This is a genomic window from Paenibacillus gyeongsangnamensis (assembly GCF_027533625.1).
GTDB lineage: Bacteria > Bacillota > Bacilli > Paenibacillales > NBRC-103111 > Paenibacillus_G > Paenibacillus_G gyeongsangnamensis.
In genome coordinates this window covers 115,343-168,623 of sequence record NZ_JAQAGZ010000021.1, presented here as the reverse complement: position 1 = coordinate 168,623, position 53,281 = coordinate 115,343, and the positions used below count along the sequence as shown (strand labels likewise).

45 protein-coding genes and 9 pseudogenes (1 of these 54 only partly in view) are annotated in these 53,281 nt (G+C 44.8%); 47 read left to right on the top strand and 7 right to left on the bottom strand.

Annotated elements, in window-relative coordinates; all coding sequences use genetic code 11:
• Positions 1-126: transposase (locus tag O9H85_RS37955; RefSeq protein ID WP_409348215.1), on the bottom strand; the 126-nt coding region annotated here is incomplete at its 3' end.
• Between the two features lie 611 nt (positions 127-737).
• Between O9H85_RS37955 and O9H85_RS27935 the strand changes: the two are divergent.
• From O9H85_RS27935 to O9H85_RS27920, 4 genes and pseudogenes are all read left to right on the top strand, one after another.
• Positions 738-1,075 (top strand): annotated as a pseudogene (locus tag O9H85_RS27935) (IS4 family transposase); the annotation flags it as partial.
• A gap of 601 nt (positions 1,076-1,676) precedes the next feature.
• Positions 1,677-1,862: an aspartyl-phosphate phosphatase Spo0E family protein gene (locus O9H85_RS27930; protein WP_269884683.1), complete on the top strand. Its 186-nt coding sequence runs from the start codon at positions 1,677-1,679 to the stop codon at positions 1,860-1,862.
• Between the two features lie 140 nt (positions 1,863-2,002).
• Positions 2,003-2,949 (top strand): annotated as a pseudogene (locus tag O9H85_RS27925) (hypothetical protein).
• A gap of 148 nt (positions 2,950-3,097) precedes the next feature.
• Entirely contained in the window at positions 3,098-3,373 is a 276-nt protein-coding gene (locus O9H85_RS27920; RefSeq protein WP_269884682.1) for a cysteine-rich CWC family protein, read from the top strand.
• 88 nt (positions 3,374-3,461) lie between these two features.
• On the opposite strand, the pseudogene O9H85_RS27915 reads toward O9H85_RS27920, so the two are convergent.
• Positions 3,462-3,779 (bottom strand): annotated as a pseudogene (locus O9H85_RS27915) (transposase); the annotation flags it as partial.
• Between the two features lie 256 nt (positions 3,780-4,035).
• Between O9H85_RS27915 and O9H85_RS27910 the strand changes: the two are divergent.
• The 4 genes and pseudogenes from O9H85_RS27910 to O9H85_RS27895 all read left to right on the top strand — a co-directional run bounded on the left by O9H85_RS27910 (position 4,036) and on the right by O9H85_RS27895 (position 7,855).
• Positions 4,036-4,185: a hypothetical protein gene (locus tag O9H85_RS27910; protein WP_333474277.1), complete on the top strand. Its 150-nt coding sequence runs from the start codon at positions 4,036-4,038 to the stop codon at positions 4,183-4,185.
• Positions 4,186-4,234: 49 nt separating this feature from the next.
• Positions 4,235-5,188, top strand: a complete 954-nt coding sequence (gene trhO, locus O9H85_RS27905; RefSeq protein WP_269884681.1) for an oxygen-dependent tRNA uridine(34) hydroxylase TrhO — start codon at positions 4,235-4,237, stop codon at positions 5,186-5,188.
• Between the two features lie 677 nt (positions 5,189-5,865).
• A pseudogene (locus O9H85_RS27900) lies at positions 5,866-6,134 on the top strand (transposase); the annotation flags it as partial.
• 980 nt (positions 6,135-7,114) lie between these two features.
• The gene (locus O9H85_RS27895) at positions 7,115-7,855 is read left to right on the top strand and encodes a cell wall hydrolase (RefSeq protein WP_269884680.1); all 741 of its coding nucleotides are present in this window, start codon (positions 7,115-7,117) and stop codon (positions 7,853-7,855) included.
• Positions 7,856-7,872: 17 nt separating this feature from the next.
• On the opposite strand, the gene O9H85_RS27890 is transcribed toward O9H85_RS27895, so the two are convergent.
• Together O9H85_RS27890 and O9H85_RS37950 are read right to left on the bottom strand one after the other, a co-directional pair.
• Positions 7,873-8,088, bottom strand: coding sequence for a hypothetical protein (locus O9H85_RS27890; protein WP_269884679.1), 216 nt, complete (start codon positions 8,086-8,088; stop codon positions 7,873-7,875).
• 117 nt (positions 8,089-8,205) lie between these two features.
• A complete protein-coding gene (locus O9H85_RS37950; RefSeq protein ID WP_409348213.1) occupies positions 8,206-8,484 on the bottom strand; it encodes a YolD-like family protein in 279 nt (92 codons plus the stop codon).
• A 469-nt stretch (positions 8,485-8,953) separates the two neighbouring features.
• On the opposite strand from O9H85_RS37950, the gene O9H85_RS27885 reads away from it, so the two are divergent.
• The 6 genes from O9H85_RS27885 (at position 8,954) to hisD (ending at position 17,941) form a co-directional block, all read left to right on the top strand.
• Positions 8,954-9,118, top strand: coding sequence for a hypothetical protein (locus O9H85_RS27885; RefSeq protein ID WP_269884678.1), 165 nt, complete (start codon positions 8,954-8,956; stop codon positions 9,116-9,118).
• Positions 9,119-9,369: 251 nt separating this feature from the next.
• Complete coding sequence (locus O9H85_RS27880; RefSeq protein WP_269884677.1) at positions 9,370-12,078, top strand: bifunctional YncE family protein/alkaline phosphatase family protein; 2,709 nt, start codon at positions 9,370-9,372, stop codon at positions 12,076-12,078.
• A gap of 738 nt (positions 12,079-12,816) precedes the next feature.
• Positions 12,817-14,148, top strand: a complete 1,332-nt coding sequence (locus O9H85_RS27875; RefSeq protein WP_269884676.1) for a hypothetical protein — start codon at positions 12,817-12,819, stop codon at positions 14,146-14,148.
• 33 nt (positions 14,149-14,181) lie between these two features.
• Positions 14,182-15,312, top strand: coding sequence for a M20 family metallopeptidase (locus O9H85_RS27870; RefSeq protein ID WP_269884675.1), 1,131 nt, complete (start codon positions 14,182-14,184; stop codon positions 15,310-15,312).
• 15 nt (positions 15,313-15,327) lie between these two features.
• Positions 15,328-16,599 (top strand): MFS transporter, encoded by a 1,272-nt coding sequence (locus O9H85_RS27865; RefSeq protein WP_269884674.1) that lies wholly within the window; start codon positions 15,328-15,330, stop codon positions 16,597-16,599.
• A 58-nt stretch (positions 16,600-16,657) separates the two neighbouring features.
• On the top strand, positions 16,658-17,941 hold the full coding sequence (gene hisD, locus O9H85_RS27860; protein ID WP_269884673.1) for a histidinol dehydrogenase: 1,284 nt from the start codon (positions 16,658-16,660) through the stop codon (positions 17,939-17,941).
• 231 nt (positions 17,942-18,172) lie between these two features.
• On the opposite strand, the gene O9H85_RS27855 is transcribed toward hisD, so the two are convergent.
• Positions 18,173-18,358, bottom strand: coding sequence for a hypothetical protein (locus tag O9H85_RS27855; protein ID WP_269884672.1), 186 nt, complete (start codon positions 18,356-18,358; stop codon positions 18,173-18,175).
• Between the two features lie 47 nt (positions 18,359-18,405).
• On the opposite strand from O9H85_RS27855, the pseudogene O9H85_RS27850 reads away from it, so the two are divergent.
• The 7 genes and pseudogenes from O9H85_RS27850 to O9H85_RS27825 form a co-directional block, all read left to right on the top strand.
• Positions 18,406-18,642: pseudogene (locus O9H85_RS27850) on the top strand (transposase); the annotation flags it as partial.
• 841 nt (positions 18,643-19,483) lie between these two features.
• Positions 19,484-20,623, top strand: coding sequence for a metallophosphoesterase family protein (locus O9H85_RS27845; RefSeq protein ID WP_269884671.1), 1,140 nt, complete (start codon positions 19,484-19,486; stop codon positions 20,621-20,623).
• 739 nt (positions 20,624-21,362) lie between these two features.
• Positions 21,363-22,070: a stalk domain-containing protein gene (locus O9H85_RS27840; RefSeq protein WP_269884670.1), complete on the top strand. Its 708-nt coding sequence runs from the start codon at positions 21,363-21,365 to the stop codon at positions 22,068-22,070.
• Positions 22,071-22,714: 644 nt separating this feature from the next.
• Positions 22,715-23,494, top strand: a pseudogene (locus O9H85_RS27835) (DUF1186 domain-containing protein).
• Complete coding sequence (locus tag O9H85_RS37945; RefSeq protein ID WP_409348212.1) at positions 23,467-23,610, top strand: SEC-C metal-binding domain-containing protein; 144 nt, start codon at positions 23,467-23,469, stop codon at positions 23,608-23,610. Before O9H85_RS27835 ends, O9H85_RS37945 begins: the two are co-directional and overlap by 28 nt.
• A gap of 9 nt (positions 23,611-23,619) precedes the next feature.
• Complete coding sequence (locus tag O9H85_RS27830; RefSeq protein WP_269884669.1) at positions 23,620-24,009, top strand: hypothetical protein; 390 nt, start codon at positions 23,620-23,622, stop codon at positions 24,007-24,009.
• Between the two features lie 46 nt (positions 24,010-24,055).
• Positions 24,056-24,862: a DUF6155 family protein gene (locus O9H85_RS27825; protein WP_269884668.1), complete on the top strand. Its 807-nt coding sequence runs from the start codon at positions 24,056-24,058 to the stop codon at positions 24,860-24,862.
• An 87-nt stretch (positions 24,863-24,949) separates the two neighbouring features.
• On the opposite strand, the gene O9H85_RS27820 is transcribed toward O9H85_RS27825, so the two are convergent.
• Positions 24,950-25,099, bottom strand: a complete 150-nt coding sequence (locus O9H85_RS27820) for a hypothetical protein (RefSeq protein ID WP_269884667.1) — start codon at positions 25,097-25,099, stop codon at positions 24,950-24,952.
• Positions 25,100-25,143: 44 nt separating this feature from the next.
• On the opposite strand from O9H85_RS27820, the gene O9H85_RS27815 reads away from it, so the two are divergent.
• From O9H85_RS27815 to O9H85_RS27765, 11 genes and pseudogenes are all read left to right on the top strand, one after another.
• Entirely contained in the window at positions 25,144-25,266 is a 123-nt protein-coding gene (locus O9H85_RS27815) for a hypothetical protein (RefSeq protein WP_269884666.1), read from the top strand.
• 330 nt (positions 25,267-25,596) lie between these two features.
• The gene (locus O9H85_RS27810; protein WP_269884665.1) at positions 25,597-25,800 is read left to right on the top strand and encodes a hypothetical protein; all 204 of its coding nucleotides are present in this window, start codon (positions 25,597-25,599) and stop codon (positions 25,798-25,800) included.
• Between the two features lie 395 nt (positions 25,801-26,195).
• Positions 26,196-26,474, top strand: coding sequence for a hypothetical protein (locus O9H85_RS27805; protein WP_269884664.1), 279 nt, complete (start codon positions 26,196-26,198; stop codon positions 26,472-26,474).
• 350 nt (positions 26,475-26,824) lie between these two features.
• On the top strand, positions 26,825-27,925 hold the full coding sequence (locus tag O9H85_RS27800; RefSeq protein WP_269884663.1) for a GntR family transcriptional regulator: 1,101 nt from the start codon (positions 26,825-26,827) through the stop codon (positions 27,923-27,925).
• 125 nt (positions 27,926-28,050) lie between these two features.
• Positions 28,051-29,478, top strand: coding sequence for an ABC transporter substrate-binding protein (locus O9H85_RS27795; protein ID WP_269884662.1), 1,428 nt, complete (start codon positions 28,051-28,053; stop codon positions 29,476-29,478).
• 74 nt (positions 29,479-29,552) lie between these two features.
• Positions 29,553-30,494: a carbohydrate ABC transporter permease gene (locus O9H85_RS27790; protein WP_269884661.1), complete on the top strand. Its 942-nt coding sequence runs from the start codon at positions 29,553-29,555 to the stop codon at positions 30,492-30,494.
• A gap of 14 nt (positions 30,495-30,508) precedes the next feature.
• Positions 30,509-31,345, top strand: coding sequence for a carbohydrate ABC transporter permease (locus tag O9H85_RS27785; RefSeq protein WP_269884660.1), 837 nt, complete (start codon positions 30,509-30,511; stop codon positions 31,343-31,345).
• Positions 31,346-31,358: 13 nt separating this feature from the next.
• A complete protein-coding gene (locus O9H85_RS27780; RefSeq protein WP_269884659.1) occupies positions 31,359-33,392 on the top strand; it encodes a beta-galactosidase in 2,034 nt (677 codons plus the stop codon).
• 166 nt (positions 33,393-33,558) lie between these two features.
• On the top strand, positions 33,559-34,152 hold the full coding sequence (locus O9H85_RS27775; RefSeq protein WP_269884658.1) for a DUF1349 domain-containing protein: 594 nt from the start codon (positions 33,559-33,561) through the stop codon (positions 34,150-34,152).
• Positions 34,153-34,243: 91 nt separating this feature from the next.
• A pseudogene (locus O9H85_RS27770) lies at positions 34,244-34,398 on the top strand (IS6 family transposase); the annotation flags it as partial.
• A gap of 528 nt (positions 34,399-34,926) precedes the next feature.
• On the top strand, positions 34,927-35,790 hold the full coding sequence (locus O9H85_RS27765) for an aldo/keto reductase (RefSeq protein WP_269884657.1): 864 nt from the start codon (positions 34,927-34,929) through the stop codon (positions 35,788-35,790).
• Between the two features lie 125 nt (positions 35,791-35,915).
• On the opposite strand, the pseudogene O9H85_RS27760 reads toward O9H85_RS27765, so the two are convergent.
• Positions 35,916-36,090 (bottom strand): annotated as a pseudogene (locus O9H85_RS27760) (transposase); the annotation flags it as partial.
• Between the two features lie 167 nt (positions 36,091-36,257).
• Here O9H85_RS27760 and O9H85_RS27755 point away from each other — a divergent pair.
• The 15 genes and pseudogenes from O9H85_RS27755 to O9H85_RS27685 form a co-directional block, all read left to right on the top strand.
• Complete coding sequence (locus tag O9H85_RS27755; RefSeq protein WP_269884595.1) at positions 36,258-37,055, top strand: aldo/keto reductase; 798 nt, start codon at positions 36,258-36,260, stop codon at positions 37,053-37,055.
• A gap of 54 nt (positions 37,056-37,109) precedes the next feature.
• On the top strand, positions 37,110-37,775 hold the full coding sequence (locus tag O9H85_RS27750) for a cyclase family protein (protein ID WP_269884656.1): 666 nt from the start codon (positions 37,110-37,112) through the stop codon (positions 37,773-37,775).
• Between the two features lie 25 nt (positions 37,776-37,800).
• Positions 37,801-38,685, top strand: a complete 885-nt coding sequence (locus tag O9H85_RS27745) for an SMP-30/gluconolactonase/LRE family protein (RefSeq protein WP_269884655.1) — start codon at positions 37,801-37,803, stop codon at positions 38,683-38,685.
• A 201-nt stretch (positions 38,686-38,886) separates the two neighbouring features.
• Positions 38,887-39,202, top strand: a pseudogene (locus O9H85_RS27740) (IS6 family transposase); the annotation flags it as partial.
• Positions 39,203-39,763: 561 nt separating this feature from the next.
• Entirely contained in the window at positions 39,764-40,723 is a 960-nt protein-coding gene (locus O9H85_RS27735) for an ABC transporter permease (protein ID WP_269884654.1), read from the top strand.
• A gap of 17 nt (positions 40,724-40,740) precedes the next feature.
• A complete protein-coding gene (locus O9H85_RS27730; RefSeq protein WP_269884653.1) occupies positions 40,741-41,601 on the top strand; it encodes a carbohydrate ABC transporter permease in 861 nt (286 codons plus the stop codon).
• 43 nt (positions 41,602-41,644) lie between these two features.
• Complete coding sequence (locus O9H85_RS27725; protein WP_269884652.1) at positions 41,645-43,909, top strand: helix-turn-helix transcriptional regulator; 2,265 nt, start codon at positions 41,645-41,647, stop codon at positions 43,907-43,909.
• Between the two features lie 102 nt (positions 43,910-44,011).
• Positions 44,012-45,526, top strand: a complete 1,515-nt coding sequence (locus tag O9H85_RS27720) for an extracellular solute-binding protein (RefSeq protein ID WP_269884651.1) — start codon at positions 44,012-44,014, stop codon at positions 45,524-45,526.
• Between the two features lie 12 nt (positions 45,527-45,538).
• Positions 45,539-46,426 carry an aldo/keto reductase gene (locus O9H85_RS27715; RefSeq protein ID WP_269884650.1) on the top strand — a complete coding sequence of 296 codons (888 nt, stop codon included), beginning with the start codon at positions 45,539-45,541 and terminating at the stop codon, positions 46,424-46,426.
• A 3-nt stretch (positions 46,427-46,429) separates the two neighbouring features.
• Positions 46,430-47,053 carry an MBL fold metallo-hydrolase gene (locus O9H85_RS27710; RefSeq protein ID WP_269884649.1) on the top strand — a complete coding sequence of 208 codons (624 nt, stop codon included), beginning with the start codon at positions 46,430-46,432 and terminating at the stop codon, positions 47,051-47,053.
• Positions 47,054-47,083: 30 nt separating this feature from the next.
• A complete protein-coding gene (locus O9H85_RS27705) occupies positions 47,084-47,488 on the top strand; it encodes a Rieske (2Fe-2S) protein (RefSeq protein WP_269884648.1) in 405 nt (134 codons plus the stop codon).
• A gap of 21 nt (positions 47,489-47,509) precedes the next feature.
• The gene (locus O9H85_RS27700; RefSeq protein WP_269884647.1) at positions 47,510-48,565 is read left to right on the top strand and encodes an amidohydrolase family protein; all 1,056 of its coding nucleotides are present in this window, start codon (positions 47,510-47,512) and stop codon (positions 48,563-48,565) included.
• A gap of 852 nt (positions 48,566-49,417) precedes the next feature.
• Positions 49,418-51,748 (top strand): AraC family transcriptional regulator, encoded by a 2,331-nt coding sequence (locus tag O9H85_RS27695; protein WP_269884646.1) that lies wholly within the window; start codon positions 49,418-49,420, stop codon positions 51,746-51,748.
• Positions 51,749-51,912: 164 nt separating this feature from the next.
• Positions 51,913-52,056, top strand: coding sequence for a hypothetical protein (locus O9H85_RS27690; protein WP_269884689.1), 144 nt, complete (start codon positions 51,913-51,915; stop codon positions 52,054-52,056).
• Positions 52,052-53,281, top strand: partial view of an extracellular solute-binding protein gene (locus tag O9H85_RS27685; RefSeq protein WP_269884688.1) — the 5' portion only. 138 nt of this gene lie beyond the right edge of the window; the window shows 1,230 of its 1,368 coding nt (coding positions 1-1,230); the start codon lies at positions 52,052-52,054; its stop codon lies beyond the right edge, outside the window. The genes O9H85_RS27690 and O9H85_RS27685 overlap by 5 nt, the downstream gene beginning before the upstream one ends.

Sequence of the window (53,281 nt, the reverse complement as noted above, 5' to 3'; positions counted from 1 at the left end):
ATGATTGCATTTTGGGCAACGATACCCATCGGGCCACTTCATTTTGAACAAATGCTGGTGGCAATCTTCTTCGGATTGAAACTTCTTTTGAAATTGAATAAGGTTGATCGATTCTTGCTTAGCCATGATACCCACTCCCGAACGTACGTTTGATTTCATTATACCAAACGAATGTTCGCGTTTAAAGAGCGTCCTGAGCTAACTGGAGAATCAAATATTATTTAAATAAGCGTTATCGGCATCTGGTTACTTTGAAGCAAATAGCTGGAGGGGTCATTATGGGTATTATAGTATTAAAGCCATCGTTTTTGATGTCTATGGAACACTGTTCGATGTTCATACCGTTATAGAAAAATGTGAGGTTTTTTTCCTGGTCGTGGATAAGAAATAAGCTCATTACGCTAGGAATACGAATATAAGGAAAAGCGAAGTAGACATGATTGTATTGTTCTAGTTTTGGGTTGCTTTTTGTTGATGCTGCCACCAAGAATACATTGAATACATGTAAACAAGGTTTAGACCTTTATCTTTCAATAGGTTACCACATGCTCGTTTAGATAACGTTAAAATGTTCGCTGGATCCTTACTTATTTTTTATTTATAATCACCAAATAATTTTACCAAAAGAAACCATACTATCTAAGATAATAGCCAACTTGTCAATACAAGCTTATTCAGACCATTATCTTCTTAGCGACAACAGATTCAGACAAGTGGGAGGAAGTACATTCGACCGGTGCAAGCCGATCAAAACTGAACGCTTTGAATGTCATGTATACGGGCAGTTGATCGCCATTTTGCTTAGTTCTTCTCTCATGTTTCAGATGCGCAGGCTTTTGCTGATGAAGAAAAAGAAAGAAGCCAGTGAATTCAAAGTGATCTGTATCTTAAAAGAATATTTTCTTTCTCTACATGATGCCATAAACAAGCGGATGATGTTGGGCGAGTGCTTCTCCAACTCTTTCGGATGATTGAAAAGAATGGACGCAAGTCACATCGATATGAGAAGAAAACCGTATTTGACATTCTAGGTGTAGTCTATGAGTGTAGACAGAAATCTCGATGTATTGCCTAGAAATTTGAAAATTCAAAAAAACGAAGCCGTCAAGGCTTGTTTAAGTCTGCACAAAATCCAGTTCTAAGCTAATTGATTTGGATCAAGTGACGAACTGTTGCATCTGTTCCTTTTTCGATGCTCTTAGCTTGATGGGCATGTGGCGGTACCCCATAAGTATCTCCCCCATTTTAACCATTATAGCTTATTTGTTCAATAACAGTAGATGGGGTACATCCTCACAAAACACCAGGTTTTATACATATGTCCGGAAGGTTTATCTCACTCAAAATAAATTCCGTACCTGTCGAGGGTTTGCCCTCTGACACGCCATTACATGAGGCTCAAGAGTACATACGATCCTTTGTCATGCCGAGGTTCTACCCGTATCAATACTGGAATTGCTATTCGAGCAAACGTTATGGCGGGTGGATTGTGACGTTGATGAAGGAAGACAGAACAATTGATATGGACGAGATATCCCAACTATCTACCGACCCCGTTTTGGAGGGTTTAGATTTAAAATCAATTGGATGGTTACATTAATTCCCAATTATTATATGATTTTATTGATATAAGAAGATAATGCTTGTCGTAGTTTTTAGGGGGAAGGTAGAGAGAAATGGATGAGATCGAAAAAATAAATGGAGAGATCGAGACATTACGATCACGCCTTGTTGATTTTGGGATGAAATGTGGTGATTTACATCAAGAAGAGGTCGTATATCTTAACCAAAAGTTGGACGAATTGATCATTAGTTCTTATAGATTAACGATGACCAAGGATTTGGATGCTAAAATAGTTTAGAAAACTAGCATACCAAAAATTTGGGATACAAATATACTAATGCGTACATCAGACATGTTCACAAAACACCTACTGAATGGCAAGGGTGGACTTCCTGTCACCCTTGTTTTTTCTATGGTTTATGAAAGGAAGCGAAAACCATGAATGTACCGGTCTCAAAAAAAGAAACGATGATTTCTTATATCGCGGCTTTTGCCTTTATTTTGGGATGGTTACGGCTTCGGTGATGATGAATGATCACGAAATCATTTTGCCCGAAATTCCGGCAATGGCAATTGCCATGTGGGTGTACCGGGAAGCAGGATGGATTAGGCAGCCATCGAAGATTTTTATTGCTCCATCGATTACGGCTGCCATAGGTTTTGCGATTAATCAATTATCCATTGCATACTTAGGGAAAGTCATTCTCACTCTGGTGCTCATCATGCTGTTTTTACGTCTCGTTCAATCGAACCTGGCACCTTCGGTTGCAACCGGTTTACTGCCGCTGGTGACGAATGCAAGCGAATGGTCATTTATCATATCGGTTTTCATTTTCACCTTGATATTAATGCTTGGGGTTCTCATATTTGGATTCAATAAAGGACTTGAACAGAAAGTGAAGATTCAGTACAAGTGCATGCTGGTGTTCTTGGGGTTAAATTTCGTATGGATTGCGTTATGCTGGCTCGCTGGCTACCCGCAACTCGCGGTGATCCCGCCAATTCTCGTTGTGGTATATGAAGTTCTTCAAAAGCCGATGTACAACGGAAAGATGGCGTTTAAGCAAGGGCTCGTGCTAACCATCTCTGCGATGGTCGGAACGCTGTTGTACTTTGCGATTAATTCGTGGATTTTAGTCACGCTGTTGGATATTATTTTAATGATGATTCTTTTGCGTCTTGTTGGCATACGAATGCCAGCCGTGTACGCCTTTCCATTGCTCCCATTTGTGTTCCCTGGTGGTCAGGTCGCGGCAATGCTGCCCATAGGTGCATTAATTGCATCTGTATTCTTCTTTGCTTCGCTGTTAGCATATAAAAAGTTTGAAATGAAGCGAAATGGAAAGGTAATGCAAGTGTCTAACGACACAAATGTGCCAACATAATTAATCTGCGTTCCGCACAAAAAAATACGTTGTGTAGGAACATTTATGTCGCGGAAAAACGCACAAAAGTACCTACATTGTCGCGCAGCGAGATAAGGACATATGCGTCGAGACGATACGATTTAATGGAGCAAGTGATAAACCAAAGTTGAACTGCCGAACTCGTAAAGAATCTTATACTGAATCTGAAGGAGGGTTTATAATCAGCGATCAAGAAGATAAAAACATATGCCCTATATGTGGTAAAGACAATAAATGTGCTAATGCCTTAGGTAAAGATTATACCAAATGCTGGTGTTCAAAACAAATAATACCAAATGAGATATTTGAACTTGTACCTCCTGACAAACTAGGTAAAGCCTCCATATGTCTAAATTGTATTAATAATCTTAAGGAGGAGTATGCGAATACAAAAACAAAATAATAATCAGGTGTTATCCTCTATTTTATGTTTAGTTTCTCGCATACGGGCTTGGCCGTATTCGAGCGCACCTACAGACGACTAGCTAACTGCGCTTGCCTTCTCCGAATTTGCCTTCAACCGCATTGCGTGCAGAGGCATCAGCTTTGGCGGTTCGTTTTTGCTCCTGTTGGTCATCTGAAGGGCGTCCAAGCTTCGGTCCGCTAAGACGAATCCCTTTCTCCTTACAGTAGCGCAGGTTGTCGCGGGTGCGGTAAATCTGATCGGCTAGCACTGCCTTGGGATAGAATCCAAAGCGGTCGCGGTAAGCTTCCACGGAAGCCTGCAACGTGTTGCCTTCATTGTAGTTGTCCCAAGAAAGCTGCTCACGGAACGCATAACCGTTCACCACGCTGATCGCAAGCTTCGCATATGAAGCGAGCGGCGGCACTACCAGCATGCAAAAGGCTGCGCAGCTAATTGCTAAAGCTAAGCAAAGTATTGGGGACACAACTGCCCTTGAAGCGAAGCAGGATTTAAGACGGTTATTAGATGAGTTTGCGAATTGTTAAAGTGTTGGATAAAATTGAAAAGGACATACAGGCATTGCTTAGCGGTATTCCGATGGCCAATACAATCCTGATTGCAAGTATTCGTATGTATCCCTCTTGCCGCTGACCTTGGAAGTGACCGGCGTTACGCTGGAGAGGTTCCGATATCCGCTTCATGAGGCCACTCTTGAGTTTGGCCAGTCAATCGCCATCAGCAATTTGTTGATCGCCGAAACTGGGATGGATTCATATACGGAGAGGTCTGCTCCTCGTGATTCAAAATAAAGATTAATCGGTAAACGGACCATACTATAGATCAGGAGGAAGATGAAGAATGAGTCCTAAAACGTACCCAGCGGCAGATCCGCGGTTCGTATACCAGCCTTCAGCCGAAGGGGAGAAACCGTATCGCATCTTGTTGTATTACAAATACGTGACGATAGAAGATCCGGAAGGATTTGCTCAGGAGCATAGAGAGTTGTGCAAATGTCTTGAACTAAAGGGCCGTATTCTTGTTGCCCCTGAGGGTATTAACGGCACGGTATCCGGCACCGTCGATCAAACGGACGCATATTTGGGGTACATGAATGAGCACCCGTTGTTTCGCGACCTCGTTTTTAAAATTGACGATGCGGACGAGCACGCCTTTCAAAAAATGTTTGTCCGGCCGAAAAAGGAACTGGTCACCTTCCGGCTCGAAGACGATGTCAACCCGAACGAAATGACTGGTACGCACTTGAAACCGAAAGAGTTTTTCGAAATGCTGCAAAGGGACGATGTCATCGTCCTGGACGGCCGCAACGACTATGAATTCGATATCGGCCATTTCCGCGGAGCGATCCGTCCCGAAGTTGAATCGTTCCGGGAATTTCCGGACTGGATTCGCGAAAACATGGAGCAATTTAAGGACAAGCCCATTTTGACGTATTGCACGGGAGGTATCCGCTGCGAAAAGCTGTCCGGCTTCCTCATGCGCGAAGGCTTTAAAGAGGTGTATCAGCTGGACGGCGGGATTGCCACGTACGGGAAAGATCCCGAAGTTCAAGGAAAACTGTTCGACGGCAAAATGTACGTGTTCGACGAACGGATTTCGGTACCCGTCAATCAGGTAGAACCCGTCGTTGTCGGCAAATGCCACCATTGCGGAAAAACGGAGGACCGTTACATTAATTGCGCCAACGACTTCTGCCATAAACAGCACATCGTCTGTCCGGACTGCTATGAGAAGCACAATCAATTTTGCTCGAAAGAATGCGAAGAATATTGGCTGAACAGGGCGGAAGTCTGAAAAATTAGGTTTAGGAGGACAAGAACATACATTCATTAGAAGCCGCGCGGTAGAAGGTCTAATTTCAGACCGGAAGGATAGCCTTATCCTTTTTTGATAGGGGTAGTACCAACGTAGCTGTCACCACCCGCAAAGTAGATGTAAACAACTGGTAAATAACGAGCTATAATGCAGAGAAAAGTTCCGAATTCGGTAATGGTAGTAGAATAACTTGCATTTCGTGTGTAACTCGCTTCAATCCAGCACTTAAAGAAGCTCAGAGAGGGTATCGAAGTTCCGATACTCACGAAAAACGGAGGTAGGGGCTACAACTATACATTCAATGCCCATAGATAGAAGTAATCGGTAGATTCCGTATCCAGAGGATCCAGCTTCATAACAAACAAATAAATTTTCAGGATCACCTAAACTTTTCATTAATTTGCGAATGTTTTCTGGTTTATTTTGAATGGTACTATGAAATCTAGGTTCTCCACGACCTGAATCAGCAATCGCAACAGCAATAGTGTCCTTAGAGGCGCGTCTAAACCAACAAATTTTTGTACATCCTTCATAATAATCGGCTCCTTTTCGTGTGTAGCTCTACACTTTGTTTTGATTGGATAGTAACATTATGACCAAGTGCAACCTACGTTAAGCGATGGGATCCGTTTCGTTCATTATGACTAACGGAGACTTCTTACGATTACCAGAAGCAGTTGAAGGACTACTCAATGAATAGCAGCATGAGTCGAAAAGGAAACTGTTATGACAACGCCTGTATCGAATCAGCATTATTAAGAAAGAGCTCATTTATCTGAATAAGTACCAGACGCGTGAGGAAGCCCAAAAGAGCATCTTTGAGTACATTGAAGTCTTTTACAACAATGAGCGCATACATTCCTCTATTGGATATTCAACACCAGCAGACTTTGAGCGCAATTACTACGTTAGTGCGGTGCTGTAATAAATCTGTGTCTACTATATTGACAGAAGTGCACTTTCGAATGATTTAAAAAGAATGGACGCAAGTCACATCGATATGAGAAGAAAACGGTGTTTGACATCCTGGGTGTGGTGGGTGAGTATTCGCAGAAATCTCGACCTGCTGCTTAGAAAATAGAAATTAAAAAAAGACAGCCTGAGAAGGCTTGTTTAGGTCTGCACGAAATTCCGTTTAGAGCTGAATTGGATCAGGCTCAAGGGTGAACCGATAATATGCATCCGTTTCTTTGTTCTTAGCTTGATGGGCATGGGGTAGTACCAACAAAACGCGGTTATCTTAACTGGCTTAATCCATACTATTCATAGTAAACAAAGTAACGAATTTCGCCGATAATGTTACTTTGTTTACGTGCTATCTTAACTCTGTAAACAGCGTATTCAACGAAGTGGTGCCTTTACAATGAGTAGGCATCGGATAACCTTGATAGGTAAACCGTGCCCTATGGGCATCGGCGCACGAATTTAAAATCCGATGCCGCGAGGCTCATTGTCAAGGCGAATACGTTGTTTACATATCTACATTGATGGAAGCCTTACAAAACAAGGATTTTCTAGGAACGAGATAAGATAACCGCGTTTTGTTGGTACTACCCCGTTATGTATTCGTATGTGGCTGCAGTTTTCCGTCTATCCATGAAAAAACCCCTTTTAAAAGGGGGCCTCAAGGAGAATGAAAAAAGGTTATGTCTATAATATAAAGCCAAAATATAATCATACCTTTACCGTAATTTTAAAAATCTTTAGAGGAAAAAAAAGGAATTCAAGCGCGACAAATGGCAGGATTTTATGATATCGAATTGGGGAAGGTCATGTCATCATGGATCGTGATCCACGATTTCTTGAATGAAAATGGTAATATAAGCAAAAAAATAGAGACAAAGACGAAAACTATGTATATGATAATCTCATGTGTGGTTCCACAACGAAAAGGGTGTGGAGAAAGTGAGAAAGCCAGCAATTTATGGATTTTTGCTGACCGCTATCCTTTCCAACTTCCTCGTAGTTGCTATTGGCGCAGATACTACTAGGTATGGCATGAATAAGCAAGTCGATTCCATCACCAAATCGAAAAGCTTATCTCAGCAGGAAAGCGAAATTAAAGTTGCGAAACCATTTGTAAGCCTGTTTCTTGATAAAAAGGTATTTACTTCAGCAATGAACCCATTGCCTGAGCACGTAGAACTTGCAAAGTCGGTACAACCGCCTGTACAGACGGCCGAGTTAAGCGCAGAACAAATACCGGAACCAACAGAACAGAAGCATGCAACTGATTCCACAACTCCTAATCAAGCCCAAACTACTGAAAGAGTAAGTGTATCAGATAGTGATAAGGAGTTACTTGCAAGGCTTGTCACAGCCGAAGCAGGAAATCAGCCTTATGAAGGTCAGGTTGCCGTTGCCGCCGTTGTATTAAACAGAGCCTTATCCGGCCTATTTCCCGAATCCATTAAAGATATCATTTATGCTAATAATGGCAGGGTCTATCAGTTTACGCCGGTTAAAAACGGAAGGATTAATAAAGCCGCCATTGATTCAGCCAGACAAGCTGTTCATGATGCTTTAAGCGGTAGTGATCCAAGTATGGGCGCGCTGTATTTCACAAATATGAATATAGAACGTCATAAACCGAACTCGAATGCTAAAGTCACAGTAATCATTGGTGGACACACATTTTTTAAGTAAGATTAGGCAGGGGGAAGTCATCTTCCCTTTTCTAATGTTTTCTTCGTGGTGATATAGACTATCAGACAAATGTTTTGAATGAAGAGCATCACATGAATTGCAGCAGCAGGCAAAGTTTGGCGGAACCTAAAAGAAACGTTTTCAGGACATATGAACAAAATCACCATGTTTGATGAACATGTCCATACAAAACGACGAAGGAGCTTGCCGCGGCAAGCTCCTTTTTCTTTCAAACGAAAATCCTCCCTAATTGATTTTACCGGTGGATTTTCTCTGATATGGGCACAGCGGGGGGACCAACCACCACTGCACTTTAAGTATATCCAACAGATCGCTAAAAACACTATGATTTAATCAATCTGAAACTGAATATTTAAGATGTCGTCCAATGGAATCCATTCAAACCCTTCAGTACAGCTTATTTTGATCTTGCGAAGTTGTTGATCAATTCTTGTGATAATTCCAGTAATCTCTTGATCCTTAACACCATCCTGCGATCTTAGAGTGATGAAGCGTTGGTTGAGAAATGATTCACAAAGTATGCGCGGCCTGCGGGATGTAGAGCGAAAAATCGAGCAAGAAGAGAAACGGCAACCGAGACCGTACGAACAAACGCCGCGACGAAACACGACTCTTCGAGCGATACGCCAGAAGCAACGATATCCACGGAAGTTCAGGTAGCAAAGGGATATGTCGCCGCTGTCCGGGCATTGCTCCTTGAAGACGGTGAACCGCCACTTAATCTGCCCGGCATGTTAACAACTTACGTGAAATGCCGCCAATTGTTGCTGCAGAAATCGCGCGACGTTTAAAGCAGGGTGCACATGGTAAATCTCAGCGCTTAATCAGAGTTGCAGCTACAGCTATGATTAAGCTTTTTTTTGTTGTTCCGCTGCTGATGCCGGATAGCTGGAGAGTTGTTGCATCCGTACATAGGGCTTGCTGAATGATTGTTTAGCAGAAATTCAGGGCAGGGCGTCGACGTAAAACGAAAGTGAAGATGAGGCAAAAAAGAACGCGCAGCCTGCCGGCCTGCCACGGGCTACTTTTGTTTTTGTATACAGATTTTCGTTCCGGATCCCGCCGGCAGCTGTGTTTTTGTATACGAATTACCCGTTGCCGTTGCGCGCTAGGCGTTTTTTTGCAGCATCCATCGACCGGGTGCTGGCCATGATCGATTCTGGCGAGATCGTTCCTTATTGGATTCGTGAAGCATTGCCGGATATGAAGGCAACGATCGAGAAAAACGGAATCAATAATTAAGATCAGTCGTCCATTCCCCGATCAAACCTTATGTAGCCTGAACCCATAAGAAGCATCATCAAGCTTATGTTGACTCCGACGAGCCAGAGGATTTCAAGATCTCAGAGGTTTCACATTAAAAATCCTTAATAATAACTTAAAATTTCTTTAAATAATTTTAATCATATTTATGGTATCTTTAACTGGGCTTAATTAGTCTTACTACATGACTAATTAAGCAAATAAGATAAAACTTAAAGGAGGGAAATTATTTGAAAATTAAGAGTAAGAAAAAGCTAGTCACTGTAGTTACACTAGCAGCACTGACTTTTAGTTCAAGCGTAGCCTTCGCAAAGTACGAATATCCAAAGGTAGGCCGGCAGCCGGACGGTTCGGTACTGACCACCACCAACCAGTTCGTGAAGCCCGCCGGCGACACGGTCGAGCAGACCGGCCGCCCGATGGCCCTCAAGGTGCGTCCCGACGGCAAGACCGCCGTCAACATGACATGGGACGGCAAGGGCCAGTTCACCGTCACCAACCTGACCACCTTGAAGGTGATCCAGCAGGTCTCCGCGCCGGCAGGTGTCGGCAGCGGCAAGATCTCCTATGGCGGCCTGCTGTACTCGCCTGACGGTTCCACCCTGTGGGCGGCACAGACAAAGAACCTGCTGCGCTGGCAGGTGGCCGCGGACGGTACTCTCTCCAACCCCACCTCAATCCCGCTGCCGGGCGTGGCGGGCAGGGCCGCGATCCCTTCGGGGCTGGCGTTCACGCCGGACGGCCAGCAGATCCTCGTGACGCTGAACGGCAACAACACCCTCGCGGTGCTCGATGCCGTGACCGGAGCCGTGGTAAGGCAAATCCCGGTCGGCAACGCGCCCCGAGATGTCGTGGTCATTGGCAACCATGCCTATGTGAGCAACCAGGGTGGCCGCCCCGCGACCACCAGCGACAGTACCAATGACTCGTACGGTACGGCGATCGTGGCTAACAACCAGGACGGTTCAGCCACGACCGGCACGGTGTCGGAGGTTGACTTCGTGGGTGGCAAAGAGGTCCGCACCTACGACGTAGGCCTGCAACCGTCCGCTCTGCTCGCGCACGGCACCGACCTGCTGGTTGCCAACTCCAACGACGACAGCGTGTCGGTCATCGACACCGCCAAGCAACAGCTCAGCCATACTTTCGACGTCAACCCGATCCCGGGCGCGCCGTTCGGCAGCTCGCCGAACGCGTTGGCGATGCTGGATGATACCCATGTTGCTGTGAGCCTGGGCACAGACAATGCCGTGGCCGTGTACGAGTACCACGACGCGTCTCAGCCCGCCGTCTTCGAGGGACTTATCCCCACCGGTTGGTACCCTGGCAGTATCGAATTCGTCCCAGCGCTGAACAAGCTGGTGATCGCCAGTCAGAAGGGCGTCGGCTCGCTGGGCGACTTGAAGATGCAGACCCATGGGCTTGGTACGATGCCCGGCTTCGGCCACTCGGTTTACTCCAGCATCGGCACGGTCAGCGTAGTGGCGAAGCCGACCTCCGAGCAGATGCAGGAATACACGAAGCAGGTGTGGAAGAACAACAACTGGCAGGGCATCCAGAAGCGCAACCAAACCGGTAACGGCAAAGCCGCACCAGTTGCGATTCCAAAGCGTATCGGTGACCCTTCAACGATCAAGCATGTGTTCCTGATCATAAAAGAGAACCGCACGTACGACCAGGTTCTAGGAGACGACAAGCGCGGTAACGGTGACCCGCTGCTGACGCAGTTCGGCCAAATGGTGACGCCGAACTTCCATGCCCTAGCCACCCAGGGCCCGCTGATCGACAACCTGTACTCCAGCGGCACGATGTCGGCGGACGGCCACCAGTACCTGACGCAGGCATTCGTTAACGACTATCTGAACCAGTCGATCGGCCACTACACCCGCAGCTATCCGTACAACGGCGGTGACGCGCTTGCCTACGCCAAGTCCGGCTTCCTCTGGGACAATGCAACGAAGCATGGTGTGAGCGTACGAAACTGGGGCGAGTACACGAGCCGCTTCCAGGATGCGAGCGGCAATCCGGACAAGAGCAGCTGGCAGCAGTGGTACCAGGACTCCAAGATCCTGGAGGGCAAGGCGAACGGCCAGCTCCATACGCCGGTAGGTTCCTACCAGGCTTGGACCGACGTCCCGGGACTGAGAAAGATCACCCAGGGTGACTTCCCTGGCTTCCAGATGCAGATCCCGGACCAGTACCGCGCGGACATCTTCCTGCGGGACTTGAAGCAGTACGAGAATGATGGCTCGCTGCCGCAGCTCAACGTGGTGCAAATGCCGACCGACCACACGTCCGGCACGTCGGCGAACCAGCCGATACCTGCGTCCATGGTGGCTGACAACGACTTGGCCGTCGGCCGCATCGTCGACGCGATCTCGCACAGCAAGTTCGGCAAGGACTCCGCTGTGTTTATGATCGAGGACGACACCCAGGACGGCGTCGACCACACCGACGGTCACCGCAACCCGACGCTGATCTTCAGCCCTTACGCCAAGCGCGGAGAAGTAGTCCACAACTACTACACGCAGCTTAACGTCACGCGCACCATCGAGCAGATCCTTGGCCTGCCCCCGATGAACCAGATGGACATGGCCGCGGTTCCTATGTACGACGCATTTACTAACAAGCCGGACTACACGCCGTACACGGCACTGCCCAATCAGTTCCCGCTTGATGTCATGAACCAGCCCATCAGCCAGCTCACCGGAGTGGCCAAAGCTTGGGCGGAGTGGTCGAACGGCCAGAACTGGACGAGCGAAGACATGGCCAACATGGCCCAATCCAACCGCGCGATCTGGTACGCGTCGAACAACTTCACCCAACCTTACCCGGGCGACTCCAAGGTGTTGTACCCCAACGAGGTGCCCGGAGCCGACTGGCATATGCCGGCCCCAAGCGGCAGCAAGTCGAACGGTAACAAAGATGGCGACAACTAACTGATCGTTCCCGCGCTAGAATGGCCGTGTCCCAAACCCTGAAGGGTTTGGGCACGGCCTTCGTGCATTTTTCTTGGCGATGAGATTAAGAAAATTGCAAACGAAATTTTTTTGTGTATTTTATTGCAATAAGGAGAACATTTGTATTGAATAATATTGGTGAAAGAATAAAGTAAATTCGAAAAATCAATAATATGACACAGATTGAATACTCCAGTGCAGTTGGCATTGCCCAAGGTACTTTGAGTGAAATTGATGGTTTAGTATCGTTCAAACATTCGTTTATCTTTCGTCGACTTGATAGCTGATTTTACCGCTTGAATTTCTGGATTCTGGTTGTCAGCACGGAGGAAGTTCTTCATTCGGATCGCCTCCCACAGGCAACAAGGTTTTACCTGTAGGTATTAGACATTTGTTTCCAAAATTCCTTTAGTGCCACTTATATAGAAGGGGCTGCCTATGTACATAAGGGGCGCTCTGCGCTCAAGGGGGTAACTTTAGCAAACGCTTTTTGGTTCCAATCATTTCCTATTACACAAATTTTCAAATAACGGTTTACTCGCCATGTCGATTTATGTATAATGGTAAAAATCTTTACTGTATTAACGGCCGATTAATGGTCATACACGAGGATGATCAAAAATAATTCGGTTGAATAAAGAAGTACCGCTTAATCTGAATGTTTCAACAATCATTACAATAACGGCCATTTACGGCCAAAGGGAGGTGGCTCAACCCATGAAACAGCAACAATTTCGTCTACTGATTGTCGGGCCACAGGATAACGTGTCACAGGTTTTGGAGCTCGGTTATATGTTTCAAAAGCTTCAATTGCTTCCCCGTCCCTATCATTATTTAGATGAAGCCGTGGCAATCCTCCAAAAGAACGAGGGAAAATTTGACGGCGTATTGTTCACCGGGCCGATTCCTTATTTTAATGCGGCCAAAGTATACAAGAACAAGTTTCCGATGGTACACATTCCGTTCGGCGGAAAGGCACTGTATCGGGCATTGTTTCATGCAGTTCAATCACAACATCCGCTGAACAAAATAAGCATTGATACGATCTACGAGCAGGAAGTAAGCGATACGCTGAATGAGTTGGGACTGTATCCCGAGCAAGTGTTCTGCTTGCAGTACAATAAACCGCTGACGGTTCATGAGTTCGTCGATTACCATACGCGTTTATATGAACAAGGGAAAATCGAATCCGCTTTCACCTGTCTCCAGGCCGCCCATCTCCAGCTGCTTGAACGGAAGGTTCCCGTAATTCGTATTATGCCCCCGCGCTCCACTATTGCCGATACGCTGGAGAAGGCGTCGCTGATGGGCGAAACACTGACCAATCAGGCGAATCAAATGGTCGTTATTATCATCGAAGCCGCTCCGATCAATGAGATGCTCTATACCGCCAGCGAGCTGTGCGAAAAACAATTGGAACTGGAGCGGTCTATTTTAAACTTTGCTCAGGAGGTGGAGGGCAGCTTTACGCGAAGCATACGCGATCAATATATGATTGCGACAACCCGGGAACATTTTGGAAGCTCTGCCCAACCTATGACGGCCATGCCGTTCAGTCTCGGAGCGTTGAAGTCCGTTTTTCAGATTCGAATTGGTGTTGGTATTGCGGGAACGGCTTCAACCGCAGGCTATCATGCAAAAATTTCCTTGCAAAAATCAAGGGAACAAGGAGAAAACAGCTGCTTCATATGTCATCCTGACAAAACGATCATCGGCCCTATCGGCGTCGCAAACCCTAAAACCGAAAGACTGACGGTGACCGAGCCAATTCTTATGGAGCTATCCGGAATTACCGGCTTAAGTCCGATTTTGCTCGAAAGATCAATAAAAACCATCGCCGAAATGAAATTGGACCGTTTTACCGCCTACGACATTGCAACTCAGTTCGGCATTAGTGCACGAAGTGCGCGCCGGCTTTTACAGCATCTATCGAGCCAGCAGGTGATCGACAAAGTGGGCAAGGAATTGATCAACAAAAAGGGCAAGCCCCGCATCGTGTTTCGTCTCAATCACAAGTTTTATCAGGAAATACAGCGTACAGGAATCTGACCGCAGACAATTACATTCAGGAGGTTTTATCCCATGCTTTCAGCTGACGAAGTCACTCTGCTGCTCCGGGAGCTTATTCGCATACCGAGCAGAAGCTATGAAGAAGCGAACATTGCCGATTACATTCAAACGTATTTGCACAAAAGCAGGGCCGAAACCTGGTCGGATCGCAACGGAAATGTGTTCGCCAAAATCGGCTCCGGCCATCCGGTACTGCTGCTGCACGCACATATGGATACGGTTCCGGAGGGAGAAGGCTGGGAAAAAGATCCATTCGGCGCCGAAATTATTGATAACCACATTTATGGCAGAGGCGCATGCGACGTCAAAGGAGGGTTGGCCGCGATGCTCGCCGCCTTTGTCCATGTTGCCCAAAGCGGCCGTCCATTAAAAGGAACGCTAATATTCGGCGCGTTCGTCAGGGAAGAAATATCCCCCCCGAGCAGCAAAGGAACGATGCTGGCACTAAGTGACGGGTTCACAGCCGATATGGCGATTGTAGCTGAACCAACTTCTCTTCTGCCGTGTATCGCGCAGATTGGCCGAACAGAATACAAAGTGACGGTAAAGGGACGCGCAGCCCATGCGAATACGCCCGAGATGGGTTTGAACGCGATTTCGAAAATGGCCGAGCTTATTAACGAGATGGAGCGGAAAATTCAGCGGCCTTATTCGGATATTTTGGGGCGTTACTCCACCTTTAATATCGGAACAATCGAAGGAGGAATCGTTTCGAATATCGTGCCTGAGCAATGTTCTATCCTTATTGACCGAGGACTCGTCCCCGGACAGAGCGCGGAGGATTCATTGCATGAAATTCGCACAATTATTGAAGATGTTATCAAAGACAGCAGCTACTCTTATGAATTGACGGTTCCGTACCAAGGATTTCCCGCCGAAATAAACTCAAACGAGCCTGTGGTACAACACTTGTTGGCTAATATTAAAAAGCATGCGCATTCAGCTGCCACTCCTATCGGGTTTGTCTCCCACTGCGATGCGGACTGGTTGATTACATATGGAAAAATACCGTCGGTTATTTTCGGACCGGGAGACCTGAAGGTAGCTCACACCAATCACGAGTATGTGGACTTGAATGAAGTGGCTTTGGCGGCGCAAATATTGACCGACACCGTGCTTGATATTTTATACAACAACAATTAAAAGGAGGAAATCAAAATGAATATTACCAAATATCAATGGAAGACGCTTTCGGCTTCTTTTTTGGGATACTGCCTGGATTCGTTCGATTGGATGCTTCTTTCCTTTGTTATGCCGTTAATCATCACAACCTGGGGAGTTTCAGGAAGCGATGCCGGCTTGATTGCAACAGTGACTACGTTTGGCGCCGTTTTAGGCGGATGGACCATGGGCATACTGGGCGAGTATTTCGGCAGGGTACGAATGTTGAGCATCACGATCCTTGCATATTCCATCTTCACCGGTTTGTGCGCCTTGTCGCAAAATGTGGAGCAATTAATGTTTTTTAGATTCCTCACCGGGGTTGGACTCGGCGCGGAATGGGGATTGGCGCAAGCATTAATCGCTGAGTCGTGGGATCCCAAATTGCGTGCGAGAGCAGCGAGCTTCGTTCATTCCGGATGGCCTGTCGGATACGGTCTGGCAGCCGTCGTGTTCTCCGTGTTTGCTCCCATGTTCGGATGGAAAGGGTTGTTTGTAGTAGGCGTTGTCCCCGCTTTGGTCGTCTTCTGGATCCGGAAAAATGTTCCGGAGTCGCCGGCCTTTGAAGAAATCAAAAAAGAACGCGCCGAAATCAAGGAAAAGCTGAGGAGAAACCAGGCAAGCCAACAGGATATTCAAAAGAGCTCGTTTCCTTTGGTCTATATCTTTTCCAAACAGCACATTCGGGTCACGCTGCCGCTTCTCATTTTCATTCTTGGCAGCTATATCACCTACTGGGGCGTCATGACTTGGGTACCTACCATGCTATACACCGAGCATCAGCTGTCGATCGCTAAAACGGGAATTTTCATCGTTGCGCTGAATGTGGCCGGTTTCATCGGTGCGAACGCCTTCGGATGGTTTTCGGACCGCTTCGGCAGAAAAGCTACTTATGCCCCTTACCTGATCGTTTCCGCTGTAGTGCTTTATTTTTACGGTCATGCTTCCAGCAATACCGCATTGTTGGTTTTGGGCATTATTTTCGGTTTTTTAATCTTTGGAGCGAATGCGGGCCAAGGGGCATTTTACAGTGAGATGTTCCCTACCCATGTAAGATCGACTGCGCTCAACGTGCTTACGAATATAGGCCGATTAGTTTCAGCGTTTTCCCCTTATTACATCGGCTATGTTTCCCCGAAAATCGGATTGGGGGCTACGCTCTCTTTATTTTCCGTCTTGTTTATTATGATGGTAGCAATGCTGATCTTCCTTCCCGAAAACAAAGGGCGCAACATTCTGGTTCAGGAAGAAAACAGCTTATCCGCGTAATACATTCAAGGTAATACACTGCATAGAAACACGACTAATACTGAATGGAGTTGATCAAATGGCTCAATTTTTAAAGACAGGAAAAAGTAAATCAGAGCTAGCGAAAACGGAAGCTGAAGTAAGAGAAACGGTGCAAAAACTGTTGGACGATGTGCAGAATAGAGGCGACGCGGCGGTGCGTGAGCTATCCGCTAACTTGGATAAGTGGTCGCCGGAAAGCTTCAGACTTTCTGCGGAGCAAATCGATCGGCTGATGAACAGCCTGCCTGCACAAACGATCGAAGATATCAGGTTTGCTCAGGCCAATGTCCGACGGTTTGCCGAGGCCCAAAAATCGGCCTTGCAGGATGTTGAAGTGGAAAACTCGCCCGGCGTCATCCTTGGTCATAAAAATATTCCTGTAAACAGCGTCGGCTGCTACGTCCCAGGCGGAAGATATCCGATGGTCGCCTCAGCCCATATGAGCGTGCTGACTGCGAAAGTCGCGGGAGTGAAACGCGTCATCGCCTGCACCCCGCCGATCAACGGTGAAATTCCTGCGGCGACGGTAACGGCAATGGCTATGGCAGGCGCCGATGAAATATATATTCTCGGCGGCGTTCAGGCGATGGCGGCTATGGCATTGGGGACTGAAACCATCGCGCCGGTCGATATGATTGTGGGCCCCGGCAATGCCTATGTAGCCGAAGCGAAAAGACAACTGTTCGGCAAGGTGGGCATTGATTTGTTCGCCGGGCCCACGGAAGTTTTGATCATCGCCGATGATACCGCCGACGCGGAAATGGTCGCCACGGATCTGCTGGGACAGGCCGAGCACGGCCCGACTTCTCCTTGCGCGTTGATTACCACAACCGAGAAGCTGGCACAGGAAACGTTAGTGGAAATTGAACGGCAGTTAAAGCTGCTTCCAACAGGAGATGTTGCCCGCGCTGCATGGCAGGACTACGGCTGCATCATCTTAGTCGAGGACGAGCAGGAAGCGGTGGCGGAAGCGGATAAGCTCGCTTATGAGCATGTGCAGGTGCTGACCGCAGACCCTGACTATTTTTTACAGCATATGACCAACTACGGCGCACTGTTTCTCGGCCCCGAGACCAATGTCGCTTACGGCGACAAGGTGATCGGCACTAACCATACACTGCCGACGAAGCAGGCGGCAAAATACACCGGCGGACTTTGGGTCGGGAAATTCATCAAGACCGTCACGTATCAAAAGGTCACTCCCGAAGCCAGTGCTTTTGTGGGCGAGTATTGCACGCGCCTGTGCGAGCTGGAAAACTTCGCAGCACATGCCGAGCAGGCGAAGCTGCGTGTCCGGCGGTACGGAAAGCCGGTTAGCTGATAGATCTCCGTACGCAATCTTTTCAAAACATAGATTCCGATGAATCATCAACGCATCGTCCTTCATACCCTTGAACCCGCGATAACCGGGAACAAGGTTTTTTTTCCATGAACCGGACATCCAAAGCTTGCCGTATTCGGACAAAAAATGGTCCGCCGATTGCAATCCTATTCCGGGCCGTTCCGGAGACAAATGAAGCGCGGTTTCCCCCGCCACCCATTGGATATGCGGTTACCGGTTGCGGAAAACATCAAAGTCGGACTGATCCGCCAACTGAAAAACGTCTTCAATCCAGTAAGGCGTTGCATCCTTTTTCTGCAAATAGTCCATGAAATGCGCGAGGCTGGAGCGGTTGAACCGCTTATGGCAGTCGATGGCGATACGGGACCAGGGAACGTTGCCGGCCAGAGCCTCCATCCGCTCGATCGCCGGCCCCAGATCGCCCTGGTACACATGCGGGGTAACTGGATAATGCCCGTATCCACCACGCGAAATTGATTCAGCCGTTCTTGATGAAACATAAAAATCTGAAATTTATGTTCCTTCCCCCGTACAGTCCGAAATTAAATTTAGTCGAGGGTCTTTGGGGGTGGCTTAAGAAATCCGTCATTTACAACGTGTTCTACAAGACTGTCGAAGAGATCCGCAATGCCGTACAAGGATTTATTTCCGAGATCAACAGGTCGCCTCAGAAGGTAATTTCTTTGTATCCAACTCTAAAACTTAAGTGCCAGTTATATAGACACAACCTCAACAACATAGTACTTACTACATTTACAAGTAGAGACCTAATAAATGTCAGTGAAATAGGTCTTGTCGTTAATGATGTACTTAGTATTAGGACTTATTGAAAACCAATCTTTTAATCGACGGATATAAAGATAACAACGAATCATTTGCTGCTGTGGGGAGATGAAGATGGATTACTTATTTTGTCTGCATATAAGAGGGTTTGCTTGGTTCGAAAAAAAGTAGATATCTTCAAAACTGAAATTACTGTAAGAGGAATTAATGAAGGGGTATTTTTTATTGGACCATACCCATACCAAATTATCATTATTTAACTTATCGTTACACTAACGGATAACGAGTTCACAAATAGAGTTAGGGCTGCCTAGTAGCAGCCCTTTCAGTTCTTTAATAGTCAATATCTACAACAAAATCTTTCCTCTGTCGGATTGTAACGCTCGTATGTTAAATATCGTCAACTATGCGAAACCACTTTGTGAATCATGGTTTTTTATGTTGACAAATCGTGTGATTTGACGTGAAAATCAAATTAAACAACCCAATATCTTCGTCGCTGTTCACATTATGCGATATATTCGTAATGCAAATTCGCTCTAAGGTAAAGTGAAGTTGAATTAACTGATAGGATAGTTTAATCACCTTACCGCGAAGCGGTTTTCTCTTGATCAAAATTTAACATTTAACGATAACAGATACCGATTCCAATAAACATTGGCATATCGATGAATGAAAACGGGTCCTCATGCTGGGGGAATTTCCCACCATTATTATCGTGGAGGTGTTACGTAACATATGGGAAGATTTTTTGACATAAAAAAAATTGTTGATTATTTTGATCTTGTAACCAAGTTAACTTGGGCTTGTATCAGGGGAAACACTACTAGAGCCACCGAGTTGTTCAATGAGCTTCGCATGTATGACTACGACCCACGATGGAGTGAGGTCATCGAGGAGTATCTGTTGTTCAAGGAACAAGGCGATACGATCCCTTACGTTCGCTACAAGGATCTCAGCGATTTTGTCATTCCGATAGAAAATAAGCTGAAGATCGCATTTATTTCCGATTGGGGAACCGGAGCTAAAGACGCTGAGAGCCTGTTATTACAGGTAATGAGCCATGAGCCTGAAATGTTGATCCATCTCGGCGACATCTATTACGCAGGTACGATGGACGAAGTGCAGAATAATTTCTATAACATTATCGAGAAAAACGTAAATTTAGAGCAAACAAAGGTCTATAATCTTTCTGGAAACCACGATATGTATTCCGGAGGAAAAGGCTACTACTGGTTGCTAAAACATCTCAAACAGCAAGCCAGCTATTTCTGCCTAAGAAACGATTACTGGCAGTTCCTAGCGATGGACACCGGCCTCAATGATAACAACCCATTCACTACCCATTTGAAACTCACCTACCTCGATCCCGCGGAAGTCGTTTGGCACCTCGATAAGTTCAAGACTGCCGGCACGCGTAAGACCGTTCTGCTATCACATCACCAGTTCTTCAGTGATGGCGGAGTTGGAATGGACGAGCACGGCCGTAAAGTCGCTTTTAACCCCCACTTAAATACAGCGTTCCACAAAGTGCTTGACCAGGTAGAACTCTGGCTCTGGGGACACGAACATAATCTGATCGTTTTCGATGAATATATTAATCTGCAGCGTGGTAGATGTATTGGTGCCAGTGCTTTTCCTGTGATGGCCCATAAATTGCCATACCCAACAAAGGCAGATCTTAATCTGCAGGGATTGAACGCCTGGCTAACCATAAACAATCAAGTAATGTTAAGAACAAACAATGATGGCTTCTATAACCACGCCTACGTAATCATGACACTTGAAGACGCAAATGCCAGGGTGGATTACTATCAGGTTGATTCCATTGATAACGGTGACAGCGAGCTTTTGTATTATGATGAGATCCGTTCGTAACCGGAACCAAGCGATAAATTCTACCTTTTATCTACCCATCTAAGTTAGGTAATTGGCAGTAAATCTATTGCAGTAATGGAGACGATAGCTTAATAAAAATACGGCAGTCTAGGACTTTATTTTCTCGTCCAAGGCTGCCGTTGTTATTTTTATTGGAGTCAGTCTAAAACTTATTTCCCAAAAGCTGCCGATTTATAAATCCAAAAAACGCGTGGGATCAATAACTCAAACTTCGCAGAGCGAAATTAGTCTTAAACCCTTGATAAATAAAGCTGTATCAGGATAATAATCTATCCCTTGCAAAAATAGAAAACACCGCTTCCATTTGGTATAGTGATTGTGTCGAGCAACCCACTACCACACAGAAGAGGTGTCCTCTATATGATAGAGCAAAAAGAGCCCTGCAATCAACTACCAAAAGAAATTAAACCGGCTTTCAAAGAGCTTCAAGTGCTTAATTGTTGGCGAACCCAGAAATAACTAAGACGCGAAATGAGGCTGCCGCAACAGTATCAATTATATGTAAATGGGGTACCCCGATGACAAAAAGACGCAGTAAGTTAGGATTGGAGTTCTGGGGCTACACGAAGTATCCAAGTTGCAGGAATACGAAGACAATATAATTCATGTCTGAGTAGATTCAAACAAGAGCGAATGTACTTTGAGCAGTTCACAAAACATGAAAAGATTAGTGTGATGTATAAAAATTATTCACAGCGATTACAAGGGGGCAAATTAAATGAAGAGGACTATATTCATAGTGCTACTATCCGGCGCCTTTTCTATTGGCGCTATTTCGGCAGTTGCTGCAGAAACAAATTTGAAAGAAATAAAAGCTTATATAAACAACTCCCTAAAAATTAAAGTGGATGGGAAACAATTCGTTCCAACTGATAGTGAAGGAAATCAATTAAATCCTATAGTTTATGAAGGGAACTCATATCTTCCTGTCCGTTCTTTAAGTCAAGCCCTAAACGTATCTGTAAATTATGATCAATCCACAAGTACGATTACTTTGGGGGACGGGCAAGTTGAAGGGGATAAGCTGGTCCAAATGAGGGCAGGGGAAAGTAACACCGTTATAACCTCTAGGGATCCAGATATCCTATCTATACATAATGAACACGTTGTTGAAGGATTCTACACAGTAAAGCCACATGACATTCTCCCGAGTACGATAACATTTAGACTATATGCAAAGTATAGGAAGCTTTCGTTTAGAGTAGGTGCTATCGGAAGTCCAGCAACAATTATTGTGTCTGACCAGAAGAATAAAGTAGAACTTAAAAAGTTTACTATTATGGAATCGGATAAATTTAAGTCTCTGGAGATTGCAAATATTGGTGATGTGGATTATTTAGATATTAAGATTTATGGGACTACTGATAAAAACAGAGTAAATTTCACTACTGAAAAAGTCGTAATTACCGATGCTTTGGTGCACTGAAAACACCAATTGTAAAGATTCCCTTTTGTAAAGGAAGACGTGGGAGCTAGTAACTTGAGTATTAAATTTCCATATGAGGAATTATAGCGCTAAATGAAAGCTATACATAGAAGATTTTATTTTTCAAAGAAAGAGAAAAATGAGGTGTTCTATTATGGTAAATTTAATATTTATTAGAAATAGTAACGATCTTGAAACGATATACCAAATGGATGAAATCATTTATAAGTCTGATGAATGTAGGCTTAGTCCATGACACTAGTGCTGTTACAGGGTTTGTGGAACGGTGCATGCGTGAGATGACTATTATTGCGGATGACAATATAATAAATAAATTCCTGCTAAAATCGAATAAAGTCGTGATATAATAGGGGAACGGATGCAAGGAGCAAGGGACAAACCCTTCTCCCTCAATCCGTTTCTCTATTTTCGTATCAAGACATTATTCAGAAACAAATAAAGTTGTGGCAGAATATATCGAAAAATCGAGAAAATGACCGAGTTGTAGCTAGAGTTTATTTGCGCAATCTACCGTGAACAGTACATGGCGGAGTGTAATTTAGCAAGAGTTTTATTAATGATGAATAAAAGGATTAGAAATTAAACCATATTTCGATGTGAAAAGAGAGGATGAACTATTACCAATGCAATCAATACTTGAATCCATACGATATAATAACGGGAAGTTTCCGCACAATGAGTTACAGCAACTTATTCAGAATAAGGACGAAGCGATTCCTCATCTACTTTCCATTGTTGAGGAGGTCATCGACATTCCTGATGCCTATATTGACGAATCCTCAAGAATCGATCTTCTTTACGCCTTGTATTTGTTGGCTCAATTTCGAGAAACTCGGGTGTATCCACTGCTCATAAAGCTTTTGAGTTTACCTGATGACTTGGTAGATGCTTTTTTGGGCGAATGCATTACAGAGGGTGCAGGTCGAATGCTTGCATCAGTCTGTACGGATGACATTTAACCCATTCAGCAATTAATTGAAAACGAGGAAAATGGCGAGTTTGTGCGTGGGCAAGGTTTACATGCCTTGGTTATTCTTGTATTACATGGTAAGCTGAGTCGGGAATGGACAATCAATTATTTCCGTGAACTGCTCGCCGAAAAAAGTTCCGATGAATATCCGACCTTTAACGCTCACATTATCAGCAGCATAGCGGACTTGCACCCTCAGGAAGCTTACGAAGATATCATATGTGCCTATGAAAAAAGAGCCGTAGACTCCATGATGATAGACTTGGATGATATTAATCGAATAATGAACACGTCAAAGGATGCGGTAATTGAGAAAAGTAGGAATAATCATCATTTCCAATACATTGAGGATACCATCAGAGAAATGGAATGGTGGGCTTGTTTTGAGCAAAAACCGAAAAAAACATGTTCCCAAGCAAGTCGGTTCAAGTGATGTCGGAAAGTCACCAGAAGAAAATCAATCCCGCCATAAAAATAGAAAAAGTTGGTCGCAATGATCCCTGTAGTTGTGGCAGTGGTCAGAAATATAAGAAATGCTGTGGAAGGTAAAGAGCAAATATGAGTAAAATGTGGAGGAGCAATTCCAAACCTATCAAGCTTGAAACGGCCGATAAAGGAAGGATCGATGCTATCGTTAGCCAATTCATACTGGTATCCTCACGGTTAAAAGAGATTGTCCATCGTAGTGAGATAAAAGCAGGACGTATTTATCTTTATCGACTGCACGAACAATTTGGCTGGGATAACCCTGACGTACAGTTCATCAAACCGTTGATCGATGGGAAATATGCAGAGTTTCTAATGGCTCGTATTACACTCTACGATATTCACGGAGAAAAGTGTGAAGCCGATTATCAGCGTCATACGGAGCAATGGGTGAACTTATTTACAGGTAATATTACGGAGTGCTTGTCTTTTATTGAACACAATGAGCAATGGTTTCAATAACGCAATAAGGAGTATGTGGTAAGGATATATCGGGAGGATAAGAATTATGAACCAAAAGGAAAATGGACAAAGATCCACTACATTAACCGCCGCCCAGCTTAAACAAAAACTAAATGAACTGTCTAAAGAGGATATTATCGAACTTTTTGGCGAAACATTCAAAGCAAATAAAGATGCTCGGGCATTTGTTTCCGTCAAACTCCAAGGGGAAAAAGCCTTGGGAGTTCTGATTGAAGAATATAAAGAAAAGATCCGTAAAGAATTTTACCCAGCTCGTGGACTTCCCAAGCTACGAGTAACAGTAGTAGAAAAGGCAATTGCTGAGATGAAGGTCGTTGGCAAGGGAACGATTTGGCTCTTTGATTTAATGGTCTACTTCTGCGAAATCGCTGTTCAATACATTCATGAGAATGGTGATATATTCGAGGATATGGGCGATTTATTCACTGATGCGTATGAAGCTGTGATTCAGTCACTCAATGAAGAAGAAACACCCGATCTCTATTGTAAGTATAAAGAACGAGTAAAGGCTATTGTCGATACAACAGGTTGCGAATGCTGGGGAATCCATGATTCATTGGAAGGCTCATATTCAATGCTTAAATGGGTAGATCAAGATGAGGAAGATGAAATTGCAAATGCTCCGGGCATCATTTCCTACGCAGCTATGAATAAATGGCTCAAAATCCCCGAAGAAATACGGCAGAAGTATATCCATAATGTTTGGTGCGGGAAATGCTCAGGAGTTACAACGATTAGCGACTTTTCGGTACAATTAGACAACTACGGCATCATGCTTCAAGGAAGTTGCTCCAATTGTGGTCATCAGGTAGCAAGAGTTATTGAGAATTGATTATTGGTACTGCCAATTGTACTCGCAATAGAAAACCGCCCTACACCCACACCCAACAAGGTTTTTTTCATGCGAACACATACATTTTTAGCGAAATAATTTATCGTCTCTGGCTGAGAGTAGTGCTTTAAACAATGCGATTGGTCGACGCTGTTCTGACTCTTCGGTGTAATGATAACCAAGATTCTTTGGATCTTCCAGTTGAACAATAACAAATGCATCCTCTTCATTAGTCATTTTATAATGTATCTCCGTCGGGAGAGAAGCTTGGCGTCATCCGAATGCCTGAAGTCACCGCCAATCTGGCGTGGGGAGGGGATGGCCGGGATCTGTATATCACCGCCTCCACTTCATTTTACCGAATCCGGCTGAACGTGCAGGGGATTCCTGCAGTCCGCGGCTGAAAAGCGGAATTCGACTCTCCTCGTATCACAACATAAAAAGCGCTGAATGCAAGAGGTCAGCGCTTTTTTATGTTGCTTCCTCCTGACTTCGGACGTTGCCGCAATGATCCAGGCCAGTATGCCGCCGACGATATACCGATATCCGAAGTTCAGCCGCTCATGAGTAGATCTTTACTTGTGGGACGGCTGTACTATATGGCCCCGAATTTTTCTATCGCACAGGATTAGGCTCCAGGAAATTATGGAGATGCTTAAAACTTCAATAAAATAACATTATTAAACAACTTGGTAAATGAATCGCAGCGCCGTGTGGCAGAAGATTTACCATCCGTGGAAATGGCGGTTCCAGTTAAATTTATACTTGCTTCACAGATCAGCCTTCCTCAAGAGGAATTAGTCAAACAAGTTATCAAAACACTCGGATATGCAAGATCAGGAAGCGCGTTGGACAAAGTCGTTAAGAACGGGATACAGAAAGCTATTGAACTGGATTATGCCATTTTAGATGAGCAGCAACGGATAGTAACAAAATAATTTAGAAGAGAATGACCGCGTACTTTTCAGTATGGGGGTCATATTCTTTTAGTTGAGAAGTTACTATTTCTATATTATATTGTTTCTACGGTTCCATAAGGGACACGTTGAGGCATAATGATATTAGCAAGCAAATTTTATTAATATCAAGAAATTAACTACTTTCAATTTTAATAGTGGGGATTTTAGCTTATTTCTGGATAAACTCAAATGATCATGCTTAACAGCTGTTCACTGTCATTGTATCTACAGTTGCATTTGTTAAAAGTTTTGATCGGGAATAAAAGAAGATTCATCATTTAAGTATGCGTAATGTGAAAATAATGTAAGCGAGTGATTAGATGTTGCTGCCGTTGTGGTATAATGGTAACAGTAATCGAAAGGTGGGGTCATCCATGAGCGTGAATCGTGAAGAGTTGAAACGTTTGATCGACTATATTCCTGAACAAGATGCAGTTGAAGTACTTGACTTTATTGGTTACTTGAATATGAAGCGAGAACGTGAAGCTGCTCAGCAATTGGATATCGAGGCTCTTTCTGAAGATGTGGATCTAATTCGTCAGGTTCAAAAGAGCCGCGAAGATCGAAACTCTGGACGAGTATATGGCCAGCAAGCAGGACTTGATTATCTCCGTGTCAAGGTGGAGGAAATTGAGCGTGGAAAAAGTTTATAATGTAAATTGGTCACAAACTGCTCTTACTGAACTAGCAAGATGTACCTATTATGCTGGAGCACCTGCCCAATCAAGAAGAGTATTCGCACGCCGCGGACCATATCTTCAAAATCGCAAAGGAATTGAATTTATTTATATAAAAATTTTAAAATATCACGGCTATCTAACTTTATACCGTTCAGTTGCGTCTTGCCGATGCGACTGACGGTATTTTTGCTTTTCTGGGGATGTATTCCTAGCCCGCCAATTAGAAGTTGATAAAAATTAATTGCGATTGGGTAAGTAATGTTTATAATTAATGGTATATATAAAAAAATGTATATACAAATTTATCAGTAAAGAGGGTTTACATGGACATCGAAGTAAAACAATTAAAAAAATATCAAGTGATCAAGCAAGAAATCAAATCTTGGATTTTAAGCGGAAAATTTAAAGTTCATGAGCAGCTAACCACCGAGGTGGAGTTAGCTCAATTATTCGATACTAGCCGACAAACGGTGAGACAAGCGCTTGGGGAGTTGGAAAATGAAGGATGTCTATACCGAGTTCAAGGCAAGGGGACATTCGTCGGCAATTTGGTCAATCAATCCCAGAAGAATACAAGAAATATAGGCTTGATTACTAACCACTTGTTCAGCAACATTTTCCCGAATATTGTTCAAGGTGCAGAAACAGTGTTAAGGAGGAAAGACTATGGGCTGTTTCTTATGAGCACGAATAACGATTATTCAAAAGAGCGGGAATGCCTGGAATCATGCTTGATGAAGCCTCTGCAAGGGCTGATTATTGAGCCTTCATTAAGCGCTCTGCCAAATCCCAATTTGGATTATTTTTTATCATTGGAAGAAAGAGGGATTCCTTATGTCATGACAAATGCCAATTACCCTCAAATCGGTGCTCCCGCATTGGTTTTGGATGATGAAAAGGGCTCTTTTTTGGCAGTAGAGCATTTGGTTGGTTTAGGCCACAAAAGAATTGCCGGCATTTTCCACCGCCAGGTCTTGCAGGGAGTAGGTCGGATGAGAGGGTTTATTAATGCTTTGAAGCACTTTGGCGTTCCAGTAAGGAGCCAATTAATTGGCATGTTTAACTATTTGGAGAAGCAGGAACAGCCTTCTTTTTTGTTGCGTTCCATGATGCAACTGCCTTCGCATGATCGCCCGACTGCTTTGGTCTGTTTCAACGATGAGGCTGCAGTGTCTTTGTTGGATACGGTTCGGGAAATGGGGATCAGCATTCCTGAAGACCTGTCTATTGTCGGTTTTGATGACTCGACGTTGGCTACGGCGACAGAAGTGAAATTTACCTGTGTCGTTCATCCGAAAGAGGAAATGGGCAGGCTGGCGGCCGAAATTCTTATCGATAGTATAGAGAAAAATTCACGCCCTAACGGCTTTGTTTTCGAGCCGAAACTGATTGTTCGTCAATCAACGGCTAAAAATATTGAATAATTCTTTCTTTTGGAAAATGTATGTACAACTCGTCGCTACACTGATAATATATATGTATAAATAAATTGCTTTATTGGACTCGTCGTCTAGACAAGTCGTAATGGATTATGGGGAAAGGAGGATTTTTGCTAACGATACTGATTAGATTCGGTGAAAAGGAACGTCATTCATTTCATTACAATAATAAGGGGATGACAAGTTTGTTGAAGCACACCATATCTAAAATTTTGGTTGTTATTTTTGCAATCGGTTTCATTCTTGCCGGTTGCTCCAGTCCCGGGGAAACCAAAACAGCTCAGGTAAATTCGTCAGCGAACGGAACGAAACCAATCAAAGGGGAAATCGTTGTTGGAGGTTGGCCTTCCGGAGATAAAGCAATTGAAGCCATTATTCCTGAATTTAACAAAAAATATCCTGACGTTAAGGTCACCTTGCAATTCCAGAAAAGTGACGATCATCACAATAAATTACTTACCGCTTTAGCTGCAGGGTCCGGGGCGCCGGACGTAGCGATGCTGGAAGCCGGATATATCGGAAAATACCGGGATAAGAAGGGCTTTGTAAACTTGTATGATGCTCCGTATAATGCAAAGCGTTTTGAAAACGATTTCGTGGATTATAAATATCAAATGGCGATTTCCCTTGATGGAAAGCAGATGATCGGAGTTCCATGGGATATTGGTCCGATCAGCCTGTTCTATCGCCGGGATATCTTTAAGGAAGTGGGGCTACCTGACGAACCTGCCGAGGTTCAGAAACTTCTCAGCACTTGGGATGGTTATCTCGACGTTGCCCGTAAAGTATCCATTCCCGGCAAGCGTTGGATGGTTAACAATGCAGCGGATGTATTCATGTCCAGATGGGCAAACCGAGATTATTACAATCCGGATTTGAGTTTCCGGTTTGACGATCAAAAGTCGCTCGATCTGCTCGGTCTTTCCGCTACACTGCGCAAAGAGGGATTGGATGCAAAGGTTGCCTTGTATTCTAATGAAATGTACGCTCTGATTAAAAACGGGCAAATTGCTACGCACATTTCTGGAGCTTGGTTCGGAGGATTTTTAAAGACATTTGTTGCACCAGATACTGCGGGTAAATGGGGTGTTGTGAAGGTACCGGGCGAAAGTGTCACTAACTGGGGCGGATCTTTCTTGACGATTCCGGAGCAGTCTAAAAACAAGGAAGCGGCCTGGGCCTTCATTGAATTTGCTTTGGCCAATAAAGACAGCCAGAACGCAATGTTCAAAGCGGTCGACTACTTCCCGGCTTACAAACCGGCCTGGGACGATCCGATATATCACGATGCCGATCCGTTCTTCGGCAATCAGAAAACTCGAGAACTATGGGTTGATATTGCAAAAAATACGAAACCGAGCTTCGTTACGATGATGGATAAACAAACAGAAAATATTATGCGGAGTGCAATTTCTACCGGACTTGACCAAGGGATAGATCCGAAGGCAGTACTCGATAAGGTTAAACAACAGATTATAACAGACACGGTACAAGACCGTAAGGCAATGGAAGAATTATTAAAAAAAGTAAAAAAGTAAAAAAGTAATGCATTATCCGCGTAAAAAGGGGGACGGCGTAAGTCGTCCCAAATTTTTGGAGAGGAGGGTATCCCATGCAAGAAACTAGTGCCTCCCTAAATAAAAAGGTGATAAAAAGAACAGATGCTTCCCGGATGTGGAAAGAAATAAAACGAAATTGGGTGCCCTACGTTTACATTTCGCCGTTCTATATCTTATTTGCGATCTTTGGAGCCTTTCCCATCTTCTTTGCGCTATTTCTCAGTTTTCAGCAGTGGGACGGTTTGGATGATATGCGCTTTATCGGAATGGACAATTACACTCAGTTGTTGTCCGATCCCGTTTTTTGGAAGGCTATGTACAATACGTTTTATATACTGATTATTGCGCATGTTCCTATGCTTTTTCTATCGTTAATACTGGCATTCATTATTAATTCTGCGATGGTTAAATTCAAAGAATTGTTTAGGGCGGTCTATTTTTTACCCGTCATTACTTCATCCGTTGCGGTTACTATCGTATTTTCCACACTGTTCGGAGTTAGAGCGGGTCTTATCAACTACATTCTTACTCAATTTGGACTATCTCCCATTGATTGGTGGGGAGGAAGCGGTGAATGGGTCAAACCAGCGATAATTTTGCTTTTTATTTGGAAATGGCTTGGTTGGAATATGGTCATTTATTTAGCCGGGTTGCAGGGGATTTCCAAAGATTATTACGAAGCCGCCTCTATAGATGGTGCTAGTATGATTCAAATATTCAGGCGCATAACCTTACCGCTTTTGAAGCCGGTCATCGTATTTACGTTAATTCAATCAACAGTAGGCGGATTAACGATTTTTGACGAACCTTACATGCTGGTTGGTACAGGCGGAGGCACCGATAATTCCGGACTCACGTTAATGGTTTATTTGTATAGAGAGGCGTTTGAATACGTACATTTCGGTTATGCTTCATCAATTGCCTATGTAATTAGCGCTTTTATCGTGTTTGTAGCCGTTCTGAATATGAAGTTTTTTGGCAAGAGTAACACATAATAGGTGGTGGAATTATGCAGTTGGATTCGCCTTTAAAAAAGCTGTGCATTTATACCTTTTTGATACTCGGCGGTTTAGTCATGCTGATTCCTTTTTATTGGATGTTTGTGCTTTCGACACGTACCACAACGGAAGTTTTCAATTTCCCGCCGCCATTGGTGTTCGGTCAGTATGCGCTTACAAACTATCAAAATCTGCTTAAAGCTACTCCGTTTTTCCTCAACCTGTGGAATAGCATTTTTGTCGCAACGATACACACCTTTCTGGTTCTTTTATTTTGTTCCATGGGGGGATACGCCTTTGCCATGTACAATTTTCCAGGACGGAAATATTTATTTGCGGCCGTGCTGGCGACACTCATGATTCCATGGATGACGGGAATCGTCCCATGGTTCATGCTGATGAAGACACTGGGTTGGATAGATAGCTTCAAAGCGTTAATCATTCCTGGTATAGCCAACGCATTCGGTATTTTCTGGATGAGGCAATATATCAGCAGTAATATCCCAAGCGAACTGCTCGATTCTGCAAAAATAGACGGCTGTCCAGAATTTCTCATCTTTTTCCGGGTGATCCTCCCGCTGCTGAAACCTGCTACCTCTGCATTGGGAATTATGACTTTCATCCACAGCTGGAATAACTTCTTGGTTCCTTTGATCATCATCAAAAACGAAAGCAAACTGACATTACCTGTTGCTTTAAATCGTCTTTTTGGAGATCCTTCCAGAGGATTTGACATCGGGGTCATGATGATGGGCACATCTTTGGCGGTATTGCCCCTGTTGCTAGTATTCATTTTTGCCGCTAAAAAATTCATGGATGGGATGACGGCTGGAGCCGTTAAAGGATAAGGGAGGAACGAATATGAAGTTTGGCGTTGATTATTATCCGGAGCATTGTGCAGAAGAACATTGGAAATGGGATTCCGAAAAAATGAAGGAAGCCGGCATTGATGTCGTTCGCATGGCTGAATTTGCATGGGCGAAGATGGAGCCGTCCGAAGGACGGTATGATTTCGAATGGCTCGATGAAGCCATTGAGATATTGGGGCAAAAAGGAATCAAGACCGTTTTGGGCACCCCGACGCCCACGCCGCCCATCTGGATTATTGAACAAAATCCGGAAATATTACCGATTAATCTGCAAGGGCAGCGTATGGGATTCGGCGGTCGTCATCACAATTGCCAGTCCAATGAAATATACCGTAACCATATCCGGCGGTTTGTTCGGGTCATGGCAAAGCATTACAAAGATAACCCCCATGTCATCGGGTGGCAGACCGATAATGAATTCGGCAACAGTCATCAGCAGCTGTGCGCTTGCGACTCATGCCGTACGCGTTTTCACCAATGGCTAGAACAAAAATACGGTACTATTGATACTTTAAATGATGCTTGGGGCACGGTGTTCTGGAGTCAAACTTACAGCCGGTTTGATCAAATTCCTGCTCCCTTGCCAACTCCAAACTCGCATAATCCTTCTTTACTCTTGGATTGGAAACGCTTTTGCTCCGATTTAATTGTTGATTTTCAGAAGCTGCAAATCGACATTTTGAGGGAAGAGTGCCCGGAGCATTTTATTACACATAATTTTATGGGATTTTTCGATAAAACGGATTATTTCAAATTAGCTAAAGATCTCGACTTTATTTCGCACGATCAATATCCAATGCATTTCCGTGATCTGCGGATTCCAAGGACAACTCCTTCCCACTTATCTATGGCCCTTGATTTGATGAGAGGTACCAAGCAGCAGGCTTTTTGGATCATGGAGCAATTGGCAGGACCGACGGGATGGGAGGTAATCAGCTCTACACCGCGACCTGGGCAAATTCGCTTGTGGACCTACCAATCCATCGCACATGGAGCGGACACCATTGTTTATTTCCGCTGGGATACCTGTTTAGTGGGAACCGAACAATATTGGCACGGTATCATTCCTCACAGCCGTATTCCGGGTCGTCGGTATGCAGAAATTAAACAAACGATCCAAGAGCTTGCCCCGCATATGGAAAAATTTAGGAATAGTCTTCCGGAGGCAGAAGTAGGCATATTGTTCAGCTACGATCAGGAATGGGCGCTTCAAATACAACCACATCATCCTGACCTGAATTATATTGAACATTTACGTTCGTATTATAAAGCGTTTTTCGATGCTAACGTGCCAGTTGATATCGTTTCAGATGAGGAAGATTACTCCCGGTATAAAGTGCTTGTCGTTCCACTTTTGTTCTTAACCCATCCCGAATTAAGCAAGAAGCTGTATGATTACGTCTCGTCCGGAGGGCACCTGGTGTTAAGCATGCGCACGGGTGTAAAAGATTGGAATAATGCAGTTATTCCCAAGACGCTTCCTGGAGAATTCAGTGAACTGCTCGGCATCACGATCGAAGACTATGATTGCTTGCGTCAATTCGGACAAGGGTTGCGCTGGATAGCGGAAACGGCAACGACGGAAGAGGATGTCCGTATATGGAGCGATATTATTACCTTGAATGGCGCAGAGACGCTCGCCGAATACAACCAAGATTTTTATGCGAATACTCCCGGGATCACCCGAAATACCTATAAACAAGGGCTCGCTTATTATGTGGGCACAGAATTAGGACCCGACATGATGCGCTTGTTTATAGAAGAGCTTTTACGCGGTTCGGGAGTCAGCGGTATGGTGGCTTCACCCGAAGGTGTTGAAATTACCCGACGACGCGGGCAGGACGGAGACTATATGTTTGTGATCAACCATAATTCTACTGAAGTTGGTTTAGCTATTCCGGAAGAATGGAATGCACTCGTCGGGACTGAATATCTTCAGGGAACTATATTAAAGCTTCCATCTTACGGAGTTGCCTTGTTTAGCTGCCCGCTTGATACGGAAAGTCCTCTAATTAAGCCGATCTAATTTATCTGAATGAGGACAAAACATGCTTTATATTGGGAGGACATATCAAGGAGGTTCAAGGATTTGGAAATTGAGCCGTTTGGCGTGAGGATATTGGTGAAATATAAGTAAGCTGCTCATAAACAAATTGATGTAGTTGTTGACCAACAGTCCAGGAGGTTATACTGTGAATCTATTTGAACAATGTCATGATCAAAAATTAACTCCGAACTTTATATGGATTAATCAACCTGATTCATGGGAATTTGATGGTGACGGAAAGCTGACAGTAATCGCTCCGCCTTTAGCAGATTTCTTCCGTGATCCGGCGGGGGAGAATGTGAGAAACTCTGCTCCTTTTCTATATACCATTCTTAAAGGTGACTTTACGGTTTCGACCAGAGTTGAAGTGGATATGATTGAAGAATTCGATTCCGCTTGCATAATGATCATGGTTGATGATGAAATATGGGCAAAACTATGCTTTGAATTTCCTTATAAAACTCCGACTATGGTCAGCGTAGTGACCAAAGGAACTTCTGACGATTGCAACTCGGAAAAAGTAAATGAGAAGAGACCCTATCTAAGTGCTACGCGAATCGGCAATTGTTTTGCTTTCTATTATTCACTTGATGGGAAGCAATGGACTCGGGTGAGGTATTTCCGTATGGAAGCTCCAGTAGAAATTAAGGTCGGAGTAGTAGCGCAGTCACCCGTAGGAAATGGCTGCAGAGCTTCCTTTGATTACTTCGAGTATTCCTCCGAACCGGTAAAAATTTAAGGTCGGGAGAGTAATTCACATACTGTAAATTGATTGTTACGCCATCATAGCGAATAACTGCTGGAAGAGTTGAACGTAATATGAATCGGCGATCATTTTACTAACGGTGAGATGTTATTTGAAATATAGTTTAAGAATCGAGATATAGTAGAAATGATGAGTGAGCGAGGATTAAAGATACATACAACGATCATGAGATGGGTCCATGAGTTTGGGCCCGAAACGATAAACAAATGTTCCAAACACTCCAGCTGCTCCGTCGGTGCAATAATTGTTCGAATAGAAATGGTTTCAAAAGAAAAATAAAGAACGGCTCTTCGCTTTGCGAAAGGGCCGTTCTTTATTTGTAAGCGTCAAATCCTGCAACGTCCCAAGCAGCCATGAGAAAATGAAGGCATCAACCCACTATAAATAGCCTAATAGAGCGGAAAGTAGATTTGAAGAATCCAGTAAAATCAAGGCTTCAGCAGATTATAACAGTTTCTATCAAACTCGCAATTTTTCCCGAACCCTGTCCATATAAAACCACAACGCCGGACAGGGGTTCGCTACGCTTCCTACTCGAACAAAGCGTCCTACCATTATATGTATTAATACTGTCAGTTGTGCCAGTGTTCCGCTTCGACGGTACTGACACTTCTTAGATACTTCGGGACTGATCCATTCCAAGGGGCAAACGCTCGCCAACTGCTTTAAAAAACTGAATTCATATTAAATTTGGGGTATAATGGAAACGGAGAACTGCTTGATCGAATTATGAAGGAGGCGACCATTTTGGAAAAACGAAAATTTGGCCGAACAGGACAGGAGTTCCCTATTCTCAGCTTTGGCGCACAGCGTATCGTTGATGATCATAACTGCACGGAAGAGGAAGCCATTCAAATTGTAAATCGGGCGATTGATGAAGGTATCACTTATTTCGATACTGCCCCGATTTATTCTAATGGTCAATCTGAGGAACGGTTAGGTAAAGCCTTCGGAGACCGCAGATCAAAGGTCTGGGTCGTGACCAAAACCATCGACAGAACAAGAGACGGTTCATGGCGTTCACTGGAAGCTAGTTTAAAGCGACTGCAAACCGATCATGTAGAAGAGTGGCGCCTTCATGATGTAAGAACGATGGAGCAGCTCGATTTATGTTTTGCCAAGAACGGAGCGCTGCGGGCACTCATTGAGGCCAAAGAGCAGGGAATAATCAAGCATATAAGTCTGAGCGGCCATACAAATCCTAATGTTCAGCTTGAAGCGATTGACCGGTTCCCTTTTGACAGCGCCTTGGTCGCCTTATCTGCTGCCGATCATTTTATATACAGCTTTGCTCATGAATTTTTACCAAAGGCCAACGAAAAGGGACTGGCCATCATTGGAATGAAAGTCATTGGGTTGGGGAGATTGGCGCAATGGTATGAAAAGGCTCTAAGATATACCTGGTCGTTGCCTATTTCCACAGCTATTATTGGGATGGAATCGATGGAGCAGTTGGAGAATAACTTAAGGGTTGCGAAAAGTTTTAAGCCCATGACCGATCTTGAGAAGCTGGAGTTTTTTAAAGAGATTACACATATGGCCAATCCGGATGTTCTTCGGTGGAAGGCTAAGGATTGGAGCAACAAGGAAGAGTGGGCTGAAAGGCTCTAGACACATCGGAAGGTTGGGTGCTTGGGAACATACTAGCTTACGCCACCGTCCCAAACAACCTAACTAATACTCGGCGGCGAATTGTGGTTTTGCCAAGCCACGGTTCGTCCCCATTATCGCTCTCCTCACTTATCCTGCTTACTCAGGTGGAGAGCGATCTTTTTCATGTTCTGTACGATTGCTGTCATAAGCGCTTGCTCAGTTACATTCGATACCCCCCAAACGGCAATAGCGAAACCCATGGAGCTGGTTGGCATCCGCGAAGCTTCGCTCGATCGTTTCTTTTCTCTTTTTGTACAGATATTACCCGATGTACTTAACCGGTTTTGATGCACCCTGCCGCGGCTTCGTATTTGGGTGGGCGATGCACGAGTAAGAACAATTTTAACCGTTTTCAATGGCTAATTATGGTATAATTGGAGTGGTGATTTGGTTGTCATCTTCGAAAGGAATGGAGGGATTATTGCATGCGTCAACAATCAAAGCTTGGTTTGGGAGGGCACACTTTTATCGAGCAGTTGGGAAATGACCCGGAAGCTTCGTTTGAGGAACAATGCGCCATCGTTTCCGCCTGCTTGGATCAAGGGATTCGGCTCATCGATACGACCTATTATCAAGAGCGGGTGGCTTTGGGCAAGGTGTTAACAGAACTTCAACGACGTGAAGAGGTTCAAATCATGGCCTGGAATTTCTTCAAGCAGCCCGGCAAAGAAAATGATTTGGTAAAGCCCACCCCTTATGAACCCCATCATATTGACATAATGTTAGAAGAATTACGGACAGACTATATCGATATTTTGGTTATTCATGCCCAAGACGATACCGAAAAGCAGCGGCGGGAGTTGGAGCTCGCCAAACAGTGGATCGCAGAAGGCAAGGTGAACAAAGCGGCGATCGGCATGCTGAAATTGGAACACCTGCAGCAGCTGCCGGATAACCATCCGGTTTCCTATGTGCTGGCGCCATATAATGCGTTTAATCAGGGCGCATTGGAAACATTCCGGAAGGCAAAGGAAATGGGGCTGGAGGTGGTGGCATTGTCTCCTTTTATCCGCGGCTGGAAGCTGGACGAAATCGGGGAGGATAAGGCAAAGGCTGCCGAAATTTTGCTAAGATGGGTTACGGGCCATGAGCTTGTCGACTTTGTAATCGTTTCCATGCGCAAAAGCGATTGGGTGAAGGCGAACGTTGAAGCAGTGCAATCCGGCCCGCTCGATCAGGAAGAAGAGCAGAAACTGAACAGCTGGATCGAACGCTTGGCCTAAAGCGTTGAACCAAGGCCTGAAGTTCATACACTGAAAACGAAATGAGGTAGAACCATGCCGTCTATTCGGAAAATCATCGATTTGTCCCAACCCGTTTATCATAATTGTCCGGGGTGGCCGACTTACGAAATGGTCGATGTGCGTTATGAGGCGATTTATCCGAATGACGGATATACCGCGGAACGGATTCAGATGAATGTGCATACGGCTACCCACCTGGATGCGCCCTTTCATTTCTATCCGGAGGGGAAGACGATCGAACAAATCCCGATTGACCGGTTTCAAGGTGAGGCGGTACCCGTCGATTTATTCGGGATCGCAGCCGACACTCCGATAGGCGTGGAACATCTGGAGCCTTATAAAGACGTCGTGCGCTCCGGAGATATTGTCCTCCTTTGTACCGGATGGGGGAAAAAACGGGGGTATACGAATGAGTATTATCACCAGTGGCCCTACTTGTCCGGTGAAGGGGCTGAGTGGCTTGTAGACCATAAAGTCAAAGGCGTCGGGCTCGACGGATTAAGCATCGGCGGATGGGGTATGGAAAAAGCGGTGCCTCCGCATGAAATTTTGCTGTCAAATGAAATTTGGCCTTTGGAGGAATTGTATTTGACGGAAGAGCTGTTTACGGAAGAAAGATGGTTTTTGTGCGCGTTTCCGTTAAAATTAAAAGGATTTGGTGGAGCGCCGGTCAGAGCGGTGGCGATGGTCTTCGATTAACCAAGCAAAATATCAGGAGGTACAGATGGATATTTTAACATTTTCCGACGAAATTCATATGGTTATTCCGGAAGGCGCCGTTCTGGAGCGGCTCGAAACCGGTTTCCGGTTCGTTGAAGGTCCGGTTTGGGATAGCGTACAGCAATGTCTTTATTTTAGCGATATCCCGGCGAGTACGATTTATCGGTGGACGCCAACGGAAGGGTATTCCGTTTACCGGACCCCCAGTGATCATTCGAATGGACTCACCCTCGACGGGCAAAGGCGTCTTTTGGCGTGTCATCATGGAAGCCGAAAAGTAACCAGAACGGAAGCCGACGGGACCATTACCGATGTGGCGACGCATTACCAAGGTAAACGATTAAACAGCCCGAACGATATTGTCGTCAAGTCGGACGGTTCCATTTACTTTACGGATCCGCCTTATGGCCTGAAAGGGCACATCGAGGGAAAGGAGCTGCCGTTTCAAGGCGTCTACCGGTACGATCCGGCAACGGAGGAACTGCGGCTGCTGGTCGACGATTTCGATAAACCGAACGGGCTCGCTTTTTCTCCGGATGAACAAACGCTTTACGTCGATGACTCCGGGCGGGATCACGTTAGGGCGTTCGACGTCACTTCAACGGGAAGCCTGATCAACGGTCGTGTCTTCACGAAACTGGATCCTGCTATAGGCAATGGAGTAGCGGACGGCATGAAGGTGGATCGTGATGGCCGCGTATACGTTACGGGGCGAAGCGGAATATGGATCGTATCTCCGTCGGGAGAGAAGCTTGGCGTCATCCGAATGCCTGAAGTCACCGCCAATTTGGCGTGGGGAGGGGATGGCCGGGATCTGTATATCACCGCCTCCACTTCATTTTACCGAATCCGGCTGAACGTGCAGGGGATTCCTCCAGTCCGCGGCTGAAAAGCGGAATTCTACTCTCCTCGTATCACAACATAAAAAAGCGCTGAATGCAAGAGGTCAGCGCTTTTTTATGTTGCTGTCTCCCTGACTTCGGATGTTGCCGCAATGATCCAGGCCAATATACCGATATCGGTTGTGGTGCAAAAATAATTCCCGTGTTATTATTGGCCTGAATTGAAAAATGAGATGTGGCAAATTAAAATGGAACCGGCATTGAACTTGTTCAAATGGAAACATTACGAAGCAGAACTTATCTTGTTAACTGTTAGATGGTATTTGAAATATAGTTTAAGTTATCGGGACTTAGCGGAAATGATGAAAGAACGAGGATTGAATATTGCACATACGACGATCATGCGCCCAGTTCATCAGTTTAGTCCTGAAAATAGACAAGCGAATTCGACCCTATTTGAAATCGACAAATGATTCTTATCGTGTTGACGAGACTTACATTAAAGTCAAATCAAAATGGATGTATCTTTACAGGGCAGTTGATTCGAAAGGCAACACAATTGATTAACGTCATTTTTCAAGACACGGAGGCGCGGGAAGCAGAACGATGTACCTTCACCGTGATTTTATTACTTGGGTCTCTTACATATTGAACCATGCCGGAATTGAGAGGGTGATGCGGGGCAGCGAATTCCTGGTGATATACTCCTATAACGAATTGATGGATCAATGTAGAGAGTCGCACTTACAGCTGCAGATGGAACTAACGCCGGAGCAACGGAGCAGGGATGATCAAACAATAGACAGCCGAGGGTAAAGTCAAAAGCAGCGCTCAGAATGGTCAAATTGGAGCACCTCGGGCAAGTTGCCCTCAGGCAATACGATTTCTTCGTTCTGGTACCCTATAATGCGTTAAATCAAGTGGCACTGTAGTGCGAGCGGTGGCCATGTTCTTTGATTAGAAAGCTGTTAGCAATGTCCAAAATATTTCATAAAAATTGAATGTCGCGGATATAAAAAAATAAACATTCACAGAAAAAACGTCATTTACATGAAATGCCTACCCCCCTTACATTTAACTTATCCGGTTGGAGTTACCGCTGACTGAGTCAAGGAGGGAGCGAATTTGGAGTATTTCCAGGTTGAACGAAAGGCCGGCAATAAAGCAGCTATAAGCGTATTGACAAGGTTGTATAAGACGATTCTTAAATACAAGTTTTTATATGCATTAATGGTCCCTGGAATCATATGGTATATTATTTATCGATATTTACCGATGTTCGGCCTGTTAATCGCTTTTAAGGAATACAACTTTGCACTCGGCATTTGGAACAGTCCCTGGGTAGGGATGAAATATTTTAATTATTTATTTTCTTCTTCTGAGTTCTATACGGTGCTCAGGAATACGGTGCTAATCAATATATATAACCTAATTTACGGATTTCCGGCTCCGATTATATTGGCCTTGCTCCTGAACGAATTGAAAAATATGCTGTTCAAACGGTCGATTCAAACCGTTATTTATTTTCCGCATTTTCTGTCCTGGGTGGTTTTCGGGGGAATCATCATTCAATTCCTCAGTCCGAACGAAGGATTTGTTAATCAAATCATCAAATACTTCGGGGGTGAGCCCATTTTTTTTCTTACTCAATCCCAATATTTCAGAAGCATTCTTGTAGGGACCAATATCCTGAAGGAAGCGGGCTGGGGAACGATTATCTATTTGGCGGCTTTGGCCAGTGTGGAACAGGAGCAATATGAAGCGGCAACCGTAGACGGGGCTAACCGTTGGCAGAAGTTGATTCATATCACGCTTCCCGGGATTAGCAATGTGATTATTATTATGTTGATTTTGAAGGTAGGCTATCTACTGGATGTAGGGTTTGAGCAGATTTTCATTATGTATAATCCGGCGGTTTATGATGTGAGCGATGTCTTGAGCACTTACATCTATCGGGTCGGTATTCAAGATTTACGGTTTAGTTTAACTACAGCGCTAGGTTTATTCCAGGCGGTTATCGGGTTTCTCCTAATTTACGGGGTTAACAAAATAGCCAAAAAATACAGTGACGTGTCGATGTGGTAAAGAGAGGAGAGACCGAAATGAAAACCAATATATATAACGTACTGATCTATACGGTACTACTCCTGTTTGGCCTAATTACGTTTGTTCCGTTTTACTATGTACTGGTGGCTTCACTCAGCAATCCCGATTTGATTTCCGAGGGGGAATTAATGCTTCTGCCCAGAGGGTTCACTTTGGAAGCTTACAATACGCTATTGTTAAATGATAAATTCTTGGGCGCCTTATATATGACGGTGACCCGAACTATCTTGGGCACTTTGGTGAACCTCATATTGCAATGCGCGTTCGCTTATTCGCTTTCAAAAAAGTATTTGCCGGGAAGAAAATTTTTTATGCTGTTTATCATCATTACGATGATGTTTAACGGAGGAATCATCCCAACTTATCTCATTGTTAAAGCAACAGGCTTGATCGATACGATCTGGGCTTTAATCATACCAGGAGCAATCAGCACTTGGAATGTTATTTTGCTGCGATCTTTTTTTGAGAACGTGCCGGAAAGTTTGGAAGAGTCAGCACGCATGGACGGAGCGAATGATATTTACATTCTGATAAGAATCATTTTTCCCTTGTCGATGCCGGTGATTGCCACAATTGCTTTATTTTCGGCGGTCGGGCATTGGAACTCCTTCCTAGATGCTGTCATTTATACTAACTCACCATCGCTTCAAGTTCTGCAGATTTTTCTTAGAAACATGGTTGTCCAGATGCAGAATATTATGGCTAATGGCGATGCGATAGCGGTGAATAAAGGGGTTTCCTCATTGACCCTTCGATCAGCTGCTATATTCACATCAAGCTTGCCCATCATTCTGGTCTATCCACTCATTCAAAAGCATTTTACGAAGGGCGTTATGTTAGGAGCCGTTAAAGGTTAATTGTGTAAGCGCTTATATTGGGGTTTGTAATGGGGGGATTCCAATGATTTTCTCTTCTAAACGGAATGGAGACAATGTAGGCAAGCGACTTAGTTTGCTGTACGTCAGCGTTATTCTCTTGTTATATGGCGCCGCTATCTTGTACGTAATTAAAAATCATTATGTGTCAATCGATGAGAAGATTGCCAATCATATCTCGGATTATAAAACAATGAGCCGTAACGTCGATACCATGGTACAAAAAGTCGTATCGATCGGCTATCAGTTTGCGATGGATTATGATACGAATGAATGGTTACAAAACGGCGATAACAATACAGATTATTACACACTGTATAAAATCCAGAGACGGTTTATCAGTATTATTGATTCGGACGAAGAAATTTCTTCGATGTACTTATACAATAAGAACACCAATAAAATATTTTCGTCCAACTTTATGATCTCCGATCTGGAGCAATTTCCGAAAAAAGCGATTTTGAGGGAGTATTTGCAAAAAAAAGAAGAGAAAGCTGCCTTTTATCAATCGGTATTTGAGAGGCAGACGGAGTCGGGAGCGAGCACGATCGTTCCCTATATTACAACCATACCTGCCAGCGGAACGGATGGAGGTGTGCTGGTCGTTAATGTCAATGAAAAGAAGCTACTGTCCGAGATGAAATACAACTCGGGCGGGCTTGTCTTTTTCAATGCCAACCATGAGGTGCTTACTTACAGAAATGAAAAAATCTTGAAGGTTTTCGAAAACTGCAAGGAAGTGATTCTTAAAGATGAATTGATCCAGAACGAAATCCTGAACACGGGTTTTATCAAATGGGAGAATAAGAAATATTTCTATACCGTCTCCAATGGAATCAACCGCGGCGCCAAAATGGCCTATATCGTGCCTTATAACGAGATACTAGGTGAAATCCAGTATGACCATAACACGATTCTGTATGTAGCGCTCGTCTCCGCGGCGCTGCTTATTTTGTCTATTGTCACTTTTCCGTATTTTAAGCGCGCATATGCCAAGCCGTTGGTCCGGTATAACCAGAATTTAATGGATAATATTGATGATTTGCGGGAATCTTTGATTTCTCATGTTCTAACGGGCAAGGTTTCGTCCAGGGAGGAAATCATCCATAAGACACGGGAGTTTACGATCGAGCTGATTGATAAGGATTATCTCATTATCGTCTTTCATATCAATGATTATTATACATATTTGCAAAACACGCAGAATGAAGATCGCCAAACAATCGGCCGATCAATTTTGAAAGCGATTAAATATATGCTGATGCTGGATAATATCCCTTTTGTGGTGAAGACGGATCTCGATAAGATCGCCGTATTATTAACGATCTCACCAGGCAAGAAGCAGGAGAAGGTCATTGGCGAATTAAAGAAAACTATCGGTTATGTGCAAAAAGAAATCGAAGAGAACTTCAATCTTTCCGTCTGTGCGGTGCTGACGGATATTTCCAACGACATCAAGGACATTTCCAGCTTGTATGCCCAGGCGGTCAAAGGTCTGGAATACCGGGTAATATTTGGAAATAATTCAATTATCGAATGCTGTGATTTCCAGCCCCTCCTGGCTAAAGATTCATACATCTATCCGATTAGGGAAATCAATCGAATCGCCGATTGCATCCGCAAAGGGGATAGCAAGGAAATTGAAAAAAGCTTGAACAAAATATTTGAAGATAGTGTCTACAATCATTTTTTTTTACCGGACGCGATGAACGCGATCTATTCCAATATTTTGTACAGCATAGTTAAGTATATCTTAGAGCTAGGCTACTCGGTCAATGATGTGTTTCAGGAAGATATCTTCATGGTGCTTTATGGTCATGAGCTGATTTCTGAAAAGAAGGCCTATATCCTGAAAGCGTGCAACCAAGTGTTCAACTATAAGAAAAGTATGGAAAACAACATGGAAACCATTATCATGGAGCAGATTTTGCAATATATCCATAACCACTTTGATAAAAACATTTCTTTAAGCAGCCTCGCCACTGAATTTCATATGAACCCTTCGTACCTGAGCAGCTTTATCAAAAAGAATCTAGGCTTTAATTTCATTGACTTCGTGAATGATTTGCGTGTGGAGAAGTCTTTGGCGTTCCTAAAGGAAACCGATCTGACAATCCAGGAAATTGCCAGGCTTTGCGGTTATGATACGGTGCATTCCTATATACGCAATTTTAAAAAAAATCATGATGTAACACCCGCCGTTTTCCGCAGTATGCATCAAATAAAAAGAACGACCAGCGTTATTTCTGTCAAAAGCGATGTACAAAAAATATGTACAACAAACAACTAAAATTAAAGCAGTAATTTAAATTAATAGACATTTATCTTTGCAGCCGGTTTGCCTATCATTCGGAGTAGGGCATTTGCCCAGACAATAAGGAGGGGTCACGTTATGGGGAAATATGCTAAACGATTCCATTTTTCACTGTTTGGCACTTCTGCCATCATGATTGCATTAACAGGATGCAGTTCGGAGGGAAAGCCGCCGCAAGCTGTGGCAACACCAGACAAACCGGTCACCGTAAAGTACATGTTTGATTTTAACGTGGATTTGACGGAAGGAACCTTGCTTAACAACAAGTATGTTGATTTTTTGCAGAAAAAAACCGGCGTTAAGGTGGAGATGGACTCTCCCAGCTCCGCTATCTACAATGATAAACTGAACATAGTGATGGCATCGGGAAGTCCGCCGGATGCTTTCATGACCAGCAGCAGGGACACGATTCTCAAATTCGCCAGTCAAGGCTTATTAACTGACCTTGCCCCTTATATCAACGATACGGCAAAGTATCCCAACATAGCTAAATACATGAAGAAGGAAGCTTTCCTTCCCGTCACCCAGAACGGTAAGATTTACGCCTTTCCTTATTCGCGGTTCGATGCGCTCAACCAGACCGTTTACATCAATAAGCTGTGGATGCAAAAGCTGAATCTGAAAACGCCCAAAACCGTCGATGACTTCTATCAGGTCGCGAAGGCGTTTACAGAGCAAGACCCTGACGGCAACGGAAAAAACGATACCTTCGGGTTCCTCAGTATTTCCGGGCTGAACTATGTCGGACAGATGTTTGCCGCCGCTTATGACGCCAATGTCTATAAAATCATAGACGGTAAAGTAACGCCCCCGGAAATTACCAATGAATATAAAGAATATTTGAAGTTTATGAGGAAATTGGTCAAGGACAAGTTACTCGATCCCGAATTTGTAACAACCACTACGCAAATCTATATAGACAAAATGAAGACGGGAAAGTACGGGATCACATCCAACTTCTGGCACGGCAATCAAATCCCAGGATATGAGGATGGCACCATCGACAAGGTATGGGATTCGATCGATCCGCCGGTCAAGCTGGACGGGTCGCCTTCCAAGTTCAGCTACAATTCCGTTAACCGTCATTATATTGGAATTCCGGCAACGAGCAAGAATGTAGAGGTGCTTATGAAATTTTTTGATTGGGTATGCTCGGATGAAGGAAAGAAATGGCTCTATCTTGGGGTTGAGGGTGACGAGTATAAGATGACAAACGGAAAGCCGGAAATCCTTAAGCAGAAGCATTCCCTGCACTGGGGCTTCTCAATGGTCAATCCGGGGCAATACGATGATGAGGTGAAATCGTATTTGAGCCTGGTGTATCCTAAAGCGTCCATTGAGCGGCTCGATCGAGCGAATACAAGCGGCCAAATCGATAAGCTGCAGGCTGCATTGCCTTATTATCCGGAGCTCTCCAGCTTCAGCCTCACTAAAATAACGGATGAATATAAGGTGAAGGCAGTGTTGGGCAGTGCCGACATTGATTCGACGTGGGACGATTATGTCAAGAGCTGGAGATCCGCAGGCGGGGATAAAGCCATTCAATTTTGGACTGACTGGTACAACAAGGAAGGAAAAAATATGATCAAATAAGAGGTGTGGACGATGAAATACACTACATTCGGGAAAACCGGGCTACGCGTAAGTCGAATTGCGCTCGGGGGATATCCGTTCTCAGGCGTGAATAAGGCTAACGGATGGGACCCCTACAGTGCGGACGGCCGTGCGACGGCCATACGTACGATACATGCAGCGTTGGATGCTGGGATCAACTATATAGATACGGCACCCAGCTACGGCAAGGGCCATAGTGAGAGCATCATCGGCGACGCCCTGCAGGATAGACGCGGCAGCTGCTACCTGGCGACCAAAGTCGGCTGGAAGGGCTTGGATAAAGAATCTGTCATCAAAAGTGTGGAAGACAGCCTTATTCGGCTGAAAACTGATTATGTCGATGTGATTCAGTTTCACGGAGGAATTTACTACCGGGAAGATACGCAGCACATTATCCAAGATGGGCTACTGGAAGCGCTGGAATCCCTGAGGAGTCAAGGCAAAGTCAGGTGGCTCGGCATTACCACAGAGGAGCCGTTCTCGATCCTGGACTTACTCGAAACCGGTTATTTCAGTGTCGTTCAGCCTTGCTACAACATCATCTATCAAACAGCGGCGACGCATTTACTTAAACAAACAGCGGAGAAAAATATCGGGGTAGCCGTAATGAGACCTATGACCTCTGGGATTTTCCAACGTATTCTGGAATACCTGGAGCCCCAACTGCAGACCTCTACCGACATCTACGCGCTGTGTATGAAGTTTTTGCTGGCGGACTCCAGAGTTCATGTGCTGAACATCGGCATGAGGTGGCCGGAGGAAGTGGATCGTAATGCTCGACTGTTGGAAGCATTCACTCCCGTATTTGATATGGCTGACCTTCCACGGTTGACTGCGAGAATATATCAGACGGACGATGAACGGAAAGGAATCCAATAAACAATGGCTGATGATATGGAGCTTGTGAAGTGGAAACTACTTACAATGGGGTGCCTGAGCAGGAATAAATTCTGGGGCGAAGATGAGGGGAAGGCATACCGACGCGCCTACTGCACTACGGTGCTTCTCGTTGCAGGCGGAAAGAGAATACTCGTGGATCCCTCTTTCCCTGCCCGGGAAATGGCGGGTATCCTGGATGCGAGATGCGGATTAACCCACACGGATATTGATGTGGTTTATCTGACACACTCGCATGGCGACCATGTGGTGGATATTCACGCCTTCGAGAAAGCAGCTGTATTTATGGCCAAGGAGGAATTTCGCCATCTAAGGGACCCGAACGATCCCAAGCTGTCCGGAGTCAAACCGGCTGAGGAAGAGCTGGCACCCGGAATCAAGTACATCCATCTGCCCGGTCACACCCTGGGGCTGACCGGCCTTTTGTTCCAATCGGCGCAAGGCAGAGTCGTCTTGGCATCGGATGCTGTCATGACGGAGGACTTCTATCGGGCGAAGCAAGGGTATTTCAACAATGTGGACCCGGTGGCTACTGTGGAATCCATTAATCACATTGACCAAATCGCCGATATCGTAATACCTGGGCATGACAACTTTTTTATAGTATGAAGCTTTATATTGGACTGGGGAGGATGAAACGTGGGAAGACATGTGATCGGAACTGTGGCAGAATTGCCGAAGGGCACAAGAAAAATCGTTACACTGGAAAATCGTTCAGTCGGGTTGTTTAATGTGAACGGCACTTACTATGCCCTTAGAAATACGTGCCCGCATCAAGGGGCGCCTCTGTGCATGGGCACGGTAACGGGAATGACGCTGCCGTCCGAACCGGGGGAATATATTTACGGCAGGCATGGGGAAATTGTCCGATGCCCTTGGCATGGCTGGGAATTTGATCTAACCACAGGCAAATCGATCTATGATCCGAATAAATGCTTGGTTAGAACATACGAGGTAACCGTGGAGCAAGGCGAACACGCCCAAGCGGAAGTTGAGACGTATCCCGTTAAGGTGGAGTCGGAACTAGTCGTCATTTACATGTAATAAAACGAGGAGGTTTGGAAGATGAGTAAAGGAATTATCGATTGCGACGTTCATCCGTACCCAAGAAATATAGAAGAGATTCGTTCTTATATGCAGATGCCCTGGAGAGATCGGTATAGTGGCAGTGGCCGCGGTTTCTTCGGCAATCCGGTTCACGGTTCCCGTCAGGATGCCAAACCGCCAGTCGGTCGGCCGGAGGGGAGCGACCCGGAGTTTCTCCGCAAGCAGCATATTGTCCCTTACAACGTGGACCATGCAATTCTGTTGCCAAGGGCCTTCTGCAACCTACTTCCCGATCCTGACTTTGCTTCTGCCATTGCAGCAGCCTACAACGATTGGCTTGCGGATACATGGTTAGGCAAATACAATCCCGACGGCGTATTTAAAGGATCGATCACGATCGCCCACCAAGACCCGATAGCCGCCGCGAAGGAAATTGAGCGCTGGGCTGGACATCCTCACTTTGTCCAGGTCATGACGGATTCCGGGGCACGAGCGCCGTTCGGGCAGCGGCAGTATTATCCGATTTACGAGGCTTGCGAACGTCTAGGGCTTCCCCTGGCCATCCATCCTGGAACGGATGGCATGGGAATCAACGTGCAGCCGTCGCCGGGTTATCCCACCCATTATATTGAATGGCATACGTGCCTGTCACTGGGTTTCCAAGCCCATCTGGTCAGCTTTATTACGGAAGGCGTCTTCGAAAGGTTTCCCGGATTTAGAGTCGTGCTGGTAGAAGGCGGTTCGGCGTGGGTGCCTACTTTGATATGGCGACTGGATGCCGAATATAAAGCGCTGCGGTATGAGGTGCCCTGGGTGAAGAAACGTCCCAGTGAATATTTGCGCGACCATGTCCGCGTGACATCGCAGCCATTGGAACGGCCTGACAATGACAAGTTTCTGCTTAATAACCTGGAAGCGATGGATGCCGAGCACATTATGATGTTCTCCAGCGATTATCCGCATTGGGATTTCGACTCGCCAAAGCAGTCCTTCCCGAAGTTGCCCGAAGCGCTGCATAACCGGATCTTCTGCGAGAATGCGCGTGAGTTTTACAAGCTGAATACCCCAAAATAATGATAAAAGTGGTTGAGCTGCACGTAGACTCAATCACTTTTTGTTATTGAAGCACAAATTCGCTTACAGAGAGGCTAACAATCTGGCTGATTGGTTATACGCTTCAGTGGAAATAGCGTGTTGAGAAGTCAGCCGAATTCAAAAAGTGCTGGAAAATCAGTTGTCAGCATGTTCTTGGTAAATCTGGACGCACAATGGATTGGCGAATTTTAGGATCCTGTGTATTGATATATTGTAAATAACCCTCGATCTTCCCGAATAAGGGGTTAATCACTGGACTAGCTGTGTTGGTTGGGTTCACCTGTTTCACATCAGTTTTAGGTATAGTATTTATTACAGGTTTATTAAGAAAGGTCCAATTGGGTTTAGGCTTTCATATACTTCTTAAAATTTCTTTGCGCTTATTTAACACAAAACTCCCCCTATTAATAATCCAATAAGCACCGAAAAAAGGTTATACAAACCTGATTTCTCGGTGCTTCCGTTTTTTTCCTTGACTATAAGTTTACTCTAACACAGCCCATAATTATAATGAAGTGCTGCCCAAAAAGATGATTCCGGCAAAAGCCCCCTCATCGAAGATAAACTGGTGAAAAACCTCAACACCAAGTAACCAAAATCATCAAAATAGAACAATATACGAACACGATGCCAGTTGCATACCGACGGCCGCTTGTAGCTTAGGTGTTTTTTTCACTGTCCACTAAACGGGGGCTTGACCAATCGTCAGTGGCGGTTTTTCTTATGTTTACTTACAGCTCTATCAAAATGATCTATACTGCTATTCCGTGCAACTGATATAGTAGAGTTATGTAAGCGTTTAACGTTCTGCGGCTCGAAAGGGGAAGGAAAATGTTGAAGCTATTTACACGAACAAGGGGAACGATTTTTTGGACGACGATTAAAATCATTATGCTCATCTGTTGTGTCCCATTTATTCTTACCGGCAGCATTTTCTATTTCTTCGGCTCGGAGGTCATCAGCAATGAGGTCAATAAGGCGCACTCCGTGCAGCTTGAACAGTCCATTCAACAAATTGATGAATATTTATCGGGACTTGAGAAATTCGTGGTCAGAGTCTCCCTCGATCCAACCTTTGACGAATCGTTAAATCGGTTGGATTTTTCATGGGAATTCGAAAAAACAAAAGATTTGTTAAAATCCCTTTCTCTTATGAAGGAATCGAATTCTTTATTAAGCAACGTTGCCTTATATCTTCGTGGCGCCAATGTGGTGATCGGCGATGAGTCAGGATTGCTGCCTATCCAGACGGAGGAAGACCAAGACTTGTTTAGCTCCCTCATGCTAAACCAGCAAACAATTTATTGGGATTACTCCCTTAAACTGCTTAATAAGCCCGGCTCCTCCTTAAAAGCCGTTGTGGTCAAGCTTCCCGGCGATCAGCTCAAAGGCTCCTTCGGCGCTTTCTTATTATATTTGGATCAGAATAAGATTAATTCTATGGTAAGAAAGCTGGCTTCCGGCGAAGGCGTATCTTATCTGATTAACGAGAACGGCGTTGATTTGACAACCGATCGCCAGAACGATCAGAAGGAGCGGAAGGAGTTAATGCTTGCTTTGATGGGAGAGATCAAGGAAAGGCCAAGCGGTGAAACCAATTTTAAGTTTGAGTGGAAGAAAGAAAAGTACTCAGTTTTTTACGGTAGTATTTCCAAGCTGGGCGGAAAATGGACGGTTATTTCCGCGACGCCCATTTCCCAGATCGTGGCTCCAGTTACTTTTACAACAAGGATGATTGTTGAAATCAACGTCATCTGTCTGGTATTAGGTTTGGTGGTGTCATGGATCGCCTCGAATAAAATTTACGCTCCAATCCTTCGCTTAAAATCCATTTTTGAATCGGGCAAAAGCGAGCAAGAGGAAGAGCAGAATGAGATTTTATATATCGAGAATCAATGGCGCAAGCACCTGGATGAAAAGGAATTGATACGCTCCCGCATGGAGCAGTCGATTCCTTCGTTAAGAGATAACTATTTGCTCCAATTTTTGCAGGGCAATCTCTATTTTCATACCGAAGCGGAAGTTGTTGAGCAGCTCTGCCGGGTTGAGTGGGATGTCCGAAATAAACGTTTTGCTTTCTTGGTGGCGCAGCTGCACGGCATTAGCGATCTTGGCGATAAATATGGTCCGCGGGATTCCCAGCTCCTTACATTTGCAGCCTCCAATATTTTGTCGGAGATCTGCTCACAAAACCTAAAGATGACTCACATCATCAATTTTCAAGATTTATCCGTCGGGGCGTTCCTCGTTTCCAACCATGGTAGCAGCTACGATCAATTCCATCAAGAGGTGTACAAATCCGGGCGTGCCTTCGTATCGGCGGTGAATAATGTGCTTAAGCTGAATGTGACGGTCGTGGCGAGCAATATCGTCGATGCGATTGCGGAAACCCCCGCGGCGTTGGAAATGTCCCGCAAAGCGCTTCGTTTCCGCGACTTGCATGCATCCAACCAGATTCTGGACATGAAAGATTTTATGGCAGGTGCCCACCGCCACACGGTCAAATACCCTTTCGAGCTGGAACGGGACATCGTCTATGCGATTAGCAGTGGCCTGGAAGAGGAAGCTGTCGGTTTAATACGGCAATTTTTGAGCATTGTAGTAGAGCAAAGCGAGGGTACGGAGCTCATTATACAGCAAAGCATGATGAAATTGCTCGGAGCCATTCAAGATTTGATTATCAGGTATGACATAAATATATACGATATGTACGACGGTGTTCATTTGTACGAGCAGCTTATGCACATTCACGAGCCGGAGGAAATGCTGAACTGGTTCCAACACAAGTTGATCCAGCCTTTTATTCGGATGCTGTCCATCACTTACGATTCCGGGATTAAATTGAAAATGGAGCAATTTTTGGCCGAATTGAAATCAGACTATTTATCGAATACTTCCTTGGAGACCTATGCCGAAAAAATGAACATGAGCCCTTCCAAATTGAGCAAAGCTTTTAAACAGTTCACAGGAGAGAATTTTATCGATTATATCGTAAAGCTCAAGTTGGAGCATTGCAAGGAGCTGCTTGTTCATTCGGAACTGAAAATAAACGAAATTTCCGAGCTTTTGAATTACCAACCGTCCTATTTGATTCGGATTTTTAAGAAGTATGCAGGGATGACACCGGGGCTGTTCCGTGAAAAATATAGGGGAAGTGTATAGAATTGGCTAAATTTTAACCTGTCAAAAAAATACTATCGCCGGAAATTGCCTAGTGCCACTGGGAAAATTGCGTACATAAGCCTCAAAAAAAAAGATATCATTGCCTGAAATCAAGCCGATTTGTAACGTAAAGGTTGAATTGGACCAGAGAAAGGAGGGGTTCAGTGAATGAGCAGCAGATCTTTATTCAGCGGGCCAATGGTCTGCATGTTGGTTTTGGTGACAGCATCTTGTTCCTCCGGGAGGGCATTCACGGCCAACACGTTAGACAAGGGTTCCAAACCAAACGGGGAGCCTACCGAAATTAGTATCATTACTGAGTTTCATACACCGGAACCGCCGAGGCCGGACAATCCTGTTCTAAAAGAGATCGAGAAACGGACTCAAACAAAACTGAGCATCACCTGGGTTTCTCCGAACAATTGGGATGCGAAACAAAGTGTTACCCTGGCATCCGGGGATATTCCAGACTTGATGAAAGTGTCAGATGTATCCAATCCTTTGATGCAGCAGATGGTTCGGCAGGGAGTTTTTTGGGATCTGACTCCATTTCTTCAGGACTATCCTCATTTGATGGAATATCCGAAAAGTGTCTGGGAGTCCACTAAAATCGACGGGAAGAACTATATCATACCTTCTGTCAGACCGTTTGAAGGGGCCAGCTTTTTGGCCGTCCGTAAGGATTGGCTGGATAAGCTGCATTTGCAGATACCGACAACAACGGAAGAGATGTATAAAGTTTGGAAAGCGTTTGCTAATGAAGATCCGGACGGAAACGGAAAAAAAGACACCTACGGCTTCAACATGAGGGACTGGTCTCCCATACTGGATAACATCTTTAATCAAAATAACGGCAAATGGAAGCTGAGGGACGGCAAGCTGGTCGATATAGTGACCGAGCCCGGGACACGGGATATGCTTGTTTTTTTGAACAGGGCCTACAGGGAGGGACTTATTCCCAGAGACTTTCCGATCATGAAGACCTCTCAGGCGGAGGATCTGGCTACTCAGAGTAAAGCCGGATTCACGACAGATACGGTACTTGGCTTGTGGAGACAAATCGATCTGCCGATGAGTACGAATCCGGAGGCCGACTTTTTGCCGCTCACCTCGCTCAATGGCGTTGTCATGCAATCTCCCGGGTTTCTTGGCGCGTATTTGATCCCCAAAAAAGTCCCTAAGGAAAAAGTCAGGAAGATCTTATCTTTAATGGATTACGGAGCCTCCGAGGAAGGCGCCTCTTTGGCGATCAACGGGATTAGAGATGTTCATTACAAAGAGGTGGACGGCTACAAAATAGCTACTAAACAGGCGGATCTGGATAGCATTTCCGTCAGCTCGTTCGGGAAAATTTTTGAACGCTTTGACAAGTATTTGTGGGCTTATGCGCCCGGCATGCCGAGGAACATTTATGAGCGTAACAAAAAAATAATCGACGAAAGGTCTAAAGTCAGTGTGGACGACCCTTCCATTGGTCTTATTTCCAATACGGCCATTCAGGTTGGCAGCGAATACAACAAGAGAATCGACGAT

Excerpts from the sequence above, each read along its gene's own strand:
- trhO (WP_269884681.1), top strand. The coding sequence starts at position 4,235 with ATGAGTCCTAAAACGTACCCAGCGGCAGATCCGCGGTTCGTATACCAG.
- O9H85_RS27785 (WP_269884660.1), top strand. The coding sequence starts at position 30,509 with ATGCAGTTGGATTCGCCTTTAAAAAAGCTGTGCATTTATACCTTTTTG.
- O9H85_RS27805 (WP_269884664.1), top strand. The coding sequence starts at position 26,196 with ATGAGCGTGAATCGTGAAGAGTTGAAACGTTTGATCGACTATATTCCT.
- O9H85_RS37945 (WP_409348212.1), top strand. The coding sequence starts at position 23,467 with ATGTTCCCAAGCAAGTCGGTTCAAGTGATGTCGGAAAGTCACCAGAAG.
- O9H85_RS27755 (WP_269884595.1), top strand. The coding sequence starts at position 36,258 with ATGCGTCAACAATCAAAGCTTGGTTTGGGAGGGCACACTTTTATCGAG.
- O9H85_RS27865 (WP_269884674.1), top strand. The coding sequence starts at position 15,328 with ATGAATATTACCAAATATCAATGGAAGACGCTTTCGGCTTCTTTTTTG.
- O9H85_RS27700 (WP_269884647.1), top strand. The coding sequence starts at position 47,510 with ATGAGTAAAGGAATTATCGATTGCGACGTTCATCCGTACCCAAGAAAT.
- hisD (WP_269884673.1), top strand. The coding sequence starts at position 16,658 with ATGGCTCAATTTTTAAAGACAGGAAAAAGTAAATCAGAGCTAGCGAAA.
- O9H85_RS27745 (WP_269884655.1), top strand. The coding sequence starts at position 37,801 with ATGGATATTTTAACATTTTCCGACGAAATTCATATGGTTATTCCGGAA.
- O9H85_RS27800 (WP_269884663.1), top strand. The coding sequence starts at position 26,825 with ATGGACATCGAAGTAAAACAATTAAAAAAATATCAAGTGATCAAGCAA.
- O9H85_RS27715 (WP_269884650.1), top strand. The coding sequence starts at position 45,539 with ATGAAATACACTACATTCGGGAAAACCGGGCTACGCGTAAGTCGAATT.
- O9H85_RS27870 (WP_269884675.1), top strand. The coding sequence starts at position 14,182 with ATGCTTTCAGCTGACGAAGTCACTCTGCTGCTCCGGGAGCTTATTCGC.
- O9H85_RS27790 (WP_269884661.1), top strand. The coding sequence starts at position 29,553 with ATGCAAGAAACTAGTGCCTCCCTAAATAAAAAGGTGATAAAAAGAACA.
- O9H85_RS27730 (WP_269884653.1), top strand. The coding sequence starts at position 40,741 with ATGAAAACCAATATATATAACGTACTGATCTATACGGTACTACTCCTG.
- O9H85_RS27820 (WP_269884667.1), bottom strand. The coding sequence starts at position 25,099 with ATGACTAATGAAGAGGATGCATTTGTTATTGTTCAACTGGAAGATCCA.
- O9H85_RS27855 (WP_269884672.1), bottom strand. The coding sequence starts at position 18,358 with ATGGAGGCTCTGGCCGGCAACGTTCCCTGGTCCCGTATCGCCATCGAC.
- O9H85_RS27695 (WP_269884646.1), top strand. The coding sequence starts at position 49,418 with ATGTTGAAGCTATTTACACGAACAAGGGGAACGATTTTTTGGACGACG.
- O9H85_RS27750 (WP_269884656.1), top strand. The coding sequence starts at position 37,110 with ATGCCGTCTATTCGGAAAATCATCGATTTGTCCCAACCCGTTTATCAT.
- O9H85_RS27845 (WP_269884671.1), top strand. The coding sequence starts at position 19,484 with ATGGGAAGATTTTTTGACATAAAAAAAATTGTTGATTATTTTGATCTT.
- O9H85_RS27840 (WP_269884670.1), top strand. The coding sequence starts at position 21,363 with ATGAAGAGGACTATATTCATAGTGCTACTATCCGGCGCCTTTTCTATT.
- O9H85_RS27825 (WP_269884668.1), top strand. The coding sequence starts at position 24,056 with ATGAACCAAAAGGAAAATGGACAAAGATCCACTACATTAACCGCCGCC.
- O9H85_RS27710 (WP_269884649.1), top strand. The coding sequence starts at position 46,430 with ATGGCTGATGATATGGAGCTTGTGAAGTGGAAACTACTTACAATGGGG.
- O9H85_RS27725 (WP_269884652.1), top strand. The coding sequence starts at position 41,645 with ATGATTTTCTCTTCTAAACGGAATGGAGACAATGTAGGCAAGCGACTT.
- O9H85_RS27930 (WP_269884683.1), top strand. The coding sequence starts at position 1,677 with ATGGATGAGATCGAAAAAATAAATGGAGAGATCGAGACATTACGATCA.
- O9H85_RS27815 (WP_269884666.1), top strand. The coding sequence starts at position 25,144 with ATGCCTGAAGTCACCGCCAATCTGGCGTGGGGAGGGGATGGCCGGGAT.
- O9H85_RS27875 (WP_269884676.1), top strand. The coding sequence starts at position 12,817 with ATGAAACAGCAACAATTTCGTCTACTGATTGTCGGGCCACAGGATAAC.
- O9H85_RS27780 (WP_269884659.1), top strand. The coding sequence starts at position 31,359 with ATGAAGTTTGGCGTTGATTATTATCCGGAGCATTGTGCAGAAGAACAT.
- O9H85_RS27830 (WP_269884669.1), top strand. The coding sequence starts at position 23,620 with ATGAGTAAAATGTGGAGGAGCAATTCCAAACCTATCAAGCTTGAAACG.
- O9H85_RS27720 (WP_269884651.1), top strand. The coding sequence starts at position 44,012 with ATGGGGAAATATGCTAAACGATTCCATTTTTCACTGTTTGGCACTTCT.